This window comes from Geoalkalibacter sp., assembly GCF_030604225.1.
Lineage (GTDB): Bacteria > Desulfobacterota > Desulfuromonadia > Desulfuromonadales > Geoalkalibacteraceae > Geoalkalibacter.
Genome location: NZ_JAUVWH010000002.1, coordinates 1 through 56587 on the forward strand (window position 1 = coordinate 1; position 56587 = coordinate 56587).

56 protein-coding genes and 1 tRNA gene (1 of these 57 cut by a window edge) are annotated in these 56587 nt (G+C 61.9%); 41 read left to right on the top strand and 16 right to left on the bottom strand.

Annotated elements, in window-relative coordinates:
• Positions 1-86 precede the first annotated feature (86 nt).
• Complete coding sequence (locus QAT43_RS00455) at positions 87-1130, top strand: response regulator (RefSeq protein ID WP_305041050.1); 1044 nt, start codon at positions 87-89, stop codon at positions 1128-1130.
• A 128-nt stretch (positions 1131-1258) separates the two neighbouring features.
• Positions 1259-3916 (top strand): valine--tRNA ligase, encoded by a 2658-nt coding sequence (locus QAT43_RS00460; protein WP_305041051.1) that lies wholly within the window; start codon positions 1259-1261, stop codon positions 3914-3916.
• 58 nt (positions 3917-3974) lie between these two features.
• On the opposite strand, the gene QAT43_RS00465 is transcribed toward QAT43_RS00460, so the two are convergent.
• The 3 genes from QAT43_RS00465 to QAT43_RS00475 are packed head-to-tail and all read right to left on the bottom strand — an operon-like array spanning position 3975 to position 6570.
• The gene (locus QAT43_RS00465; RefSeq protein ID WP_305041052.1) at positions 3975-4604 is read right to left on the bottom strand and encodes a 50S ribosomal protein L11 methyltransferase; all 630 of its coding nucleotides are present in this window, start codon (positions 4602-4604) and stop codon (positions 3975-3977) included.
• Between the two features lie 17 nt (positions 4605-4621).
• Positions 4622-5629: a glycosyltransferase family 2 protein gene (locus QAT43_RS00470; protein WP_305041053.1), complete on the bottom strand. Its 1008-nt coding sequence runs from the start codon at positions 5627-5629 to the stop codon at positions 4622-4624.
• Positions 5626-6570 carry an AEC family transporter gene (locus QAT43_RS00475; protein ID WP_305041054.1) on the bottom strand — a complete coding sequence of 315 codons (945 nt, stop codon included), beginning with the start codon at positions 6568-6570 and terminating at the stop codon, positions 5626-5628. Before QAT43_RS00475 ends, QAT43_RS00470 begins: the two co-directional genes overlap by 4 nt.
• Before the next feature lie 116 nt (positions 6571-6686).
• Here QAT43_RS00475 and QAT43_RS00480 point away from each other — a divergent pair, with 116 nt between their 5' ends.
• The 9 genes from QAT43_RS00480 (at position 6687) to QAT43_RS00520 (ending at position 14749) form a co-directional block, all read left to right on the top strand.
• The gene (locus QAT43_RS00480) at positions 6687-7799 is read left to right on the top strand and encodes a two-component system sensor histidine kinase NtrB (RefSeq protein WP_305041055.1); all 1113 of its coding nucleotides are present in this window, start codon (positions 6687-6689) and stop codon (positions 7797-7799) included.
• Between the two features lie 3 nt (positions 7800-7802).
• Positions 7803-9152 carry a sigma-54-dependent transcriptional regulator gene (locus QAT43_RS00485; RefSeq protein ID WP_305041056.1) on the top strand — a complete coding sequence of 450 codons (1350 nt, stop codon included), beginning with the start codon at positions 7803-7805 and terminating at the stop codon, positions 9150-9152.
• A 13-nt stretch (positions 9153-9165) separates the two neighbouring features.
• Positions 9166-9630: a PaaI family thioesterase gene (locus tag QAT43_RS00490; protein WP_305041057.1), complete on the top strand. Its 465-nt coding sequence runs from the start codon at positions 9166-9168 to the stop codon at positions 9628-9630.
• Positions 9627-10022: a metallopeptidase family protein gene (locus tag QAT43_RS00495; RefSeq protein WP_305041058.1), complete on the top strand. Its 396-nt coding sequence runs from the start codon at positions 9627-9629 to the stop codon at positions 10020-10022. The genes QAT43_RS00490 and QAT43_RS00495 overlap by 4 nt, the downstream gene beginning before the upstream one ends.
• A gap of 62 nt (positions 10023-10084) precedes the next feature.
• Positions 10085-10621 carry a TlpA disulfide reductase family protein gene (locus QAT43_RS00500; protein WP_305041059.1) on the top strand — a complete coding sequence of 179 codons (537 nt, stop codon included), beginning with the start codon at positions 10085-10087 and terminating at the stop codon, positions 10619-10621.
• Positions 10622-10630: 9 nt separating this feature from the next.
• Positions 10631-11380, top strand: a complete 750-nt coding sequence (locus QAT43_RS00505; protein WP_305041060.1) for a cytochrome c biogenesis CcdA family protein — start codon at positions 10631-10633, stop codon at positions 11378-11380.
• Between the two features lie 86 nt (positions 11381-11466).
• Positions 11467-11898 (top strand): Fur family transcriptional regulator, encoded by a 432-nt coding sequence (locus tag QAT43_RS00510; RefSeq protein WP_305041061.1) that lies wholly within the window; start codon positions 11467-11469, stop codon positions 11896-11898.
• A gap of 60 nt (positions 11899-11958) precedes the next feature.
• Positions 11959-13926, top strand: coding sequence for a ferrous iron transport protein B (feoB, locus tag QAT43_RS00515; protein ID WP_305041062.1), 1968 nt, complete (start codon positions 11959-11961; stop codon positions 13924-13926).
• A gap of 175 nt (positions 13927-14101) precedes the next feature.
• Positions 14102-14749, top strand: a complete 648-nt coding sequence (locus tag QAT43_RS00520; RefSeq protein ID WP_305041063.1) for a metal-dependent transcriptional regulator — start codon at positions 14102-14104, stop codon at positions 14747-14749.
• Here the strand turns inward: QAT43_RS00520 and amrA are convergent.
• The 3 genes from amrA to QAT43_RS00535 form a co-directional block, all read right to left on the bottom strand.
• Positions 14746-15297 (bottom strand): AmmeMemoRadiSam system protein A, encoded by a 552-nt coding sequence (gene amrA, locus QAT43_RS00525; protein WP_305041064.1) that lies wholly within the window; start codon positions 15295-15297, stop codon positions 14746-14748. The two genes, QAT43_RS00520 and amrA, sit on opposite strands and share 4 nt — an antisense overlap.
• Before the next feature lie 344 nt (positions 15298-15641).
• Positions 15642-15905, bottom strand: coding sequence for a hypothetical protein (locus QAT43_RS00530; protein ID WP_305041065.1), 264 nt, complete (start codon positions 15903-15905; stop codon positions 15642-15644).
• Between the two features lie 4 nt (positions 15906-15909).
• Positions 15910-16572, bottom strand: coding sequence for an NUDIX hydrolase (locus tag QAT43_RS00535; protein WP_305041066.1), 663 nt, complete (start codon positions 16570-16572; stop codon positions 15910-15912).
• 38 nt (positions 16573-16610) lie between these two features.
• On the opposite strand from QAT43_RS00535, the gene QAT43_RS00540 reads away from it, so the two are divergent.
• On the top strand, positions 16611-17333 hold the full coding sequence (locus QAT43_RS00540) for an arginyltransferase (protein WP_305041067.1): 723 nt from the start codon (positions 16611-16613) through the stop codon (positions 17331-17333).
• Here the strand turns inward: QAT43_RS00540 and QAT43_RS00545 are convergent.
• The 5 genes from QAT43_RS00545 to QAT43_RS00565 form a co-directional block, all read right to left on the bottom strand.
• Positions 17327-17908, bottom strand: coding sequence for a DNA-3-methyladenine glycosylase I (locus QAT43_RS00545; protein WP_305041068.1), 582 nt, complete (start codon positions 17906-17908; stop codon positions 17327-17329). The two genes, QAT43_RS00540 and QAT43_RS00545, sit on opposite strands and share 7 nt — an antisense overlap.
• Complete coding sequence (locus QAT43_RS00550; RefSeq protein WP_305041069.1) at positions 17905-18696, bottom strand: TIGR01458 family HAD-type hydrolase; 792 nt, start codon at positions 18694-18696, stop codon at positions 17905-17907. Before QAT43_RS00550 ends, QAT43_RS00545 begins: the two co-directional genes overlap by 4 nt.
• Positions 18697-18867: 171 nt before the next feature.
• Positions 18868-19656, bottom strand: a complete 789-nt coding sequence (locus QAT43_RS00555; RefSeq protein ID WP_305041070.1) for a dienelactone hydrolase family protein — start codon at positions 19654-19656, stop codon at positions 18868-18870.
• A gap of 111 nt (positions 19657-19767) precedes the next feature.
• Positions 19768-20181 (bottom strand): alternative ribosome rescue aminoacyl-tRNA hydrolase ArfB, encoded by a 414-nt coding sequence (gene arfB / locus QAT43_RS00560; RefSeq protein WP_442900171.1) that lies wholly within the window; start codon positions 20179-20181, stop codon positions 19768-19770.
• A 106-nt stretch (positions 20182-20287) separates the two neighbouring features.
• Positions 20288-22519, bottom strand: coding sequence for a vitamin B12-dependent ribonucleotide reductase (locus tag QAT43_RS00565; RefSeq protein ID WP_305041072.1), 2232 nt, complete (start codon positions 22517-22519; stop codon positions 20288-20290).
• A 249-nt stretch (positions 22520-22768) separates the two neighbouring features.
• On the opposite strand from QAT43_RS00565, the gene QAT43_RS00570 reads away from it, so the two are divergent.
• The 18 genes from QAT43_RS00570 (at position 22769) to QAT43_RS00655 (ending at position 42831) form a co-directional block, all read left to right on the top strand.
• Positions 22769-24142 (top strand): sigma-54-dependent transcriptional regulator, encoded by a 1374-nt coding sequence (locus tag QAT43_RS00570; RefSeq protein WP_305041073.1) that lies wholly within the window; start codon positions 22769-22771, stop codon positions 24140-24142.
• Between the two features lie 130 nt (positions 24143-24272).
• Entirely contained in the window at positions 24273-24737 is a 465-nt protein-coding gene (locus tag QAT43_RS00575) for a hypothetical protein (protein ID WP_305041074.1), read from the top strand.
• A gap of 5 nt (positions 24738-24742) precedes the next feature.
• The gene (locus tag QAT43_RS00580; protein ID WP_305041075.1) at positions 24743-25567 is read left to right on the top strand and encodes a NosD domain-containing protein; all 825 of its coding nucleotides are present in this window, start codon (positions 24743-24745) and stop codon (positions 25565-25567) included.
• Positions 25564-26664, top strand: coding sequence for a right-handed parallel beta-helix repeat-containing protein (locus QAT43_RS00585; protein ID WP_305041076.1), 1101 nt, complete (start codon positions 25564-25566; stop codon positions 26662-26664). The genes QAT43_RS00580 and QAT43_RS00585 overlap by 4 nt, the downstream gene beginning before the upstream one ends.
• A 31-nt stretch (positions 26665-26695) precedes the next feature.
• Entirely contained in the window at positions 26696-27628 is a 933-nt protein-coding gene (locus QAT43_RS00590) for a phosphate/phosphite/phosphonate ABC transporter substrate-binding protein (protein WP_305041077.1), read from the top strand.
• 5 nt (positions 27629-27633) lie between these two features.
• Entirely contained in the window at positions 27634-28179 is a 546-nt protein-coding gene (locus QAT43_RS00595) for a hypothetical protein (RefSeq protein ID WP_305041078.1), read from the top strand.
• Between the two features lie 12 nt (positions 28180-28191).
• Positions 28192-29253, top strand: a complete 1062-nt coding sequence (yedE, locus tag QAT43_RS00600) for a YedE family putative selenium transporter (RefSeq protein WP_305041079.1) — start codon at positions 28192-28194, stop codon at positions 29251-29253.
• Positions 29254-29283: 30 nt separating this feature from the next.
• On the top strand, positions 29284-29598 hold the full coding sequence (locus tag QAT43_RS00605; protein ID WP_305041080.1) for a GeoRSP system PqqD family peptide chaperone: 315 nt from the start codon (positions 29284-29286) through the stop codon (positions 29596-29598).
• A complete protein-coding gene (locus tag QAT43_RS00610) occupies positions 29591-30595 on the top strand; it encodes a GeoRSP system radical SAM/SPASM protein (protein WP_305041081.1) in 1005 nt (334 codons plus the stop codon). Before QAT43_RS00605 ends, QAT43_RS00610 begins: the two co-directional genes overlap by 8 nt.
• Before the next feature lie 255 nt (positions 30596-30850).
• Complete coding sequence (locus tag QAT43_RS00615; protein ID WP_305041082.1) at positions 30851-31783, top strand: SPASM domain-containing protein; 933 nt, start codon at positions 30851-30853, stop codon at positions 31781-31783.
• 20 nt (positions 31784-31803) lie between these two features.
• Entirely contained in the window at positions 31804-32955 is a 1152-nt protein-coding gene (locus tag QAT43_RS00620; RefSeq protein ID WP_305041083.1) for an aminotransferase class V-fold PLP-dependent enzyme, read from the top strand.
• A 31-nt stretch (positions 32956-32986) separates the two neighbouring features.
• A complete protein-coding gene (locus QAT43_RS00625; RefSeq protein WP_305041084.1) occupies positions 32987-33262 on the top strand; it encodes a hypothetical protein in 276 nt (91 codons plus the stop codon).
• Between the two features lie 46 nt (positions 33263-33308).
• Entirely contained in the window at positions 33309-34625 is a 1317-nt protein-coding gene (locus QAT43_RS00630; protein WP_305041085.1) for a PhoH family protein, read from the top strand.
• Positions 34626-34700: 75 nt separating this feature from the next.
• Positions 34701-35732: a tRNA (adenosine(37)-N6)-threonylcarbamoyltransferase complex transferase subunit TsaD gene (tsaD, locus tag QAT43_RS00635; protein ID WP_305041086.1), complete on the top strand. Its 1032-nt coding sequence runs from the start codon at positions 34701-34703 to the stop codon at positions 35730-35732.
• A 27-nt stretch (positions 35733-35759) separates the two neighbouring features.
• Entirely contained in the window at positions 35760-36242 is a 483-nt protein-coding gene (locus tag QAT43_RS00640) for a DUF2062 domain-containing protein (protein ID WP_305041087.1), read from the top strand.
• A 10-nt stretch (positions 36243-36252) separates the two neighbouring features.
• Entirely contained in the window at positions 36253-37044 is a 792-nt protein-coding gene (gene rsmA, locus QAT43_RS00645) for a 16S rRNA (adenine(1518)-N(6)/adenine(1519)-N(6))-dimethyltransferase RsmA (protein WP_305041088.1), read from the top strand.
• Positions 37045-37070: 26 nt separating this feature from the next.
• On the top strand, positions 37071-37943 hold the full coding sequence (locus QAT43_RS00650; RefSeq protein WP_305041089.1) for a peptidylprolyl isomerase: 873 nt from the start codon (positions 37071-37073) through the stop codon (positions 37941-37943).
• A 121-nt stretch (positions 37944-38064) separates the two neighbouring features.
• Positions 38065-42831 carry an NAD-glutamate dehydrogenase domain-containing protein gene (locus tag QAT43_RS00655; RefSeq protein ID WP_305041090.1) on the top strand — a complete coding sequence of 1589 codons (4767 nt, stop codon included), beginning with the start codon at positions 38065-38067 and terminating at the stop codon, positions 42829-42831.
• A gap of 9 nt (positions 42832-42840) precedes the next feature.
• Here QAT43_RS00655 and QAT43_RS00660 read toward each other — a convergent pair whose 3' ends face one another.
• Positions 42841-43098, bottom strand: a complete 258-nt coding sequence (locus tag QAT43_RS00660; RefSeq protein ID WP_305041091.1) for a hypothetical protein — start codon at positions 43096-43098, stop codon at positions 42841-42843.
• A 110-nt stretch (positions 43099-43208) separates the two neighbouring features.
• Between QAT43_RS00660 and QAT43_RS00665 the strand changes: the two genes are divergently transcribed.
• The 11 genes from QAT43_RS00665 (at position 43209) to QAT43_RS00715 (ending at position 53064) form a co-directional block, all read left to right on the top strand.
• Entirely contained in the window at positions 43209-43799 is a 591-nt protein-coding gene (locus tag QAT43_RS00665; RefSeq protein WP_305041092.1) for a flavin reductase family protein, read from the top strand.
• A 331-nt stretch (positions 43800-44130) separates the two neighbouring features.
• Complete coding sequence (panB, locus tag QAT43_RS00670) at positions 44131-44937, top strand: 3-methyl-2-oxobutanoate hydroxymethyltransferase (protein WP_305041093.1); 807 nt, start codon at positions 44131-44133, stop codon at positions 44935-44937.
• A gap of 10 nt (positions 44938-44947) precedes the next feature.
• On the top strand, positions 44948-45808 hold the full coding sequence (gene panC / locus QAT43_RS00675; protein WP_442900172.1) for a pantoate--beta-alanine ligase: 861 nt from the start codon (positions 44948-44950) through the stop codon (positions 45806-45808).
• Positions 45805-46200, top strand: coding sequence for an aspartate 1-decarboxylase (gene panD / locus QAT43_RS00680; RefSeq protein ID WP_305041095.1), 396 nt, complete (start codon positions 45805-45807; stop codon positions 46198-46200). Before panC ends, panD begins: the two co-directional genes overlap by 4 nt.
• An 8-nt stretch (positions 46201-46208) precedes the next feature.
• Positions 46209-47501 (top strand): amidohydrolase family protein, encoded by a 1293-nt coding sequence (locus tag QAT43_RS00685; protein ID WP_305041096.1) that lies wholly within the window; start codon positions 46209-46211, stop codon positions 47499-47501.
• Between the two features lie 16 nt (positions 47502-47517).
• Positions 47518-47592, top strand: a tRNA-Gln gene (locus QAT43_RS00690).
• Positions 47593-47849: 257 nt separating this feature from the next.
• Positions 47850-48818 (top strand): tetratricopeptide repeat protein, encoded by a 969-nt coding sequence (locus QAT43_RS00695; RefSeq protein WP_305041097.1) that lies wholly within the window; start codon positions 47850-47852, stop codon positions 48816-48818.
• A gap of 22 nt (positions 48819-48840) precedes the next feature.
• Positions 48841-50298 carry a hypothetical protein gene (locus QAT43_RS00700; protein WP_305041098.1) on the top strand — a complete coding sequence of 486 codons (1458 nt, stop codon included), beginning with the start codon at positions 48841-48843 and terminating at the stop codon, positions 50296-50298.
• The gene (locus tag QAT43_RS00705) at positions 50295-51074 is read left to right on the top strand and encodes an MlaE family ABC transporter permease (protein WP_305041099.1); all 780 of its coding nucleotides are present in this window, start codon (positions 50295-50297) and stop codon (positions 51072-51074) included. Before QAT43_RS00700 ends, QAT43_RS00705 begins: the two co-directional genes overlap by 4 nt.
• Before the next feature lie 15 nt (positions 51075-51089).
• Positions 51090-51974: an ABC transporter ATP-binding protein gene (locus QAT43_RS00710; RefSeq protein ID WP_305041100.1), complete on the top strand. Its 885-nt coding sequence runs from the start codon at positions 51090-51092 to the stop codon at positions 51972-51974.
• Between the two features lies 1 nt (position 51975).
• Complete coding sequence (locus QAT43_RS00715) at positions 51976-53064, top strand: MlaD family protein (protein WP_305041101.1); 1089 nt, start codon at positions 51976-51978, stop codon at positions 53062-53064.
• A 123-nt stretch (positions 53065-53187) separates the two neighbouring features.
• Here the strand turns inward: QAT43_RS00715 and QAT43_RS00720 are convergent, their stop codons facing one another.
• The 4 genes from QAT43_RS00720 to QAT43_RS00735 all read right to left on the bottom strand — a co-directional run.
• Positions 53188-54114 carry a glucosaminidase domain-containing protein gene (locus QAT43_RS00720; protein WP_305041102.1) on the bottom strand — a complete coding sequence of 309 codons (927 nt, stop codon included), beginning with the start codon at positions 54112-54114 and terminating at the stop codon, positions 53188-53190.
• Positions 54115-54184: 70 nt separating this feature from the next.
• Positions 54185-55084: a type II secretion system protein GspN gene (gspN, locus tag QAT43_RS00725; RefSeq protein WP_305041103.1), complete on the bottom strand. Its 900-nt coding sequence runs from the start codon at positions 55082-55084 to the stop codon at positions 54185-54187.
• Complete coding sequence (gene gspM, locus QAT43_RS00730) at positions 55081-55611, bottom strand: type II secretion system protein GspM (protein WP_305041104.1); 531 nt, start codon at positions 55609-55611, stop codon at positions 55081-55083. Before gspM ends, gspN begins: the two co-directional genes overlap by 4 nt.
• Positions 55608-56587 carry the 3' portion of a GspL/Epsl periplasmic domain-containing protein gene (locus QAT43_RS00735; RefSeq protein ID WP_305041105.1) on the bottom strand. Its footprint extends 421 nt past the window's final position, so only the last 980 of its 1401 coding nucleotides appear in the window; its start codon lies beyond the right edge, outside the window; its stop codon occupies positions 55608-55610. Before QAT43_RS00735 ends, gspM begins: the two co-directional genes overlap by 4 nt.

Here is a 56587-nt window from a genome sequence, read left to right on the forward strand (position 1 = left end):
AAAAAACCAGATGCCCTGCTTGATTTTGTCCTTCGTCCTGCCGGGATCCACGCCGATCCTGCCCGGGCTGCCGCAAGGAGGCACGCATGAGTAAGAAACTGCTGCTCGCCGATGACAGCATTACCATCCAGAAGGTTATCGGCATCACCTTTGCCAATGAGGACGTCGCCCTGGCCATCGCCGACAATGGCGACAGCGCCTTGGCCCTGGCCCGCGCCGATCGTCCCGACCTCATTCTGGCCGATGTGCTGATGCCCGGCCTCGACGGTTACGAGCTCTGCGCGGCGGTGAAGAACGAACCCGCCTTGCGCGGTGTGCCGGTATTGTTGTTGACGGGCACCTTCGAGCCTTTCGACGAGGACAAGGCGCGTGGCGCCGGCGCCGACGGCTGGATTGCCAAACCCTTCGAATCCCAGGCGCTCATTGATCGGGTGAACAGCTTGCTGGCTCTCGCGCCCGAGCGTCTGGCGCGACCCGCGGCCACGGCTGCCGTCGCTCCCGCTGCCACTGCGGCGCCCCGGGCCGACATGTGGCGGGAAAGCAGCGTTGCGCCCGCGCTGCCGGGCGAGATTTCCACCCCGGTCGCGGAGGATCTGGTCGAGGAGGATGAGGGTTTCTGGGGTGATTTCACGCTGGAGGAAGAGGATATGACCGGCGAGCCCGCGGCGCCGCCGGCGTCCGAAGCTCCGCCCGCGACTCCGCCCGCGGCGGAGGCTGAATCGGTCGAGGAGGACGAGGAGGTTCTGGAACTCGACGACGCCGACATTCTTTTTGACGAGGAGGACGAAACCCTGGCGGACCCCGAGGAAATCGTCCCGGCGGAATCCCTGCCTGTCGAGGAACCACCGGTCGCCGCCGTAACCCCGGCCCCACCGGTGTTTGAATTTTCCGCCCCGCTTGCTCCTCCGGCCCGCGCGGAGGAGGCCGCGCCGTCTCCTTCCGTCTCGGTGGGGGGCGAGGCTTCCTTGAGCGAGGATGCCATGGCCGCCGTGGTGGAGCGGGTCGCCGCCGAGGTGGTCAACCGCCTGGCCGGCACCATCCTGGAACGCATTGCCTGGGAGGTGGTGCCCGATTTGGCCGAGAGCCTCATCAAGGATGAAATCCGCAAGATCAAAGAAGCGCTCAAGTAAGCATAAAATCACATGGTTGACGGATGAAACGGGGATTGCTAGAATCCCCGTTTCCATTTTTGGAAGCATTTTCCGGGCCTTGTCGCGAATGCCGGGATGCCGAATTCAGCCAAAGGATCAGAGTGACGATGGAACCCAAGCTGCCCAAAGGATACGAGCCGGCCCAGGTAGAGGACAAATGGTACCGTCAATGGGAGGCCGGCGGCTGTTTTCACGCCGACGAGAACTCGCCCAAGCCCCACTATTCCATCGTCATCCCACCGCCCAACGTCACCGGTGTCCTGCACATGGGGCACGCCCTCAACAACACCCTGCAGGATATTCTCGCCCGCTGGAAACGCATGACCGGCCACGAGGTGCTGTGGATGCCGGGGACCGATCACGCCGGCATCGCCACGCAGAATGTGGTGGAGAAGCAATTGGCCGCGCAGGGTCAGGACCGTCACGCCCTGGGGCGCGAGGAATTCGTCGCGCGGGTCTGGCGGTGGCGCGAGGAATCGGGCGGGCAGATCATCAACCAGCTCAAGCGCCTCGGCGCATCCTGCGACTGGCAGCGCGAGCGCTTCACCATGGACGAGGGCCTGTCCCAGGCGGTGCGCGAGGTGTTCGTGCGCCTCTACGAGGAAGGGCTGATCTATCGCGACAACCGCCTCATCAATTGGTGCCCGCGCTGCCACACCGCCCTCTCCGACTTGGAAGTCGAGCACGACGAGAAGAAAAGCCATCTCTGGCACATGCGCTACCCGGTGCAGGGGACCGACCTTCACATCGTGGTGGCCACCACCCGCCCGGAAACCATGCTCGGCGATACCGCCGTGGCCGTGCATCCCGAGGACGAGCGCTACCGCGACCTGATCGGCAAGCGCGTGCTGCTGCCCCTGGTCAAACGCGAAATCCCAATCATCGCTGATGAGTACGTCGATCCCCAGTTCGGCAGCGGCGCGGTGAAGATCACGCCCGCCCACGATTTCAACGACTTCGAGATCGGCAAGCGCCATCAGCTCGAATTCATCAACATTTTTGACGAATCAGGCCGCATCAACGAAAACGGCGGCCCCTACCAGGGACAGGCCCGCGGCGCGGCGCGCAAGGCGGTGGTCGCGGATCTCGAAGCCCAGGGACTGCTCGAGCGTATCGAGGATTACAAGCTGGCGGTGGGCGAATGCTATCGCTGCAAAACGATCATCGAGCCCTACCTGAGCAAGCAGTGGTACGTCCGTGTCGCGCCCCTCGCCGAGCAGGCCATCAAGGCGGTGCAGCAGGGCGATACGCGCATCGTGCCGGCGCAGTGGGAGAAAACCTACTTCGAGTGGATGTTCAACATTCAGGACTGGTGCATCAGTCGTCAGATCTGGTGGGGACACCGCATCCCTGCCTGGTTCTGCGACGACTGCGATCAGATCAGCGTGTCCCGCGAGGACCTCGGCGTCTGCGCCCATTGCGGCGGCAGCAACATCCGCCAGGAAAGCGACGTGCTCGACACCTGGTTTTCCTCGGCGCTCTGGCCCTTTTCCACCATGGGCTGGCCCGAGGATACGGAGACCCTGCGCAAGTTCTACCCCACTTCCTGCCTGGTGACCGGCTTCGACATCCTGTTTTTCTGGGTGGCGCGCATGTTGATGATGGGCCTCAAGTTCATGGGCGAGGTGCCCTTCCGCGAGGTCTACATCCACGCCCTGGTGCGCGACGCCCAGGGGCAGAAGATGAGCAAGAGCAAGGGCAACGTGATTGATCCCCTGGGGGTGATCGACGAATATGGCGCCGACGCCTTTCGCTTCACCCTGGCCGCCTTCGCCGCCATGGGCCGCGACATCAAACTCGCCACGGAGCGTATCGCTGGCTACAAGGCCTTCGCCAACAAGTTGTGGAACGCGGCACGCTTCGCCCTGATGAATCTGGAGGATTTCGATCCGGCGCGAGCAGCTCTCAAGCCCGAGGAATTGTCCCTGGCCGATCAGTGGATTCTGGTGCGCCTCGGCGAAGCGGCGCGCGCCGCCAACAAGGCCCTGGAAGGCTACCGCTTCAACGAGGCGGCCAATATCCTCTATGCCTTCACCTGGAACGGATTCTGCGACTGGTACATCGAGCTGATCAAGGACGATCTCTACGGCGGCGATGCGGCGCGCCGGGCACGGGTGCAGGCGGTTCTGTTCATCGTCCTTGAGCAATTGTTGCGCCTGCTGCACCCGCTCATGCCTTTCATTACCGAGGAAATCTGGCAATCCCTGCCGGGCAAACGCCCGACGCGCTTTCTCATGCAGGCCGCCTATCCCCTGGGCGAGGGACTGCCGGAAAACGCCTCCGGCGCCGCGCGCATGGAGGCGATCATGGAAGTGATCCGAGCCATCCGCAATATCCGCGGCGAGATGGATGTCACACCGGGGCGCAAAATCAGCGCAGTCCTCGATTGCAAGAGCGCGGCCGCCGCTGCCATGGTTGCCGAGGGCGAAGCCGCCATCCGGACCTTGGCGGGGCTTGGTGAGTTGAGCTTCGGCGTCGGCAGCGCGCGTCCCGACAAGGCGGCGACTCAGGTGGCGGGAGACGTTGAGGTGCTGTTGCCCATGGCGGGGCTCATCGACGTGGTCGAGGAGGAAAAACGCCTGGCGAAGGAAATCGCCAAGGTGCAAAAGGACGTGGACTTTTTTGCCAAGAAGCTGGCCAACGAGAAATTTGTCGCCAACGCTCCCGCCGAAGTGCTGGAAAAAGATCGCGGCAAGCTGGTCGAGGCGCAAGAAAAACTGGCCATTTTGCAGCGCAGTCTGGAACGAATTCAGGCCTGGAAATAAAACGACAAAACAGCCGTGATGCAAACAAGGGCGCCCCGTGCAGGGCGCCCTTGGCGTTTCAGCCCTTTTGCAGCAAGACCGTGCTGAACTCCTGCAGCATGCGGTTCTTGACCACCTGGCAGCCGAGACGCTCGTAGCAGGTGCGCACATCGAAATTGTAGGCCCAGAGGATGCCAGAGAGCAGCAGCATGCCGCCCGGTCGGGTGCGTTCGACGAGTCCGGAAGCGAAATCGAGGAGCAGGTCGCCGTAGATGTTGGCGAGCACCAGATCAAAACCGCCTGCGTCGAGGCTGTCGAGACTGCCGGCGATGTTGCGCACCCGATCGCTGAGTCCGTTGAGGGCGCAGTTGCGTTCGCAGGTGCGCACCGCCGCGGGGTTGATGTCGATGCACACGGCGCTCGCCGCCCCGAGCTTGAGGGCGGCCAGGGCGAGGATGCCGGTGCCGCTGCCCAGGTCGAGCACCCGGGCGTTTTGAACCTGCGGCAGCTCCTCGAGCATTTCCAGGCAGCAGGCGCTGGTTTCGTGTTCGCCCGAACCGAAGGCCCCCTTGGCGATGATCAGGTTGATGCGCTCGTCGCGCGGCGCTTGATCCTCGGGGGCGAGGATGCGAAAGCGCTCGCCGATGGTGAAGGAGGGGTAGCTCGACAAAAGCTGGTCCGGGCTGTGGGATTGGGGGTTTTCAGTCATCGTTTCAGTCCTCGGTTTCAGGTGACGATCAGGAAATCTCGGCCTTCGCTCAGGCCCCTCTGCCGCGCCCATGCCCGCACCTGCGGCCGGGCGCCGCGGGCGCCGACGGTGACCAGCACCGGCGGGCCGCCTGGTTGCAGATCCTCGATGGAGACCACCGGCGCGCCGTGGATGCGCTGGCCGATCTTGCGCGGATCGATGTCCAGCCAGCGGGTGACGGCGATGCCCGCCGCGCTGAGTTCCTTGCGCCAGGCCTTGCCCTCCAGGCCGGCGCCCCACAGGCTGACCTCCCGGACCTCGCGCAGAACATCCTGCTGGAGGTGATGGATCTTGCATGCGCGAAAAGCCGCGGCCGTGCAGGTGGGGGCGGTCCGGGTCAGGCGTTGCGGGCGATCGCGCCAATCGAGCAGGATCCGCGGCAAGCGGGCAAAACCGACGCCTGCGCGGGCCAGCCGCAGCCACAGGTCGTAATCCTCGGCCCAGGGCCGTTCTTCATAGCCCCCTGCCTGGCGGAGAACCTCGCGGCGCAGCATGACGCTGGGATGGGCAAAGGGTGATTCGACAAAGAGGTCGCGGCGGATCTCCTCGGGCCGGAGCAAGGCGTTCTGCCAGTCCTGGTAGGCGCGCAGGCCATCGGTGATGCGCCAGGCGGGGAAATGCCGCACCGCCGCTGCGACCAGTCCGATCCGGGGATTAAGGCGCAAAAAGCGCGCCTGCATTTCCAGGCGCCGGGGGTGACAGAGATCGTCGCCGTCCATGCGGGCGATCAGCGGCGCGCGACAGTATCTCAGGCCGAAGTTGAGAGCGGCGACCAGTCCGCGTCCGGGGCGGTCGAAAATCCGGATGCGCGGGTCGTTTTGGGCGGCCTTGCGCAAAATGGCGTTGGTGCGGTCTCGCGAGCCGTCGTTGACGGCGATCAGTTCCCAATCCGAGAGGGTCTGGGCCTGGAGAGACGCCAGGGCCGCGGGCAGATACCGCTGTTCGTTGCGCACCGCGAGCAGGATGGACACCGCCGGACGTCTCACAGGCCGGAACTCCGCAGAATATACAGCGTCAGGGTGTAGGTGAGGGCGGAGAAGAGCGTCGAGAGCATGACGATGGCGCCGGCCAGTTCCGCGTCGCCCTTCATCTGGTGGGCCATGATGTAGGTGGCGGTCGCCGCCGGCGTGCCGGCAAAGAGCACGCCGATGGCCAATTCCTCGCCGCGCACCCCGAACAACAGCAGGATGGCACTGGCCAGCAGGGGCAGCCACACCAGTTTGATGCCGGTGGCGAGAAAAGCCCGGACCAGATCGCCGCGCAACCGGTCGAGGGTGAAGCCGCCGCCAATGGCGAGCAGGGCCAGGGGCAGGCTCATGCCCGTGGTGATGCGCAGGGTGCGTTCGAGAATCACCGGCATGGGCAGGTGCAGAAAGCTCCAGGCGATGCCGGCAAAGGAGGCCAGGATCAGAGGGTTGAGCAACAATTGGCGCAGCCAGAAACGCGCTCCATGTTCGCCGCCCGTGCCGCGATGGGGCAACAGCAGGGCGAGGATGGCGAAGAAGTTGAGGACCGGTACGAGAAAACCCATGAGAATCCCGGCGCGGGTCAACCCTTCGCTGCCGTAGGCGTTGAAGACGATGGCCAGCCCCACATAGGCCAGGTTGCCGCGAAAGGCCCCCTGGCTGAAGGCGCCGCGCACGGCGGGCGGATAGCCGCGCACGGCGGCGTAGCCGTAGGACAGGACAAAGCCGAGGGCGATGGCGAGGGAGGACCCGGCCACCAGGGCGGGGTTGAAATTGGCGACAAAATCAGCGCGGCCGATCTCGTAAAACAGCAAAAGGGGCAGGGCGACGAAATAGACGAGGCGGTTGGTCTGGAAAAGGAATTGATGGTCGATGAGCGCGGCGCGACGCAGACCATAGCCCAGGGCAATGACAAGAAAGACCGGAATGACGATGGTGAGAATATCGAAAAACAGGGTCATCCTTTCCTCCGAGCCGGCAAAGAATACTCCAGCCCCTTTGCAAGTGTCCAACATTTAAACCATAATGACGAAATAAAGGTTGCAGCCGCCCCCGCGCCGAGAGTAAAAAAGCAGCTATGCCCAACCACGGCAATCAGCGACGCCTTGCGATTCTGGTGGGGATGATCGGGGTGATTACCGCCCTGCATTACCTGACCGCCCTCGACAAGGTGCATTATCATGACATCTATCGCCGCCTGTACTACCTGCCCGTGGTGCTCGGCGGGCTCTGGTTCATGCTGCGCGGCGGGGTGGCCACGGCCATCCTGATTTCCCTGATCTATGCGCCCCATGTGCTGTTTCAGTGGGGCCATCATCCCGGCAGCGAGCCGGAGCAGTATCTGGAAATTTTTCTCTACAACGTCATCGGCTTCATCACCGGGTTTCTCACCCAGCGCGAGCGGCTGCAGAAAACCCGCTACCAGCAGACTGCGCAGCGCCTCGAGGAAAGCTACGTCAAACTGCGCGAGCAGGCCGACCAGATTCTGGAAATCGAAGACCAGTTGCGCCGCGCCGACCGTCTTAGTGCCCTGGGCGAGCTCTCCGCCGAGCTTGCCCATGAGATCCGCAACCCCCTCGGCTCCATTCGCGGCACCGCTGAAATACTTCAGGACGGCATCGATCCTGCCGACCGGCGCTATGAATTCGCCCAGATCCTGCTCAAGGAGGTGGCCCGCCTGAACGGGGTGGTCGAGAATTTCCTTCAATTCGCCCGCCCCGGACGCGCGGAGAAAGGCGCCTTCGATGCCTTCGAGGTGCTGGGCGAGGTGTTTCGCCTGGTTGAGCGCCAGGCTCAGAAATCGGGTGTCCGCCTGCTCATGGAAGGTTCCGCGGCCTGGGTGTCGGGCGATGACGACCAACTCAAGCAGGCCTTTCTCAACCTGGTGCTCAACGCCGTTCAGGCGATGCCGCGCGGCGGAACCCTAAGGGTCGGCGCCCGCGCCGATGAGGCTCATCTTTATCTGGACTTCAGCGACGATGGCCCGGGAATCGCCGAGGAAAACCTCGAACGGATCTTTTCGCCCTTTTATACCACCCGTCCCGACGGCGTCGGCCTGGGTTTGGCCATCACCCAGCGCATCGTGCGGCGCAACGGCGGGCAAATCCGTGTCGCCAGCCACGTGGGCGAAGGCACCACCTTCACCCTGATCCTGCCGCGTGCTGATGCGGCGGACTTTCCCCGGGAGTAGCTCTTGGCCAAAGCCACCATCCTGATTGTCGAAGATGACGTTTCCCTGCGGCGGGTGCTGGAATTTTCCCTGGAGGAATCCGGTTACCGCGTCCTGACCGCCGCCGACGGCAGTGCCGGACTGGAGACGTTTCGCCGGGAAAATCCCCCGTTGGTGATTACCGACATCGCCATGCCCGGGTTGTCCGGCTACGAGGTGCTCAAGGCGATCAAGCAGGAGCGGCCCGAGGCCCTGGTCATCGTCATTACCGCCTTCGGTTCCGTGGAAAAAGCCGTCGAAGCCATGAAACTCGGCGCCCACGATTATCTGACCAAACCCTTCGGGCGCGACGAACTGCGCCTGGTGGTGGCCAAGGCCCTGGCCTATCGCGGCTTGCAGGAAGAAAACCTCCAGCTCAGGGAACGCCTCAGCGAGCGCATCGACTTTTCGTCGATGGTCGGCATTTCCGAGAAAATGCAGCAGGTTTTCGACCTGGTGCGGCGGGTGGCCAACAGCGAGGCCACGGTTTTGCTGCTCGGCGAGAGCGGTACGGGCAAGGAATTGGTGGCGCGCGCCATCCATCACGGCAGCGAGCGCGGCGGCGGCGCTTTCGTGCCGGTCAACTGCGCCGCCATCCCGCGCGAATTGTTGGAAAGCGAGCTTTTCGGCCATGTGCGCGGGGCCTTTACCGGCGCGGTGCGCGACCGGGCCGGCAAGTTTGCCCAGGCGGACGGCGGCACCCTGTTTCTCGACGAGGTCGGCGAACTGCCCACCGAGCTTCAGCCCAAGTTGCTGCGCGCCCTGCAAGAACGCGAAATCGAGCCGGTGGGCGGCAGCACGCAAAAAGTTGACGTGCGGGTGGTGGCGGCCACCAACCGCAAGCTTGAAGAAGCGGTGGCGGCGGGGCAATTTCGCGAGGATCTTTATTACCGCCTCGCGGTGATTCCCGTGTATCTGCCCGCCCTGCGCGAGCGTCTCGAGGATATTCCGGTGCTGGTGCGGCATTTCATCAAAAAGCACGGCGGCGAGAAAGTTCGCGTCAGCGATGCCCTGCTGCGGCGCCTTGCCGAGCATCACTGGCCCGGAAACGTGCGGGAATTGGAGAACTGCGTGGAGCGTATGCTGATCCTGCGGCGCGGCGACAACCTGGATGTCGCGGATTTTCGCCCCATCGGCACCGCGGCGGCCGCGCCCGCCCAGCGGCGCATTCTGGAATTGCCCGATGAAGGTTACTCCCTGGAGGATCTGGAAAAGGACGCGGTGCTTGAAGCCTTGCGGCGCTGCGGCGGCAACCAGACGCGGGCCGCGGCGTTTCTGCGCATTCCCCGCCATACCCTGATCTATCGCATGGAAAAATACGGAATCCGCAAGTAAAGGAGAGTTGAGAATGTCGCGACTGCTGGTGGATGGCGATCTGCCCATGCGCGCCGATGGCGAGCGCCCCTTTGTCATGGAGGGCTGGATCGACACGGCACCCTTCGAGGAGCTCATCGGCCTGCGCATCGAGATCGCGCAGGGCGGCAGGGCCCTGTTGAGCCTGCCTTTCACCGTCAAGCTGTCCCAGGGCGGCGGCCTGATGCACGGCGGCGCCCTAACGAGTCTGGCGGACACGGCGGTGGCCATGGCCATCAAAAGCCTGCTGCCCGAGGGGACCCAATTCGCCACCACGGAGCTGAGTATGAAGTTTCTGGCTCCCGTGCGTGAGGGCCTGGTGACGGCCCGTGCCGAGGTGCGTGGTCCGCGGGGTCGCTCCTTTAGCGGCGAAGCGGTGTTGAGTGATGAGGAGGGCCGCGAGCTCGCCCGCTTTCATTCCGTGTTCCGCGTCGCGCGGGGCCAGGGGTTCGACGAATGACGCGCCGGGAATTCGAGGAACAGGTCGATCGCGCCATCGCCGCCATCCCCCGCGAATTTCTCGACCGCGTGGAAAATCTCTCCTTTCAGGTGCATGACTGGGCCGATGCCGACACCCTTGAAGCCGTGGGGCTTGAGGATCCCCGCGATCTGCTTGGCTACTACATGGGCTGGCCCCTGCCCGAGCGCACCAGCGAGTACGGCAGTTGTCCCCCCGATCTGATCCTCATCTATCAGCAAGCGGTGGAAAACTACGTCGATGAAACCGGCCTGCCCCTGGCCCAGGTGCTGCGCGAAACGGTGATGCACGAGTTGGCGCATTATTTCGGTTTTTCCGAAGAGGAAATGGATCTCATCGAGCAGTTGTGGGAAGAGAGCGCAGGCGATCCTTGACTTTACCTGGCCGAGGAAGTAAATATATAAAATCTGGAATATTTTGAGGAAAGGACTTTTTCATGCGTCGATTTTTCGCGGTTTTCGTTGCCCTGGCGGTCATCGCCGCTGCCCTGGCGGCCCTGGCCGGCTCTCCCCGGCCCGATGCGCCACCGGTATCCAGCGTGCGTGTGGGCACGGTGGCGCCTGATTTTTCCCTGCCGACCTACGATGGGGGCACGGTGACTCTCTCCCAGCTGCGGGGCAAGGTCGTCATGATCAATTTCTGGGCGACCTGGTGCCCGCCCTGCCGCACGGAAAAACCCACCATGGAGACCCTGTACCAGAAGTTCCGCGAGCGCGGCGACTTCGAGTTGCTCGCCGTCAATGTCGAGGAGGACGCGCGTCAGGCGCTGGCGTCCTATCTGGCCAGAACGCCCTACTCCTTCCCCATTCCCCTGGACAGCCAGGGGCAGGTGCAAAAGCTCTATCAGGTCTTTCGCTTCCCCGAGAGCTTCATCATCGACCGCAACGGCATCGTCGTCGATCATGTGATCGGCGCGCGCGACTGGTCCGATCCCAAAACCCTGGCCTATGTCGCCAAACTGCTCGAGGACTAAGGGCATTTCATGGAGAGCGGGGCCAACATCACTTTCTGGATCGCCTTTTCGGCGGGGATTCTGTCTTTTTTTTCTCCCTGCGTGTTGCCTCTTATTCCCTCCTATCTGACCTATATCACCGGCATTTCCTTCGGCCAGCTCAAGGATGCCAACCCCGGCACCAAGGTGCGGCTGGCGGTGGTTTTGCACTCCCTGGTCTTCATCGCCGGGTTTTCCCTGGTCTTCGTCACCCTGGGCGGCTTGGCCGGATGGGCCTCGCACAACTTCCAGGGCCATTTGCGCGAGGGGTTGGGCATCATCCAGAAAGTCGGCGGGGTGCTGATCTTTCTCTTTGGGGTGCATCTGTCCGGCCTCTTCCATTTCGGCGTTCTGCTTGGGGAAAAGCGCGTTCATCTGCAGAGCAAGCCGAGCGGTTTTCTGGGCACCTTGCTGGTCGGCATTGCCTTTGCCGCCGGTTGGACGCCCTGTATCGGGCCGATTCTCGGCGCCATTCTGGCTCTGGCGGCGAGCACCACCGGCGGGGTGGGCAACGGCATCTATCTGCTTTCGGCCTATTCGGCGGGGTTGGGGATTCCCTTCCTCGTCTCCGGTCTGCTGTTCCACGGTTTTCTCTCTTTTTTCAATCGTTTCAAAAAGCACATCCGCATCATGGAAATTGCCACGGGCGTCCTGTTGATGCTGGTCGGCATCATGCTGTTCTTTAATCTTTTCAGCTACCTGACCGGCTACCTCTATCGCTGGCTGCCGATGCTCGGCTGATGGGCCGCTTTGTCCTCGCGCATGAATAATGCCTTGACATCGGGTTGAAATTGGGCTACGCATTTCATTTTCAACAGGAGGGTGCCTTGGGTAAAATCCGTGAAACCTTTCGTCGCTATCTCAGCGACAAAGGCCTGAAATCGACCCAGCAACGCGAGATCATTCTCGATGAATTCCTGCGCGCCGGCTCCCATCTCTCCACGGAAGAACTTTATCTGCGCATCCGCCGCCAACATCCAAACATTGGCTATGCCACGGTCTATCGCACCCTGAAGCTTTTCTCCGAATGCGGCATCGCCGAGGAGCATAATTTCGGCGACGGCCAAACCCGCTACGAGTCCGTGGCCGGTGAGGAACATCACGATCATCTGATCTGCACCGGCTGCAAGCGCATCATCGAGTTTGAAGACCCGCGCATCGAATCCCTGCAGGACGAGGTCGCCCGTCTTCACGACTTCAAGATCCTCGATCACCGCCTTGAGCTCTATGGACTTTGCTCTGAGTGCCGTCAGAAATGACGGCAATTTTTTGGATGTTTCCATGAAAATGATTATCAATCTTGGGCATGGGTTCTCCGCATGAAAAAGTCATCTCCGTCTACCGCCGGCGGCCACCCCAAGGTGATTCTGGTCGGCAACCCCAATGTCGGCAAGAGTGTCCTGTTCAATGCGCTGACCGGCGCCTACACCACCGTGTCCAATTATCCCGGTACCTCGGTCGAAGTCTCGCGGGGCTTTTGCGACCTGCAGGGTTCTCGCTTCGAAATCCTCGATACGCCGGGGATGTATTCGCTCATGCCGATTACCGAGGAAGAGCGGGTGGCGCGTACCATTTTGCTCGAGGAGGCGCCCCATCTGGTGCTGCATGTGCTGGATGCGCGCAACATCGAGCGCATGCTGCCCATGACCCTTCAGCTCATCGAGGCGGGGTTGCCCGTGGCGTTGGTCGTCAACATCATGGATGAGGCCGAGCGGCTGGGCATGTCCATCGACACGGAGCTGCTTCAGGAGAAGCTCGGCATCCCCGTCATCGCCGCCGCCACCGCCCGCAAGCGCGGCGTGCAGGAAATTCGCGATCTGATTGGCTCCCACGCGGGTCAGCCGCGCGCGGTATTTGGCTACGCGGCCGATTTGGAAAGCGACGTGCGGCGGGTGGCGAACCATCTGAAGGGCGATTACCGCCTTTCTACGCGGTCCCTGGCCTTGCTGCTCATGCAGCGCGACGCGGAAATCGACAGCCTGGTGGCCAAGGTGGAGGGCGCGGGTTACGCCCAGGTTGTCGAGGCCGTCAACGCCGTCGTCTTTGAGCGGCGCGTCGATCTGCATCTGCGCATCAGCCTAGAGCGCAAACGCATCTGCAAGGGCCTGCTCGAGGCGGTGGTGCGCCAGCGGCCCCTGACCGGCCTGAGCTTTGCCGAGCGACTCTCCGGTTGGACCATGAATCCCTGGACCGGCGTGCCGATTCTGCTGGCGGTTCTGTATTTCGGTCTTTATCAGGTGGTCGGCGGCTTCGGCGCGGGGACCATCGTCGACTTTCTCGAAGGAACCCTGTTCGAGGAGGCCATCAACCCCTGGCTTGAGGGGCTCGGGGACCATTATCTGCCCTGGGAATGGCTTTATGAACTTTTGGTGGGCGAATACGGCGTGTTGACCCTGGGGGTACGCTATGCCGTGGCTTTGGTGCTGCCGATTGTCGGGACCTTTTTCCTGGTCTTTTCGGTGATCGAGGATACCGGCTATTTCCCGCGTCTGGCTCTGCTGGTGGACCGGATTTTCAAGCGTATCGGCCTGAACGGCCGGGCGGTCATTCCCATGGTGCTCGGTTTTGGTTGCGACACCATGGCCACCATGGTCACCCGCACCCTCGAAACCAACCGCGAGCGGATCATCGCCACGGTCCTGCTCGCCTTGGCCATTCCTTGCAGCGCCCAACTCGGGGTCATTCTCGGCCTGCTCTCCGGCGTTCCCGGCGCCCTGGCGGTGTGGACGCTCTGCATTCTGGTCATTTTTCTGGTGATCGGATTTCTTGCGGCACGGGTGCTGCCGGGCGAGCAGCCCATGTTCTACATGGAAATTCCCCCCCTGCGGCTGCCCCAGATCCGCAACGTACTGGTCAAGACCCTGACCCGCATGCAGTCGTATTTCCTGGAAATCTTTCCTCTGTTCATCTTCGCTTCGGTGCTGCTCTGGGCGGGCAAGATGACCGGGATGCTCGAGGGCCTGGTGGGGGCCATGGCGCCTTTGATGCAGGTTCTGGGGCTGCCCGCCGAGGCCGCCGCTGCTTTTATCTTCGGCTTCTTTCGACGCGATTTCGGCGCTGCGGGCCTCTACGATCTGCAAACCAGCGGCCTATTGTCGCCCGTGCAGTTGACCGTGGCGGCGGTTACGCTGACTCTGTTCGTGCCCTGCATCGCCCAGTTTCTGATGATGAAAAAAGAGCGGGGCTGGAAGGTTTCCCTTGGTATACTGGTTTTTGTTTCCCTGTTGGCCTTTGCCGTCGGAATCAGCCTGAATCGGATGTTGCTATGGAGCGGCCTGCTCTCATGACCTGCGGCTTCTGTGGCCGCGAGATTCCCGAGGAAAAGCCGCAACGCGCCTGCGGCCAGTGTTTCGGGGGTTGCCGCAATGTTCACTGCCCCTGGTGCGGCTACAAGAATCCGCTGCCGCCCGCGGCACTCAGGCGTTGGCTGAGAAAAAAAGATTCGCAAGACGAGGAGTCGACATGAAAGTTTCGCCCAAGGCGGAGGAAATTCTCGAGGCGTTATGGATTGCCACGGAAGAGGAGGGCGAGAACGCCGCGCATCTGAGCACCCTGGGCGTCGGCCCCGAAGATGAGGCCCTGGCCGAGCTCGACAGGCTGGCCTATATCGAAATCAGCGGCGACCGCGTCTACCTTCGCAAGGAGGGCCGTCCCGAGGCCCGCATGACGGTGCGCCGACATCGTTTGGCCGAGCGCCTGATGATGGATATTCTCGACGTCAAGGGCGGCGAGGGCAACGCCAAGGCCTGCGAACTCGAACACTTGCTGCACCAGGGTGTCGATACCAAGATCTGCACCCTGCTTAATCATCCCACCACCTGTCCTCACGGCAAGCCCATTCCCCCGGGGCGCTGCTGCGAGGAGGCGCGCAGCAAGGGCGCGGTCGGCGTGGTCGCCCTGACTGAGCTCAAGGCCGGTGAAGGCGGCGAGATCGCCTATCTGGCCACGGGAGATTCCAGGAAGATGCAGAAGCTCATGAGCATGGGGGTTTTGCCGGGGACTCCCCTGGCGCTGCGGCAGACCTTTCCTTCCTTTGTCTTTCAGGTCGGAAATTCCCAGTTTGCCGTGGATCAGGAGTTGGCGCGGGAAATTTTCGTGCGGAAGGGCTAATCCTCGCTGAAAATCTGGGCACTGAAGATGTAGATCTCGGCGTCGTCGTCCTGCCAGGCGTTGGTGGGCAGACCGGCCTTGATGCAGGTCTGCTTGAGAAAGGTCTGGCGATCCCAGCCGTGTTCGGTGGCCACCTGGGGCAGAAGAACCCCGCGGTAATAGCCTTTTTCGATGTAGATGCCGTGCTTGCCGACTTCGATTTCCTCGATGCCGTCAATCTTTTTCAAAGGGGAAAGGACGGAAATTTCCAGGGAGAAATCGTCGAGATCCTCGGATTTCATGGGATAGAAACGCGGATCCTTGGTGGCCGAGGCCACCGCCATTTCGGCGACCTCCCTGAAAAGCGGACGTTCCGATTGGAAATTGCCGATGCAGCCCCGCAGCTGACCGTTTTTCTTGATTGTGACGAAGCTGCCGTTGCGCCGGTTGAGGGATTTTTCCTCGCGCGGCACGGGTTCAAAGGATCCCTGCCGCACAAAATCGACAATGGCCCGCCGGGCCGCCTCGAGCAGGATGGCTTTTTCCGCGTCCGTCAGTGGCTTGTCCAAGGGAATCCTCCGCGCCGGGGAATGCTGGGGTGGAGCTGAAAGCGGCCCCAATATAATCAGATCCCTGCCTTTTTTCAAGAAGTTCCTGAGCCTCTGGATTTTCGGCATAAAAAAAGCCCCAGGCTCAGGAGGAGGGAGCGCCAGGGCAAAAATCGTTTCGGATCTTGCCCTGGATAAAATGCAATCTGAATGCCAATGTCGTTAAAATTAATTCATTGAATCGGCATGGGACCTAACTCGGCATGATTAAACAGAATTTATTACATCGGGGTTTTTCGGCGGAAGGCTCGGCGGTTCCCTGAGGTCGGCAAAGCACCAGGGAGGCGGGCAAATCGCGTTTTTTGTCACGGCTTGCGACGATTTCTGACATGCACGACATAGCCGCAGTCCTCGGGTAGCCAGTTGATTTCCGCCACCAGTTCCGGAGTGAGTTGCAAACAGCCTTCACCGACGGTAAAGCGCTTGGCGTAAACCCGACACTCGCGACTGTGAATGTCAAGATGACGACAGGCGATGCGGGTATAGGTGATGCGGGTGCCGTCGATCCACTTCTCGAAACAGCATTGGCCACACCGCCGACACAGATTTTCCCATTGCTCTTGAGTCAAGGAATCAATCCTTCCCGTCCGGATACGCCGAAGGGCGCGGGTCAACCGACCAGCCCAGCCGCTCGAAAAACCCCATGACCAGACGGTAGGTGATGCCCCAGAGCACCTTGTGTCCCGGGCCGAGCAGGTCGATGGCGGGCCGGGTCAGGGCGCTGCCGTTGAAATGCACCACTGCCGGTCCGTGGCGGCGGGGATCGCGAAGCGTGGTCAGGGGCGTCCAGAAGGCCTGCTCAACCTCTTCGCTCAGGGTCAGGCCGACCGGCAGGCCGATGCCATAGACAAAGCCGGACACGACGACGGGCAAGTGGGCGCCGGCAATATCGTCGAGGCGCCCGAGATTTAGGGCCTGTTGAAGATCGAGGCCGAGTTCCTCCCATGTTTCCCGCTCCGCCGCGGCCTGCGGGCCGCTGTCGCAAGGTTCAAGGCGTCCGCCGGGAAACGCCAGGTCTCCCGACCAGGGGTCACCGGGGCGGGGTGCGCGCTTAATGAACAATATCCCCAAGCCCTCTGCGCGTTGACCCAGGATCAGGGCCACCGCAGAGCGGGCAGGGCCGGGTTCTTCAAGAATTCGTGCCGGACGTTGGGCGAGTTGGCGGCGGATGTCGTCGAAGGAATGCATGGTGTATACGCAAGTTGCCGGATTGACCACAAAACCGAGTTGTGACATGCTCTCGACTATCGCAAACCGGGGGGCTATTTGCAAGCATGCATATCTTCCAGCAAGCCCAGATCGAAGACTTGACGGATTGTCCTTATCTGGCCGATCAGCGCAAACGCTACTGCTATTTTCTGGCGGGTCGGGTCGATGAGGGGGAGATGTCATTGCTGCTGGCGGAGGGTTGGCGCAAATTCGGTCTGTACTTTTTCCGTCCTGAATGCCCTCAGTGCCGCAAATGCGTGCCGCTGCGGGTGCGGGTGACGGATTTCGCCCCCAGCCGTAGCCAGCGTCGGGTCCTGAAAAAGACCCGCGATGTCGAGGTGCGCTTCGGAGCGCTGAAAATGACGGAGCAGATCTACGATCTCTACCGCCGGCACTCCGAGGGTCGTTTCGCTCAAAGCGCCGATCCCGAGGACTTTTTGTATAACTTCTACGTCCCCTCCTGCCCGGCCCTACAAACCGAACTCTACTACCAGGGCGAATTGATCGGCGCCGGATTTCTCGATCTTGGCAGCGATTGCCTCAACAGCGTCTATTTCTTTTACGATCCCGCCTTCGCCCACCTGCATCCCGGCACCCTCGGCGTCCTCCACGAAATCGAGCACGCCCGCCGTCTGGGTCTTTCCTACTACTACCTCGGCTATTACGTGCCCGGTTGCAGCCGCATGGGCTACAAGGATCATTTTCGCCCCCGCGAGCACTACGACTGGAAAAACTGCCATTGGCTGCCGGTGCAGGGTCCGCCGGAAGCTCCGCTCAGCGTTCAGTAGCCGGCGAGGATCTGGGGGCGCCGGAAGCACGCCAGGCTGTGGTCGTTCACCAGGCCCGTGGCCTGCATGTGGGCATAGCAGATGGTTGGACCGAGAAAGCGAAAGCCCCTCTGCCCGAGGTCGCGGCTCAGGGCGATGGACTGGGGTGAGGTGGCCGGATAATCCGCCAGGCAGTGCAACTCGTTAACCACCGGACGACCCTCCACGAAGCGCCAGATGTAGGCGTCGAAGCTGCCGAATTCCTCCTGCACCGCGAGAAAACACCGGGCGTTGCCGACCGCCGCGCTGATCTTTGCCCGATTGCGGATGATGCCCGGATCGCGTAGCAACTCTTCAATCTTGCGCTCATCGAAGCGCGCCACCCGCCCTGGATCAAAATCGGCAAAGAGCCGCCGGTAATGATCGCGCCGCCGTAAGATGGTGTACCAGGACAAACCCGCCTGCGCCGATTCCAACACCAGAAATTCAAACATGCGTCGGTCGTCGTGTACCGGGACGCCCCATTCCTCGTCGTGATAGGCGACATAGTCCGGTTTGCCGAGATCGACCCAGGGACAGCGGCTTTTTTTTGTCATGCGCGGCTCCTCGGCGCAGGATCCTGTGCGTATTCCTCCAAAATCATCGCGACCGCCTCGGCCAGATCCTTGGCGACCTTGGCGCCCGGCTGCCCGATCCTGTCCTCATCGCCCCGGCGGTACTTGCCGGTTCGCACCAGAATTCCCCGCAACCCGGCCGCCAACGCGCCGCCCACATCCGAGGCCGCATCGTCGCCGATCATGACCACTTCTTCCGGGCGGCAGCCGAGTTCGGCGACCCCGGCATGAAAAAAGTCCGCCGAGGGTTTGCCCAGCACCCGTGCCTGGATGCCGGCGGCGTATTCCAGGGCGACGACGAAGGGACCGGCGTCGAGTTGCAGACCGACGCCGGCCTCGAAATAGCGGGTGCGACCCATGGTGAGCAGCGGCGCCCCCTGGAGCAGCAGGCGAAAGGCCTGGTTGAGGTGGGCGTAGTCAAATTTTTCCTCGACCAGGCCCACCACCACGGCGTTGGGATCCTCCTGGGGCAGGTCGGCGAATTCCTCCATGAGGCGCGGGTGAATCAGCAGAAAAGGTCGCAATTGCCGCTCCCGCAGGTGGCGGTGTACCGCCTGGGGCGCGGTGAAAATCACCTCGGGCGGAACCTGAAGGCCCAGCCGTTGCAGAAGCTCCCGCAGCATGCGGCGCGGCATGCGCGAGGTGTTGGTAACGAAGCGCAGCGGCAAGCCACTGCTCTGAACGCGGCGTATCGCGGCCACCGCCCCGGGAATTTCCTGTGCGCCGAGATGCACGGTGCCGCTCAGGTCAATGAGAACGCCCTTGATCATGGGATGACCCCGTTTGGGAGGATGAGGGGGGCGCTGATGCGATCCAATAGGTTTGTTTATGCGGCACCCGCGAGAGGTGCCGCATTTGCTCCTCGGCCTGGTGTCGTTCGGCAAAAACGCCGACCAGATAACGATTGCCGTGATCGTCCTGGCGCCAGAGCTCAACGGACATCAGCGGAAAATCTCCTGGAAGAAGTCCTGCAAGGCCCGCCAGGAGGCGGCATCGGCTTCGGCGTTGTAGGCCAGGGGCAGATCAAACTTTTTGCCGAGCTCATTGGCCGCGGGGCTGGTGAAGCTGTGCGTTGCGCCCGGGTAATTGATGAAGCGGTAATCGACGCCCACGGCATCCATTTCGGCCTTGAAGGCGGCGATGTCCTCGGCCGTGATCATCGGGTCCTCGGCGCCGTTTAGGACCAGAATGCGGCCCTTGATCGTGTTGGGGCGTGCCGGGTTCTCCGTGGTCAGGCTGCCGTGAAAGCTCGCCACGCCCCTGAGGTCGAGACCGGCGCGGGCCATTTCCAGCACCACCGCGCCGCCAAAGCAATAGCCGATGGCGGCAATCTGGTCGGGGTTGACGCTGGGTTGCTGCTTGAGCATGTCCAGGGCGGCGGCAAAACGCTCCTTGGCGACGGGCAAATTCTTGCGCACCGCCGTCGCGAACTGGCCCGCCTCGCTGGGATGTTCGGCGGTCTTGCCGTCACCGTACATATCCACCGCCAGCGCGGTGTAGCCAAGCTCCGCCAGCATCCGGGCGCGCTCGCGCGCATACGTGTTCAAGCCCCACCACTCATGAACGACCAGTACGCCGGGTCGTTTGCCTTCGAGGTTTTCGTTGACGACCAGATAGCCTTTGAGCTGAGTATCGCCGGCCGCATAGCTGACTTCCTCGCCCTTGAGCGCCGCCTGAGCGGCCGCTGCCAGGGTCAGAAGCGCAAAGATTGCAAGGATCAGGTTTTTCATGATGGCCTCCCTAGCCTGAGGAACCTGTGGGTAGGTCTATCGGGTAGATAACAAAAGTATAAAGCGAAGGAACGGGAGTGCCAGCGGGGAGGGGGGAGAAAGGGGGAACTATCAATCGGCGATCTTGCCGCGCAGGCTTTTGATCTGGCCACGCCGCGCCTTGCTCTGCAGGCGCTTTTCCTGGGCACTTTTGCTGGGCTTGGTCGCTTTGCGCTTGCTGGGTGTAACCAGCACGCTCTGGATGATCTGTTGCAGACGCTTGAGTGCCGCGTCGCGATTGCGCTCCTGGGTGCGATGCTGCTGCGCCTTGATGACGATGACGCCGTCCTGGGTCAGGCGCTGATCCTTGAGGGCGAGAAGCCGCTCCTTGATGAATTCCGGTAGCGATGACGCGCGGACATCAAAGCGCAGGTGGATGGCACTCGCCACCTTGTTGACGTTCTGGCCTCCGGCGCCCTGAGCGGCAACCGCGGTCATCTCGATCTCGTTGGCCGGGATGCAGATCTGTTTGGAGAGGCGCAGTATGGTCATGGAAAAACCTTAAATAAATCGTGGATTTGGTGGACTTGGTGGACAAACGCACGTCTGTTGTCCACACAGTCCACCTTGTCCACACAGTCTACTTAAAAGATCAGGCGCACTCCGAATAGCCGCAGGCATGACACACGCAGCAGCCGCCTTCATGCTCGACGGGGCCGCCGCATTCCGGACAGGCACCGCCTGCGTTGTTCACCGCGATGCCTTTCTCGCCGTCTTGCAGCATGTGCATCTGGATGGCCTTGGCCACCGCGTCGGCGCAACTGGTGATGCGATTGTCGCCGAAGCCGGCCGGTTTGTGGCAGGTGATGCCGATCATCTGCTTGACCGCCTGGCGCGCCTGCACGCCCGAACGCCACGCCAGGGACACCAGGCGACCGATGGCCTCGCACTGGCTGGCCGCGCAGCCGCCGGCCTTGCCCATGGTGGTGAAGAGTTCGAAGAGGCCCTGGTTGTCCTCGTTGATGGTCACGTAGAGCGGTCCGCAGCCGGTCTCCATCTGATAGGTGGCGCCGCGCAGGGCGCGCGGGCGCTCACGCTTGCGTCCGGCCTTGAGGCTTTCCATGGGCACGACTTTTTCCGGTTCCTTCTTCTCCTCTTTTTTGGCCACGGAGAGCACCTGCATGTCGCGCGAGCCGTCGCGATAGATGGTGACGCCCTTGCAGCCCGATTTGTAGGCCAGGCGATAAACCGTCGAGACATCCTCGCGGGTGGCGGTGTTGCAGAAGTTCACGGTCTTGGAGACGGCGTTGTCGGTGTGTTTCTGGAAGGCCGCCTGCATGCGGATGTGATCCTCCGGGGTGATGTCGTGGGCGGTGACGAAGTGGCGCCGCACGTCCTCGGGGATTTCGGGGATGTCCTGAATGGTGCCGTGCTCGGCGATGAGCTTCATCAGCTCGGGCGAATAGAAGCCGCGCTCCTTGGCGACCTTCTCGAACAGCGGATGGACTTCGACGAGAATGTCGTTGTCCAGCACCTGGCGCACGTAGCTCACCGCGAACAGCGGCTCGATGCCGCTCGAGGAACTGGCGATGATGGAAATGGTGCCGGTGGGCGCGATGGTGGTGCAGGTCGCGTTGCGAATCGGACGCAGGCCGGGGCGATCGTAGATACTGCCCTTGAAGTTGGGAAAGGCGCCGCGCTCCTCGGCCAGGTCGCGGGACGCCTCATGGCTCTGGTCGTTGATGAATTTCATGAGCTTTTCGCCGAGCTGCACCGCCTGGGGGCTGTTGTAGGGGATGCCCAGAAGGATCAGCATGTCGGCCCAGCCCATGACGCCCAGGCCGATCTTGCGGTTGGCGCGGGTCATTTCGTCGATGAGGGCCAGGGGATATTTGTTGACCTCGATGACGTTGTCGAGAAAGCGCACCGCGAGTTTCACCGTCTCGGCAAGCTTGTCCCAGTTGATCTCATCCCCATCCACCAGGGTCGCCAGATTGATGGAGCCCAGGTTGCAGGACTCGTAGGGCAGCAGCGGCTGTTCGCCGCAAGGATTGGTGCTTTCGATTTCGCCCACCAGGGGCGTGGGGTTGTCGCGGTTCAAGCGGTCGAGGAAGATGATGCCCGGCTCGCCGTTGGTCCAGGCGAGTTCGACGATGTGCTCGAAAACCTTGCGCGCCGAGAGTTTTTTCACCACGCGCTCGTCGCGGGGATTGCGCAGTTCGTATTCGGCGTCTTTTTCCACGGCCTCCATGAAGGCTTCGGTGAGACCGACGGAAATGTTGAAGTTGGTCAACACCGTCTGGTCGCGCTTGCACATGATGAAATCCATGACGTCGGGATGATCGACGCGCAGGATGCCCATGTTGGCGCCGCGCCGCGTGCCGCCCTGCTTGATGGTTTCGGTGGCGGCATCGAACACCTTCATGAAGGACAGCGGCCCCGAGGAGACGCCGGTGGTGGAGGCGACCACGTCGTTGGCCGGGCGGATGCGGGAAAAGGAGAACCCGGTGCCGCCGCCGCTTTTATGAATCAGGGCGGTGTTCTTGATCGCCTCGAAGATGCTCTCCATGGAATCGCCCACCGGCAGCACGAAACAGGCCGAGAGTTGCCCAAGCTCGCGCCCGGCGTTCATCAGGGTCGGGGAGTTGGGCAAGAACTCCAGGGAGGTCATCAGCCGGTAGAATTTTTCTTCCAGTTCCGCGGGATTCTGGCCCTTGGCGAAACGGGTCTCCGCCGCGGCGATGGTTTTTGCTACCCGACGAAACATATCTTCCGGGGTTTCCAGCACCTTGCCTTCCGCGTCGCGGCGCAGGTAGCGGCGCTCAAGCACGGTGCGGGCGTTGGTCGTCAAGGGCAGGGAACTGGAGCTTTTTGATTTTTTCATACCGATCCTCTTGGCAATGGCGATGGGTTTCCCCCCGGTGCGGCAAGGGGGGCTTTATCGGGATTGAAACGGGGAATTTCCTAGATGTTGAGATTGAGGCGAATATAAACCACAAGATGTCGAGTCTGTCAAGGAACAATCCGATCCCAGGGTCCTGCGTTTCGGTGTTTCCGAACTTGACCTGAAAATCTTGAATCATTTAAAATGTTTTATTTTTTAGGCTCATTCCGGGAAGGCTGACCGAAGGCTATGGCGGGAGAAAAAATCCTGATCGTTGATGATGAGCAAGGCATGCGTCGTTTGCTGGATCGTGTCCTGGCCCGCGAAGGCTATGAGACGGTGGCCGTGCCCGGCGGGGACGAAGCCCTGCGTGAACTGGCCTCCGGCGGCATCGATTTGGCCCTGGTCGATATTCAAATGCCGGGCATGACGGGTTTGGAGCTGTTGGGCCGGATCAAGGAGTTCGATCCAGGCATGCCGACCATCATGATCACCGCCTACGGCACCGTGGAGAGCGCCGTTAAGGCGTTGCGCGCCGGCGCCTATGACTACATCACCAAGCCCTTCGAGACCGATGAGATCAAGCTGACCGTGGCCAAGGCCCTGGAGCACGAGCGCTTGCTGGCGGAAAACCGCTATCTGCACGAGGAACTCGCCCAGCGCTTCAGCTTTGCCGGGGTGGCCAGCGAGAATTCGCGGATGCAAGCCGTGTTCGACATGGTTTCGTCCGTCGCGGCCAGCAACGCCGGGGTGCTGATCACCGGCGAGAGCGGCACGGGGAAGGAACTCATCGCCCGCTCCATTCACCTCAATTCGCCGCGCAAGGACAAACCCTTCGTCGTGCTCAACTGCGCCGCCCTCTCCGAGGGCGTGCTTGAAAGCGAGCTGTTCGGCCACGAAAAAGGGGCCTTCACGGGTGCCTTGGGCACCAAGAAGGGACGCTTCGAGCTGGCCCACGAGGGCACCCTGTTCATCGACGAAGTCGGCGAGATGAGCCTCAATGCCCAGGTCAAGCTGTTGCGGGTCATCCAGGAACATGAATTCGAGAGGGTGGGGGGGGCACGCACCATCCGCTCCGATGTGCGCATCGTTGCGGCGACCAACAAAAACCTTGAGGATGAGGTGCGTGCCGGACGGTTTCGCGAGGATCTTTACTATCGCCTCAACGTGGTCAATATCCATGTGCCGCCCCTGCGCGACCGCCGCGAGGATGTTGAACCCCTGGCCCGCCACTTTCTCGCGAAGTTCTCCGCCGAAATGGGCAAGGCGGTGCGTGAAATCGCACCCCGCGCCTTGTCCTGCCTGTTGGCCTATGACTGGCCGGGCAATGTGCGCGAGCTGCAAAACGCCATGGAGCGGGCGGTGGTGCTGGCGCGCGGCGAGGTGATCACGCCTCGCGACCTCCCCCAGGGGTTGCAGGATCAGGATGAAATCTGTCTGAAGGTGCCCGAGCGTGGCGGCAGCCTGACCGAATTGCTCGAGGATCTAGAGCGGCAGATCATCGTGCAGACCCTGAGGCGGGAAAAGCAATCGCAGACCCGGGCCGCCGAGGTGCTTGGCATCAAACGCACGACCCTGCGCTACAAGATGGAGAAATATGGTCTTTTGGAGCGCGAGGAATGACGGAAAACCGTCTTGTCCGGGCTTGCAAACCGCGGCCATTTGACCTTTTGTCGCCCCTCGCACTATAGTCGAAGTCATGTTTTTCAAAAGATCTGAACATGCTGGTGTTTGCCTTTTGTGGCCGCTTTTTTTGCTGGTTCTTGCGGTCGCGCTTTTGGCGGTACGGGTTCCCGTGGCTCAAGCCTGCTTCGGCCCCAAGCTCTACATCGGCCTGAGCGATACGGCCGAGCAGAGGGTCTTCTACGCCCTCGTCGCCTTGTATATCAAGGAAAAAACCGGCGTCGAGACGGTCGCCGTGCCCCTGGAGGACGCCGATCCCCTGCGGGCCTTGCAGGAAAAACGGGTCGACATGGCTTTCGCGCGGGAAATTTCGCAGGACTTCACACCCCTGGTGACAGCGGCCGGCGCTCCCTATCTGCTGTCCGGTCGTCGTCCCCTCGAAGAATTGCAGTTCACCACGGTGGCCCCCGCCTTGCAACGCCTTGATCGATTGTTGACGCCGGAACTTTTTGCGCCCCTGGCGGCCGAGGTCGCCGCGGGGGCGCCGCCCGCCGCCGCGGCCCGGGCCTTTCTTATGCGCCAGCGGTGGATCTAACGCCCATGCGACCCTTTTTTTGCCTGCTTTTGCTTGCCCTTGCCCTGAGCTTCGGGGGCTGTGCCCAACCTTCGCGAACTCTGACGGATGCGGCGCCCGCCGCCGCGGACCTGGACAGCCTGCCGCGCGTGGCCGGCATTTTGAGCGCTGATCTGGTGCTGGAAGGCGCCCTGGTGCTGGCCGACGATCTGTTGGTGCCCGCCGGCGTCACCCTGGTGTTGCGGCCCGGGACCCGCGTCTATGTGGTGCCGTCGGAAAGCACCAAGATCGAGCCGGAGTGGCTGTCCTCCGCGACGGAGTTGCTGGTGCGCGGCACCCTGCGCAGCGAGGGCACCGCCGAGCAGCCGGTGGTCTTCGAACCTCTGTCTTCCAGCGCGGGGACGGTCTATGCCTGGGCCGGACTGCTGCTTGACGGCGCGACGGACAGTCTCATCCGGCATACCCGCATTCAAAACGCCGAGCAGGGCGTGCTCTGCATCAATAGCTCCCCCGAGATCCGCGACAGCCGGATCCTCTCCTGCCGTTACGGGATTACCGCCCAGCAACAGAGTTCTCCGACCCTGGTCGGCAACCTGCTCCAGGGCGGCGAAGCCGGGGTGTTCTGCTGGAACGAGTCCCATCCCCTGATTCAGGACAACCACATCGTCGGCCACAACGAGGAAGGCCTGTTCATCGACCGCGGCAGCCGGCCCCGTCTTCTCGGCAATCGCATCACCGGCAACGGCATCGGTCTGGCCCTCTATGACCCGGGGCTTGCCGGCGCGGCCGATCAGGTGCGGGGCAACCGGCAGGATCTGCGCCTGCTCGGTTTGCCCGGGGGGCGGCCATGAGACATTCCTGGATTTTGGCGATGCTGCTGCTGGTGGTGGTTTGGCCGACCTCCATTTTTGCCCAGCAGGCTTATCGCGGCGAGGACACGCTCTGGCAGGATACGGTGTGGGACGGGGAGGTCTTGATTGACGGAATCCTGACGGTGGCACCCGGGGTGACCCTGGAAATCCGTCCCGGCACCGTCGTGCGCTTTACCCCCATGGACAGCAACGGCGACGGCATCGGCGAGCACGAGATGTTCATTCAGGGGCGCCTCCTGGCCCTGGGCACCCAGGACGCTCCGATTCGCTTCACCAGCACCGCGGCCGATCCGCGTCCGGGGAGTTGGGGCGCGATCAACATGATGCTGGCCGAGGACGAGGAAAATGTGCTTACCCATTGCATCATCGAGCATGCCTATCGCGGTTTTCACGCGCACTTTTCCCGGGCACGGGTCAGCGATTCGTACTTTCGCCGCAACATGCGCGGCTTTCAGTTCCAGGAATCGGAGGTCGTTATCGAGCGTTGCCTGCTCGAGGATAATCTCAACGGCCTGCAATTCCGCAATTCCCAGGTGCGCCTGGTGGATTCAACGGTCAAGGGCAGCTACTGGGGGGTGCGCTGCGTGTACAGCGAACTGGACATGCAGGGTTGCCGCATCGAGGGCAATCTCATCAACGGTGTCAATTTGCGCGATTCCACCCTGACGGCGTCGGGCAACCTGATTGCCGCCAACCGGCGCGGTCTTTACCTGCAACGATCACGCGGCTCCGTCACCGGCAATCTGGTGAGGGGCAACAGCGAACATGGCATCTTTCTTGAAGAATCCGAGGCCGAGATCAGCGGCAACCGGATTGTCGACAACGGCCGCGCGGGCGTTCGCTGGCTCAACGCCCAAGGGCGGGTGGCCGGCAATCACATCGAGGGCAACGGGCTCTATGCCATCAGCAACGAAGGCACCACCCCCGCCCCGGCGCCGGGCAACTGGTGGGGCAGCGCCGATCCGGCGGTGTGGGCCGTTCTGCTGCGCGATGGTCGCCTGAATCCGGAAACGGGGCTGGTCGAGGCCGTCGATCCGCTGGAACAGGCGCCAGGGTTGGATCTTCCCGACTTCTGAAATCTTTCCACCCATCATGAAAAGGACAGCGATGAACGAAATTCTGCCGGTTCGGCGTGGCGCTTGGCTGCGCTTTCTGTTCCCGATGATGACCCTGGTCCTGGCGGTCGTGCTGGGTGGTTGTGAAAAGGCTCCCTCCGGGCCGGTTTATCGCATCGGCTATATGAACTGCAACAGCGAGGCGGAAACCATGCACCGCTTTCTGCCCCTGACGCGCTATCTGGAAAAAGAACTGGGGGTGCGCTTCGAGGCGATTCCCGTCGACACCCAGGATTTCGTCGAGCGCTACGAGCAGGGTGAGTTCGATTTCACCCACACCAACGCGATCCTCTACGTCATTCTCAAGGAAGAGCAGAATCTCGAACTGCTCGCCACGGAAAAGCGCGGACAATACGGCTCGCGCACCGCCGGCGCCTTGGTCGTGCGCCGCGACAGCGACATCCAGACCCTTGAGGACGTGCGCGGCAAGCGCCTGATCTTCGGTCCGCAGCTGGCGCTGCAAGGCTATGCCGCCCAGTACGATCTGCTGCTCAAGGCGGGCATCGATCCCGAACTGGATCTGGCCTACTACGCCATTCCCCATGGTTCCTTCAAGCACGAAAAAGTCATCTACGGCGCCTGGTTCGGCGCCTACGACGTGGCCGCCGCGCCGGTGCTCGATCTGGAGGTGATGATCGCCGAAGGCAAGATCGAAGCCGATGATTTCCGTGTCCTGGCACAGAGCGAGGTCATGCCCTATTGCACCTTTGGCGCCGCGCCGCGCGTGGACCCCAAACTGGTGGACAGGTTCCGCCAGGCGCTGCTCAAACTCAAGCCCGAGGACACGGTGGAGATGGACGGGGAGCGCATCAAGGTGCTCAACGCGGCGCTCATCGACGGCTTCGAGCAATTGCTCGACAGCGATTACGATATCAACCGCGACCTGCTGCGGCGGGTCAACATGCCGCCTTACCAGGAGTTTTGACGGGGATGCGCTGGGACTGGCATGATCGGCTGCACCTGTTGGGTCTGGTCGTTGTCGTGGCGGCAATGGCCTGGCTGCTGCTGGCCGGGGCGCCCGGTGATTCGGGCGCACGGCAGGCGAGCGGTATCGAGCGGGCCATGGAACGCGAGCTGGCTTATCAGGCGCGCGCCGCGTTTCTTCAGCAGATTTACGGTCCCGTTGAGGAACTTCGCCGGCAGGGGCAGGCACAGCAGGCTCTGCTGATGCTCGAACAGCTCAATCGTAATTACGCCGGCGAAGCTCATGGATACATACTCAAGGGACTGATTCTCCATGAACAGGGTGTCTTGGAAGAGGCCGTGGCAAGCTTTGTGCAAGGTTTGCGGCTCAACGGCGATTACGTCGATCAGCGTAGCCCCCTCAGCGAGCGGGCGCGGATCCAGAACGCGGTGGATGAAGGGTTGACGACGCTGGGCGCGCGTGCTCGGGCCAACCCCGACAACCTCTCGGTGGCCGCGGCGCTGCGCAACGTCTATTACCTGCAAAGCCGCCTTGCCGGCGGTTGTGAATGAGGACGGTGGACGATGCTGATGCAGCGTGAATTCTGGATGATCATGGCCGCCGGGCTGAGCCTGGGGCTCTTGGGAGTCCTTCTGGCGGTCTGGGGCAATCCGGAAAATTCGGGAATCTGCGTATCCTGTTTTCTTGAGAACAGCGCCGGTGCCCTGGGCCTGCATGCCAATGAGCGCATGCAGTATCTGCGGCCGGAATTGATCGGCTTCGTCCTCGGCGCCATGGGCAGCGCCCTGGTGTTCAGGGAATTTCGCTCGCGCGGCGGCAACGCCCCCCTGGGCCGTTTTGGCGCGGGATTTTTCCTGATTGTCGGCTGCGCCATCTTCATCGGCTGCCCCATCAAGCTGTTTCTGCGTTTGACCGCGGGAGATCTGACCGCCCTGGTCGCCCTGGGCGGACTGGTGGCCGGGGTGTGGCTTGGCTTGCGCAGTCTGGCGGCCGGTGTGCACTTCGGCATGAGCAGCCCGCAGCGTGGCGGTGCGGGTTTCCTGGTGCCGGCCCTTTTTGTGCTGATGCTGGTCTTTGCCTTGGCCCAGCCGGGGTTTATTCTCGCCTCCACGCGCGGCAGCGCCGCGCAGCATGCGCCCCTGCTGCTGTCTTTGGGCGCCGGCGTGCTGCTTGGCGTTCTGGCCCAGCGCAGCCGTTTCTGTATCACCGGCGGGGTGCGCGATGCCCTGGTGCTTGGCCGGCGCGCGCCGCTGCTCTGGGGCCTGCTGGCATTTACCGCGGCGGCCATTCTCGCCAATCTGCTGATCGGACGCTTCGAGGTGGGTTTTTACGGTCAGCCCGGGGCTCATCTGGAGCATTTCTGGAGCGTGCTCGGCATGGCGCTGGTGGGCTGGATTTCCGTTCTGATCGGTGGTTGTCCCTTTCGTCAGTTGATCAAGGCCGGCGAAGGTGATACGGATGCCGGCATGGCGGTGCTGGGCATGCTCATCGGCGCCGCCGTCGTGCAGGGTTGGGGCCTGGCGGGCACAGCCGCCGGAGTGCCCTTTTACGGCAAGGTCGCGGTTCTGGTCGGTCTGGCGCTCGTCTTGCTGACCGGTTTGCTGTTGCGCGAGCGAACCGCTTGAGAACGATTCTTTTAGGAGAAGAGGCCGGTTTTGAAACGTCCCCTGCGTAACCCGCAAATTGTCTGGCGGCATGAAAAGCGCCGCGAGGAAGAAATACTCAAGGCCCAGGAGCGCGGCGAAGCCGTCGAGGATCGCGGCACCGTGATCCTGATCATTTCCGGGATGATGCATCAGCTCAATCTGGTCGGCGGGCACATCTGGAGTCTTTGCGACGGCAGTCGCGACGTTGATGGGTTGATCGAGGCGCTGGCCGAGGATTTCGAGGTCGAGCGTGAGGAGCTGGTCGAGGATGTCCGGGATTTTCTCGCCGATCTGGAACAGCGAGGGTGGCTGAGCTATGTCTGAGGCCTTCACGGATCTTTTTTCCGCGCCCCTGACCTTCAACTGGACGCTGTCCTTTCGCTGCAACTTCGTTTGCGCCCATTGCTACAGCCGTTTTGAAGAGGGCGAGGAGCTGGATACCGCCGATATTCGGCGCATTGTCGACGTTCTCGCCGAAAAAAAAGTACCGTTCATCAATTTCGGCGGCGGCGAACCGCTGTTGCGTTCCGATCTGTTTGACATCGCCACCTATGCCGGGCGCCAGGGGCTCAATGTGTCCATGAACACCAACGGCTGGTTGCTTGATGGCGATGCGGCGCGGAGCTTGCAAGCTTCAGGCTTTAAGTCCGTCGGCGTAAGCATCGACAGCCATCAGGCCGCCCTGCATGACGACTTCCGCTGCCAGGCGGGCTCCTTCGCGCGGGCGGTGACGGCGTTGGATCATTTGCGGGCCGCAGGTGTCAAAACGACGATGAGTTCCGTGATTTCGCGGATCAACCACAAGAGTTTCCGCGATTTGCTCGACCTCGCGCGAAACCATGGGGTCACCCAGATCTACCTGCACAACTTCAAGTGCAGCGGCAAGGGATTTGAAAATCGCCAGGAACTCGATCTGACTCCCGAGGAGTGGCGCGACTTTTACGTCGAGGCCCTGATGGTCAAGGAACAGGTCAAGGATCTCGCCATTTCCTTTGACGATCCGGTCATCGCGTCGCTCCCGCAATACCGTGAAAACTCTTTGGTAAAGGGGAGTTCCTGTGGTAAGCTTTCCCTGCATCTGCGGCCCAATGGCGACATCACGCCCTGCGGTTTCATTCCTCTCGTCGTGGGCAATATCCTGCGAGATGATTTCGATGAGATCTGGTATCATTCGCCTGTTCTCAACGCCATGCGTAGCAAGGAAGCCAAGGGCAAGTGCAGCGGGTGCGCGGCCTTTGCCGATTGTCTGGGCGGATGCACGGCGCGGGCATTGGCGGTGACCGGCGATCTCGAGCAGCCGGACCCGCATTGCTGGAAATAAGCCTTATATTGTTGTTTGGGAGCTTTCCCGGAAAGGCCGGTGAAAGCATGAATACAGAGGGTCTCGCAAGAGGCAAAACAATCAGCCGGAAAGGGGAGAACATTATGAAGAAGTATATGAAGCCGCGGGTGGTCGGGTCTTCCAACGTCCATCCCTGCTGAAAAAGGCTCCGGGGGGCAGGAAACTGCCCCCCACCTTTTTCTCATCGCGGCAGGTGCGTGCCGTGCCCACTTTTTCCCCTGATATCCGCATTTCATGAGTCTTGACCTGCTTGACGCCCCCTTGCGCCTGACCTGGGACATTCATCGTCCCGGACGTTTCCTGCCTGCTTCCGACCTGTTGCTGATCGCCGACCGCCTGCGTGCCGCAGGAGTCTTCTTCGTGCTGCTTGATGGTCGTCCCCTGGCCCACGAGACCTGCGCCGAGCTGGTTGTCCATCTTGCCGGCGGCTGCCAAACCTCTCTCGTTGTTTCCCCCGAGGAAGAATATTGGGGCCGGCTGGGTTCCGGCTGGCCCCTGCGGGAACTGTTTCTCGATATCACGGAGTTTGCCGACCGGCCTGAATCCTCCATCGAAAATGCCGTTGCGGCGCTGCGCGCGCTGGGCTATGCTCCCTCGCTGTTGCTGCGACCGTCGACGCGCAACCTGCAACGCCTGCCCGCTCTTGCGGAGCTTTGCCGGCGGCTGGGGGTTGCCCGGCTCAAACTGCCCAATGCCTGGATTGCCAAAAAAGAGCACGATCCCGCTCGCCTGGACCTGCCCGGTCCCGAGGATGTCGAGGCCCTGCGTCGGTTGGTTGGAGAGGATGGCATGGCGGTGCGGCGCGACCTCGATATCGAGGTTCACGATCTGTTCATCTGGGAAATCCTTTTTTCCGGGGGCAACCAGGGACGCAGTGAATACGGCGGCTGCCAGGCCGCCAACAGTCTCGGCCATGTCGATTCCCTGGGCAATCTTTTCCCCTGTTCCTCCTGGCCTCTGGTCCTGGGTTCCCTGCTGACGACGGCTCTAGAGGATCTCTGGCAATCTCCCCTTCGCCATGGGGTACGAGCGGCCATCTCGCGTCTGCCCGCGGCCTGCGGGGATTGTCGCGATCTGCCGCTGTGCCTTGGCGGTTGCCGCGGCCTGGCGGAAACCTTTAAGATGAAAAGCGAAGGCCGCGACCTGATGTGCCGCGGCAGGCGCTAGCTTGGTTGGGACGGTCATTCATGGCGATTTACCTCGACAATGCAGCCACCTCCTTTCCCAAGCCGGAAGAGGTTCACCACGCCGTGTCCGCGACCTTGCGCAACACGGGCGCCAACCCCGGGCGCGGCGGGCACCACCTGGCGCTGGAGGCCGGCCGCATTGTGTTCGAGGCGCGCGAAGCCGCGGCGGACATCATCGGTGCTCGGGATGCCTCGCGCATCGCCTTCACCGGCAACGCCACCGAGGCGATCAATTTCGGCCTGTTGGGGCTGCTGCGGCCCGGTGACCGGGTCGTCACCTCGACCATGGAGCATAATGCCGTGACCCGGCCCCTGCGCGCCCTGCAGGATTTGGGCGTGCGCGTGGTCAAGGTGGCGGCGGATGGACGCGGCCGCATTGATCCCGCTGAAATCCGTCGGGCCTGCGCGGAAAAAACCGCGATGGTGGTGCTCAGTCATTGTTCCAACGTGACCGGCACTCTTCAGCCCATCGAGGAGATCGGCCCCTGGTGCCGTCGCGAGGGGATCGTCTTTTTCGTCGACGCGGCGCAGAGCGCGGGAATCTTTGCCCTCGACGTGGCTGACATGGGCATCGACCTGCTGGCGGCGCCCGGGCACAAAGGGCTGATGGGTCCGCAGGGCACGGGATTTCTCTACGTTCGCGAGGGTTTGGAGCTTCGTCCCCTGGTTTATGGCGGTACCGGTGCCAATTCCAGTTCGGACCTGCCTCCCGAGCAGATGCCCGAACGTCTGGAGGCAGGCACCCTCAATACGCCTGGACTGGCGGGGCTGACCGCCGGCATTCGATTCTTGCGGCGCGAGGGTCTGGCCGCGGTGCGCGCCCACGAGGCCGAACTGCTTGGCGAACTGATCGCGGGACTGTCCGCCATCCCCGGAATCAAGCTTTATGGGCCCCGCGATCCTCTTTTCCACGGCGGCGCCCTGTCCCTGACCCTGGGGGATTACGATCCGGCGGAAATCGGTTTTCTGCTGGACCGCGAATACGGTATTCTGGCGCGCGTCGGCCTGCACTGCGCGCCCGATGCCCATCGCACCATCGGCACCTTTCCCCGCGGCACGGTGCGCCTGAGTCCGGGATATTTCAACACCCTGGACGAGATGCGGACCGTGGTCGGCGCCCTGAGCGCCCTGGCGGCGCACCCGCCAGGTTGAGAGTGGTTTCTTTCGGTCAAGGAGTTCTTGCATGACGCTGTCGCGCTGCCGTCCGCTGTTGGCTGCCCTGGCCGCCCTCGTGTTGATCGGCTGTTCCCTGCCGCCGGAAAAGCCCCTGTCCCGTCAGGATCTGGCCCGAACCAACATCTATCGCATCTATCAGATCGATGATGCACCCGAGGCGGTGCTCAACGCCCTCAATCACCAGGGGGAAGTGGTCATCGAGGGCTTCTACCGCCAACGTCCCGTTTACATCAAGTTGCTTGCCACCAGCGACGGGATCGAAGTTTCGCACTACAACCGCTGATCCGCTTCATTCTCTCTCAACCCTTGCTTCCGGAAATGAGATTCTGATGAAGAAAGTCTATATTCTTGATACCAATGTTCTTCTCCATGATCCCGAGGCCCTGTTCAAATTCGAGGACAACGATGTCGTGGTGCCCATCACGGTCATCGAGGAAATCGATCGCTTCAAGAAGGACCAGAACGAAACCGGCCGCAACGCCCGCCACATTTCGCGCATCCTCGATCGCATGCGCGAGGACAATCGCCTCACCGAAGGTGTTGTCCTGGATACGGGCGGCACCCTGACGGTCGAAATCTACCAGGAAGAATTCATCCGCCAGTTGCCGCCGGAACTGCGCACCGAGCGCGGCGACAATCGCATTCTCGCCGTGGCCATGCAGAAAAAGGCGCAATGCGACTGCCCGGTGGTGTTCGTTACCAAGGATACCAACCTGCGCATCAAATCCGATGCCCTGGGGCTGGACGCCGAGGATTATGAATCGGATAAGGTGTCCATCGAGGAACTCTATTCCGGCACCGCCCAAGTCATGCTTAGCAAGGAGGAGGTGGACAAGTTCTACGGTCAAGGGTTTCTCGATCTGCCCGGCGCGTATCTGCCCAACCAAGGCCTGACGCTGATCGATGAAGGCAACCCCTCCCACACCGCCATCGGTCGCTACAGCAAGGCTCAGCAAAAAGTCGTGCCCTTGCTGCGCCCCCCCAAGGAGGGGCTCTGGGGCATTCACTCGCGCAATCGCGAGCAGCAGTTCGCCTTTGATCTGCTGCTCAATGACGACATTCAGCTCGTGACCCTGGTGGGCAAGGCCGGTACCGGCAAGACGCTGCTCGCCATCGCGGCGGGCCTGCACAAGGTCTCCGACGAAGGCAGCTACAGTCGCCTGCTGGTGTCGCGTCCCGTGTTCCCCCTGGGCAAGGATCTGGGTTTTTTGCCGGGGGATCTCGAGGAAAAGCTCGCTCCCTGGATGCAGCCCATTTTCGACAACGTCGAGCTGCTGCTGGGCAACGTCGATGAGCGTGGCAAGCGCAAGCGCGGCTACAAGGAGTTGGTCGACTTGGGATTTCTCGAAATCGAGGCGTTGACCTATATCCGCGGGCGCTCCATTCCCCGGCAGTTTCTCATCGTCGACGAAGCGCAGAATCTCACCCCCCACGAGATCAAGACCATCGTCACCCGCGCCGGGGAAGGAACCAAGATCGTGCTCACCGGCGACCCCTACCAGATCGACAACCCCTATGTGGATTCGTCGAGCAACGGCCTGACCTACGTTGTCGAAAAGTTCAAGGAGCAGGAACTCTCCGGCCACGTCATCCTGACCAAGGGCGAACGTTCGCCCCTGGCGGAACTGGCGGCGAATCTGCTGTAAATTGCTGTCCTTTGTCCTTGGTCCTTTGTTTTTTTAGACCAGTGACAAAGGACCAGGGACAAAGGACCGCTTATTATGCTTTTGCTCTGCCTTGAGTCGTCCTGTGACGAAACCTCCGCGGCGGTGGTGCGCGGCGGGCGCGAAGTGCTCTCCAACGTCATCGCCTCGCAGGTCGACGTGCATGCGCGCTATGGCGGCGTGGTGCCCGAGCTCGCCTCGCGCAAGCACCTGGAGGCCCTGCCGGTGGTGGTCGCCGAGGCCCTGGAGAAAGCCGGGGTGGACATCGGCGCCATCGAAGGGTTGGCGGTGACGCGCGGCCCCGGGCTGGTCGGCGCCTTGCTGGTGGGGCTGGCGGCGGCCAAGGCCCTGGCCTTCGCCCGCGGCATTCCCTGGGTCGGCGTCCATCACATCGAAGGGCACGCCCTGGCGATTCAGTTGGAGCGCGAGGTCGCCTATCCCTTCGTCAGCCTCATTGTGTCGGGTGGCCATACCCATCTCTATCGCGTTGACGGGGTCGGCCGCTACCGCACCCTGGGCCGCACCCTCGACGATGCGGCGGGGGAGGCCTACGACAAGGTCGCCAAGCTGCTCGGGCTGGGCTATCCGGGGGGCGCGGTCATGGATCGGCTGGCGGCCGAGGGCGATCCCGCAGCCATCGTGTTTCCCCGACCCCTGTTGCACCAGGACAATCTGGACTTTAGCTTCAGCGGCATCAAAACCGCCGTGCTCAATTATGTGAACCGCCAGAAAACGACCATCGAGGGGCAGCACCTCAAGGATCTGGCGGCGGGTTTTCAGCGGGCGGCGGTGGAGGTATTGACGGCCAAGGCTCTGCGGGCCCTGGACGCCACCGGCATGCAACGCCTGGTCGTGGCCGGCGGCGTCGCCTGCAATCGCGGCCTGCGTCAGTCCCTGCAGCAGGCGGCCGCGGAGCGGGGCGTCGAGGTCTACTTTCCCTCGCCGCTGCTGTGCACCGACAACGCCGCCATGCTCGGCGTGGCCGCGCAGGATTATCTACAGCGGGGCTATGCGTCGCCCCTGGATCTCAACGCCCTGGCCAGTTGGCCTCTGGATCGCGCCGGAGACGATTTCTCGCGGGACCTGTAATCGCAGTTTGCGGACGACAAGAGGACTATGTGGCGGCGCTGGGGTCTGATCCGACAGTTTAAGCTCAATTTCATTCGCTTGCTGCGCCTGCAGGGCAGTGCCGATGAAATCGCCAAGGGGCTGGCCCTGGGGGTGTTCATCGGGCTGACGCCGACCTTCGGCGTGCAGATGGTCATTGCCGTGTTCATGGCCATTTTGCTGCGCGAGAACAAAATCGCCGCCGCCATCGGCGTGTGGGTGACCAATCCCCTGACGGCACCCTTCATTTATGCGCTCAGCTATGAAACCGGCCGCCTGCTGCTGCGCATGGAGCGGGTGCACCTGCTGCAGGAATTCAACTTCCAGGCCCTGAAGAACTTCGGCTGGGATCTGTTTTTGCCTCTGACGGTCGGCGGCGTGGTTCTGGGGATTTTCAGCGGCGCCCTGACCTACGCTCTGACTTTGCGCCTGATCCCTTTGTTCAAAAACTGGCGTGTGCCTCGCTGGCCACGCCGTAAAAAGCGTGGGTAAAGGACGCAAGATGAAGGACGAACACCAGCCGCGCAAACGTTTCGGGCAGAATTTCCTGCGCGATCTTTCCGTCGTCGAGCGCATCCTTGAAGCCGCGCGGCTCGACCGGAACAGCCGCGTGCTGGAAATCGGTCCCGGCCTCGGGGCGCTGACGAACCGACTGCTTGAACTGGCAGGGCGGGTCGAGGTGATGGAGATCGACCGCGATTTGGTGGCCCGCCTGGAAGAGCGCGGCCATCCCCGCCTCAAGATCCATCAAGGCGATGCCTTGCACCTTCCCTGGAATGAATTGCTCCTTGAGCCGCCCTATACCCTGGTGGCCAACCTGCCCTACAACATCTCCAGCCAGATCCTGTTTCGCATTCTGGACCATCGCCACCTCTTCGGTCGTCTGGTGCTCATGTTCCAGAAGGAAGTGGGCGAGCGCCTGTGCGCCGCGCCCGGCACCGGCGAGTACGGCATCCTCTCGGTGCTCTGCCCCCTATGGTTCGATATCCGTCGGGTGGTGTTGGTGCGTCCCGGCGCTTTTTTCCCGCCCCCCAAGGTCGACTCGGTGGTGCTGTCTTTCGAGGCGTTGGCGGCCCCCCGGGTGGCGGTGGACGATGAAGCTTTTTTTCGTCGGGTGGTCAAGGCCGCTTTCGCGCAGCGCCGCAAAACCCTGCGCAACACCTTGAAATCCGCCGGTTTCGCCGAAACCGATCTACTCGCGGCGCTCGAAGGCTGCGGCCTCGATCCCCAGGCGCGGGGAGAAACCCTGTCCCTGGAACAGTTTGCCCGACTCGCGGCGGCCTTGCGCCGCTAACCCCCGTTCAGCAAAGGAGACTCCCATTGGATACCGTCGCCAAGGTCAATGGCCGACCCATCAGCCGCAACGAACTCGACAGCACCATGCGCGTCTACGCCCAGCAGATGCATCATAAGGCGGTCGAGCAACTCACCGTCGATCAGTTCCAGGAAATCCAGGATATGTCCATGGAAAAGCTCATCGCCCGGGCGCTGATCTTCCAGGCCGCGCTGGCCGCCGGCATCGTCGCCGCGGAAGCCCTGGTCGAGGAAGAAAAAGACAAGCTCATCGCCTCCTTTTCCAATGCCGAGGAATTCTATGCCAACCTGGAGAAAGCCGGGATGAGCCCTGAATTCTATCACCGCATGGTGCGCGAGGATCTGACCGTCAATCTCATGACCGCCGAAAAGCTCAAGGAGGTCGCCGAGCCCCAGGCGCAGGAGGTGGAAAAGATCTATCAGCGTTATCCGCGGAAAATGATCGAGCCTGAAAAAGTCCATGCCCGGCACATTCTCATCGCCGGTCAGGGTGACGAGCGCGAATCGGCCCTGGCGCGGATTCGCGACCTGCGCTCGCGGTTGACCGTCGCCGACTTCGAACGCCTCGCCCGTGAGTACTCCGATTGCCCCAGCGCCCAGGCCGGCGGCGATCTCGGCTACTTCAGCCGGGGTCAGATGGTGGATTCCTTTGAGGAGGCAGCGTTTCGCCAGCAACCGGGCGAATTGGGCGAGATCGTGGAGACGCCCTACGGGTTTCATCTGATCCTGGTGCTGGACAAAACGCCCGAGCGTCGGCTCGGTCTGGAAGAGGCTGAACAACGCCTGCGCGCTTTTCTCAAGGAAGAGGCCGAGGTGAAACTGCTCAAGGAATGGGTCGGAGACTTGCGCCGCCAGGCCGATGTGCAAATCCTGGTCTGAAATCCTGGCTTCCAGGGGTTGGCGGCGGTGACTTGCAAAGCCGGGTCGGTCTTCTATTCTTTTTAGAGAAGCTTCATGACCTTGCCCCGCCGCCGTCAACCTTCTGCCTGTCAAGGATGTCATGAAAACTCTTGCGGATTCGGATGCCCAGGATTCTGGTCGCGTGGCGGCCGAGACACTCACCACGGATATCCTGAAGAGACTTGACTCCCTGGCCCCTGCCGGTCAGGGAGAAGCTCTGCGCCAACTGGCGCTGGAATTGGAAGTCCACACCGCGCGGTCCTATTACCAGCATCTGCCCGCCGAGCGATTGGCGGGCTGGCTGGCGAAAATTTTCACCTTCATCGACGCGCGGCGCGAGGATGTCGCCCTAGCCCTGGTGCCCAGGGCAAGACATGGGCGCTGCTATCTGCTCACCAACACCCCCGATGCACCCTTCCTGGTCGATTCGCTGCAGGCTCTGCTCAATCGCCATCGTTTGCGTTTCCAGGTCATCAGTCACCCCATTCTGTCCATTCGTCGGCGGCAGGGCCGGATCACCGAACTCTCCGGCCGGTCCGGCAAGGCGCCCCGCGAGTCCCTGATCCTCATGGAACTTCAGGGTCTTCAGGAGAAGGCGCGGCGACGCCTGGAGGAAGAGGTGCGTGAGGTCTTCACGGCGGTATTGCGGGTCAAGCGTGATCAGCGCAAGCTCTCCGCCTGCCTGCGGCGCCTGGAAAAACTCGCGCCCGACGGGGAGGAACGCGAGTTCTGGAGTTGGCTGCGCAACGACAATTTTTTACCCTTCGGCTACCGCAACTGGCTGGTTGCCCAGCCGGGGGGCGCCGGTCAGGTAACTCTGGACGAGGAGCCCCTGGGTATTTTCCCGGGAGTGCCCGAGATGCGCAGGGGCGAAACCCTGCCTTTGGCGCGTTTCGGCAGCGAGGCCCATCGGCGCATCCTGCGTGACGGTGTGCTGGTGGTGGAGGCGACGGACAACCTGAGCCCGGTGCATCGCGGCGAGCACCTGCACTATCTCGGGTGGCGCGAACCCCTGGCGGACGGCGGTTGGCGCGAGCATGCCTTTTGCGGGCTTTTTTCCCAGAAGTTTCTCGAGGAGCCGACCTCTTCCATATCCCCGCTGCGGCGCAAAATCGAGCGCGCTCTCCAGGCCCTGGGCATTCCGCGAGGCTGCCACGACTACAACAAGGCCATCGACATCTTCAACACCTTTCCCAAGGTCGAGTTGTTTTTCATGGGAGCCGAGGCCTTGCAGGCGGCGGCGCGTTCCTTTACGTTTCTCTACCGCGAAGGGGCGGTCAAGGTGGTGCCGGCGCCAAGCCTTTCCGTGCATGGCCTGACCCTGCTGCTGATCATGCCCCGCGAGTTCTATGACCCCGCCCATTTCGATCGCCTGGACGCCTACATCCGGCGCTTTTTCCATGCCGAGGAGAGCCGTTCGCGGCTCATCCATCTGTCCAGCGACTACCTGAGTCTGCACGTGCGGGTGGCCTCCGTCGCCACGGACGCCCACCCGGATCCGCGGCGCCTGGAGCGCGGCCTGACGGAAATCGCCCGGCCCTGGGAGATGAAGCTGCGGGTCTTGTTGGAGCGACGCTTCGGCGAGGAACGCGGCGAAGTGCTCTTTGACCGCTATTGCCAGGGTTTTTCCGCGGAATACCGCACCCTGACCCATCCTCGTTTCGCTCTGCGCGATATCGAGGGCATGGAGGAGGTGCGCCGCGACGGCGGAGAGGTTTTCAGTCTCTGGGGGCCTTTCCATAATGATGAAGAGTTTTTCCGGTTGCAGTTCTACAGCCGCCGCGAAACCTATCTCAACGAGCTCATGCCCCTTCTGGAAAACATGCATCTGTGGGTCATCGATGAGTTCGATTACATCGTCAAGCCCGGCGACGAAACCTATTACATCAAAAGCTTCGCGGTGCGCTGCGGCGACGAGCGGGCGCTGCCGCTGGGACAGCTCAGCGACAAGCTGCTGGCGATGCTCAATGCGCTGCGGCGCCAACAGATCGAGAACGATAATCTCAACCGCCTGCTGGTTCTGACCGGCCTCGACTGGAAGGACATTGACGTCTTTCGCGGCTACCGCAATTACTATCACCAGCTTGGCGCCACCTTCACCAAGCGGCGTATCGCTTACGCGTTGATTCACAATTCCCATGTCGCGGATTTGCTTTTCCGCTATTTTCGCGCGCGCTTTGAGCCTCGCGCAGACTGGAGCGACCAGGCGCTGCGCGAGGAGCAGGCTCTCTCGCCTCTGCGTCTGGAGCTGGCCGCGGCGCTCGAGAAGGTCGCGGATATCAATGAAGACCGCATTCTGCGTATTTTTTTCAACCTCATCGATTCCACGGTCCGCACCAATTTTTTTTCGCGGCGCGATGCCGCGGAGTATTTTTTCGCGTTCAAGATCAGCGCCATCGGCATTATCGACATGCCGGCCCCGCGGCCGCTGTTTGAAATTTACGTGCATGACGCCGCCATGGAAGGCATCCACCTGCGCGGTGGGCGAGTCGCGCGCGGCGGCATTCGCTGGTCGGACCGGCCCGATGATTTTCGCACCGAGATTCTCGGCTTGATGAAAACGCAGATGACGAAAAACGCCCTGATCGTTCCCGTGGGTTCCAAGGGCGGCTTTATCGTGCAGACCCCTTACCGGACCCGGGAAGAGGGGGCGCGCCTGTCGCGCGCCGCCTATGTCACCCTGATGCGCGGCTTGCTCGATCTCACCGACAACCGCGTGGGCGGTCAGGTGGCGCGGCCCGCCGGCCTGGTGGCCTATGACGAGGATGATCCCTACCTGGTGGTGGCCGCCGACAAGGGCACGGCGCAGTTTTCCGATACCGCCAACGGCGTCAGCCGCGAGTATGGCTTCTGGCTCGACGACGCCTTCGCCAGCGGCGGCTCCCAGGGCTACGACCATAAGGCGCTGGGTATTACCGCCCGCGGCGCCTGGGAATGCGTAAAGCGCCATTTTCGCGAACTGGGGCGAGATATTCAGGCCGAACCCTTTACCGTCGTGGGCATCGGCGATATGAGCGGCGATGTCTTCGGCAACGGGATGCTGCTCTCCCGCCAGATTCGCCTGGTGGCCGCCTTCGACCACCGACACATTTTTCTCGATCCCGATCCCGATCCCGCGTCTTCCTATCGCGAGCGCGAGCGGCTGTTTCATCTGCCCCGCTCATCCTGGGAGGATTACGATCATGCCCTGATCTCCTCGGGTGGCGGCGTTTTTTCCCGCCAGGCCAAGGATATTCCGCTCTCGCTCCAGGCGCGTGAACTGCTTGGCGTGCGCCATGCCTACGTCGATGGTCAGGACCTGGTGCGGCTCATTCTGCAGGCCCGCGCCGATCTGCTATGGAACGGCGGCATCGGAACCTATGTCAAGGCCGCGAGCGAAAAGCACGAAGAGGTGGGTGATCGCACCAATGACGGCGTGCGCATCGATGCCGGTCAGTTGCGGGTGCGCGTGGTGGGCGAGGGGGGCAACCTCGGCTTTACCCAGAAGGCCCGGATTGAATTTTCCCTGGGCGGCGGACGCATCAACACCGACGCCATCGACAATTCGGCGGGGGTCGACTGTTCCGACCATGAGGTCAACCTGAAAATTTTCATGCAGGTTCTTGCCGAGGAGCAGCGCCTGGCCGACAGGCAGGAGCGTGACCAACTGCTGCGCGAGCTGACCGGTGAGGTCTGCGCGGCGGTGTTGCACAACAATTACACGCAAAGTCTGGCCATCTCCCTGGATTTGCGTCGTTGCCAGGAGAATCTCGCGCCCTTTACCGATCTGACCGAGCGGCTGACCAACGCTGGTCTGCTCGATCGGGTCGGAGAATGTCTGCCCACCGCCAAGGAGCTTTTGGCCCGGCCGGAAAAATCCCTGACCAGGCCCGAATTGGCCATTCTTCTGGCCTACAGCAAAATGCAGCTTTTTCAGGCCTTGTTGGAAAATGGCATCCGGCTCACCGATAACACCCGCGAATTTCTGGCCGCCTACTTCCCGAAGGCCATCCGTGAGCGGTTTGCCGAACATTTGGACCAGCATCCCCTCGCCCGGGAAATCGCCGCGACGGTTCTGACCAACAAGGTCGTCGATCTCGGCGGGTGCACCCTTATGCATCAGCTTAGTCGCCGCTCGGGTCGGGGCCTGGCGGAATGCGCCGCGGTTTTTGCGTTTTTTGATCTGATCCTCCAGGGGGACGCGCTGCGACAAGCGGTTTTTGCCCTCGACAATCTCATGCCGGGCGAGGATCAGTATGGGATCCTGCGACGCTATACCGAAACCCTTCAGGATCTCTGCACCTGGTCCCTGGAAACCAATCTGGAGACGTCCCTGGAGGATGGCGCCGTCCAATCCTGGCAGGAGCGCATCGCGGACTTTCTCAACATGCTTCCCGGCGTGGTGTCCGCCGTCGAATGGCAGGGCGCCGAAGCGCGGGCCGCCGACCTGGACAAGCAGGGTCTGTCCCGTTCCCTCGCGTTGCTGGTTGCCGGGTTGCCTTATCTACGGGATTTGCTGCCGCTGGTGGATCTGGTCCACGCAACGGGACGGAACCTGCACACGGTGACCTGTACCTACCGGGATCTGGGGGGCACGTTTGACCTCGTCGCCCTGCGTGGTTGGGCCGCCAAGGTTCCCCTTCGCGATCGTTGGGATCGTTTGGCCTATGAGACGTTTCTCGCCGATCTGACGACGGCGCTTTTCGCCCTGACCCGCGCCGTGCTTGAGGAAACGGACGGCAATGTGGAACGATTTCTCTCGCGCCGCCGTCAGAAGGTTCGCGATCTGCGTACCCTCAGGCAACAGATTCAGGCGTCCGAGCCGGCCAATTTTCATCCCTTCAGCGTCTGGGTGCGCACCCTGGGCTCCATTGTTCAGGCGCGTTGACCGGGACTCTCATTGCAGGGTGCGGCGGTAGCACACCCCGGAATCGCCCATGAATTCGCAATCCTTCTCCGGAACTTCTTCCAGTTCGATGAGGGTGAAGGAGTCGGAGGGAATGCCATGCAGCCTGGCCAGGATCTCCTCGCGCGACACCGTCGCATCGAAGATGAACAGGCCCTTGGTGCTGTCCTTGATGGGGAAACGCTGTCCGATTTCCGAGGACCATCGAGGGTGCCAGTAAATGTCGTTTTTGATCATCAATCCGTTCATAAAAACCTCCATCAATCGAGAGCTTCTATGTCTATTTTAGCCTCCGGCGGGTGCGGTGCAAAGGTGGCCGGCGCCGGGATGTTCCATGCCTTGAACAACAGGAGTATTCAGTGAAAAAGCGCCAACTCGGACCCTGCATAACCTTTTTTCCTCAGCCCACCACCCTGATTGCGACCTGCAACGCGGCGGGCGACGTCAATTTGATGACCGCCTCCTGGGTCGGCATCGTCAGTAAAACCCCGCCGACCCTGGCGGTTGCCCTGCATCAGCAGCGGCAAACCTATGAAAACCTGCTTGCCACCGGTTGCTTCACGGTTAATCTGGTACCGGCATCCCTGGTCGTGGAGGCCGATTTCTGCGGCCTCAAATCCGGGCGGGATACGGACAAACCCGCCTCAAGCGGTCTAACCCTGGAACCGGCGACCAAGGTGGCGACGCCGCTGGTGGCCGAATCGCCGCTGAACGTGGAATGCCGGGTGGTGGGGGAGCATCACCTCGGCGATTATCGGCTGGTCCTGGGGGAAATCCTTGAAATCCATGCCACGGATGCGGCCTTTGACGCCGAAGGGCGCATGGATGCCCGGGCCTTCGATCCGCTGGTCTACCTGGGCGGAATTCGTGAATACTGGAGCCTGGGGGAAAAACGGGGCGATGCCTATCGCGACGGGATCCGCCTTTTTGGGGACAAGACCGGCCAATGAACCCTTGGATCCAATGAACGAATTCTTTGTATACGGAATTGTTCGGGTGGTGAAAAAACACTGGACGTTGCCGCGCCACCTGTGATATTCGATGAAACGTCTTTTTAATGATGTCGGAATGCCCGGAACCCGTACTGGAGCTGACACCGACCGGCAATAAAAGCACCATCAGGAAACAGACCGCCTGGATCCTTAAGGACCGGGACGGAAGGCGCCAAAGAGAATTCCCGGGCAGGATCTGCCCGAGGGCCGCATTCTGCCTTTCGATCCCGCCATCGAAGGGCATTTTTATTTTTCGGCGCCGACATTTCCCGCGTCGGTAGGAAACGGAATGGAACCCAAGCGCAAGACCATCCTCGCCTTGCAGAAAATGAAAGCCGAAGGCGAGAAGATCAGTGTCCTGACCGCCTACGACTATGCGCTGGCGCGGATCATGGACGAAGCCGGCATCGATGTGATTCTGGTGGGCGATTCCGTCGGCACCGTGGTCTCCGGGCACGATACGACCCTGCCGGTCACCATGGAAGAGATGATCTACCATACCCGCGCCGTGGTGCGCGGCTCGCGACAAGCCCTGGTGGTCGCCGACCTGCCGTTTCTGTCCTATCAGGTCGACCTGCGCGACGCCCGGCTCAATGCCGGACGCCTCATCAAGGAGGGCGGTGCCCAGGCCGTCAAGCTCGAAGGTGGTGAGAACCAGGCCGCCACCATCCGCGCCATCACCGCCATGGATATTCCCGTCATGGGTCATATCGGCCTGACGCCTCAGTCCATCCACCGCATGGGCGGCTATCGGGTCCAGGGGCGGCAGGAGGCGCAGGCCCGGCAACTGTTGGCCGACGCCCAGGCGGTGGAGGCCGCGGGCGCCTTCGCCCTGGTGCTGGAAGGCATTCCGCGTTATCTCGCCCGCGATATCAGCAACGCGGTGTCCATTCCCACCATAGGCATCGGCGCCGGTGTTTACTGCGACGGGCAGGTGCTGGTCATTCACGACATCCTCGGCCTGTGTGAGAAGTATTCACCAAAATTCGTCAAGAAATTCGCCGATGTTTCCGGAACCATTCGCGGCGGCGTCGATGCGTACATCCGCGAGGTCAAGGACGCGGCGTTCCCGGCGACCGAGCACTCTTTCGATTGACCCCATGACCATGGATATCATCACCAACATCGACGAAATGCAACAGCGCTGCCTGGCCGCGCGGGCCCAGGGCAAACGCCTGGCGTTCGTGCCGACCATGGGCTATCTGCACGAGGGACACCTCTCGCTGCTGCGCGCGGCGCGTGATGCCGGCGACATCCTCGTGCTGAGTATTTTCGTCAACCCCACCCAATTCGGCGTCGGCGAGGATTTCGACAGCTATCCGCGCGATCTCGACCGCGATGCCGAAATGGCGTGCTCCGTCGGCACCGACTGGCTGTTTGCGCCACGCGCGAGCGCCATGTATCCCAAGGGCTACGCCACCTGGGTCGATGTCGAGGGGTTGACCGGTAATCTCTGCGGCGCCAGCCGTCCCGGGCATTTCCGGGGAGTGACCACGGTGGTGTGCAAGCTGTTCGGCATCGTGCAGCCCCATGTGGCGTTTTTCGGGCAGAAGGATTTTCAGCAGCTGGCGGTCATTCGTCGCATGAGCGCCGATCTCAATCTGCCGGTGGAAGTACGAGGCCTGCCTATTGTTCGCGAGGCGGACGGGTTGGCCATGAGTTCCCGCAATGTCAACCTCAGCCCCGCTCAACGCCGTCAGGCTCTGGCGCTTTTCGCCGGTATTCGCCTGGCCGCCGCGCAAGTCGCGGCCGGGGAGCGCGACAGCCGCCGCGTACTGGCGGCGGTGCGCGAAAGAATCCAACAGGAACCCGAAGCCACGGTCGATTACATCCAGATTTGCCACGACGAGACCCTCACCGATCTGGAAACCATCGACCGTCATGCCTTACTGCTGCTTGCGGTCAGGGTGGGAACGACCCGCCTGATCGACAACCACCATCTGGGAGAGGAGATTCCAGAATCATGACGAGAAAAATGCTCAAATCCAAAATTCACCGCGCCACGGTCACCGGTGCCGACCTGCATTACGAGGGCAGCGTCACCATCGACCGCAATCTGCTCGAGCAGGCCGACATCAAGCCCTATGAGGCCGTCGATATTTGGAACGTCACCTACGGCACCCGGTTTCAGACCTACGCCATCGAAGGTCAGCCCGGTAGCGGCACCATCTGCATCAACGGCGCGGCGGCGCGCCTGGTGTCCCGGGGCGATCTGGTGATCATCGCCAGTTGGCTCGATCTCGCCGAGGAGCAGGTCGCCGGCCACGAGCCCAAGCTGGTCTTTGTCGACGACAAGAATCGTCCCACGGCGCAGAAGGTGGAAACGGGCGGCCAGGCCGAGCTGAAAAAAGCCATCTGACCCCTGCCGTGGAAACGCTGTACCTGGCCCGGTACCTGGTGCCGATCAGCGGCGCCGCACTGGAAGGCGGCGCTCTGGCGGTACGCCATGGGCAGATTGTCGATCTGGGCACGATCAAGGACATGACCGCGGCTCATCCCCGGGCCGCGGTCGTCGATTTTGGCGACGACAGTGTGTTGCTGCCGCCCCTCGTCAATGCCCATACCCACCTCGAATTGACCCACTTTCCGCAATGGGCCGCCCAGCGCGGAGACCAATCAACGCCCGGCGATTTCGTCGATTGGATTCTGCGCATCATCCGGGTCAAGCGCGCCGTGGATCCCGATCTCTTCGCCGTCTCCCTTCGGGAGGGCATTCGCGCCAGTCTGGCCGCCGGAACCGGGGCGGTGGGCGATATCCTTTCCTGGCTGCCGGCGCGCAGCCAATATGGCAACGCCCCCCTTTACGGCCGGCTGTACCTGGAAACCCTCGGCCTTGATCCCGCCAACAACCGCAAGCTGTTGCGCAATCTCGGCAAGATTGCCGAGGAGTGTCTCGCCGGGCGGCTGCGCCTGGGACTCGCCCCCCATTCTTCCTACAATCTCAGCGGCGAATATTTGGAGATGATCTTCAATTATGCCCGGCGCCACGGATTGCCGCTGTCGACTCATCTGGCCGAATCCTCGGCCGAAGTGCAATTCCTCATGGACTCTTCCGGTCCCATCGCCGAGCGGCTGTATCCGATGGTCGGATGGCGTGACATGCTGCCGCCCGCGGCTCGCCGCCGCCCTGTTGCCTATCTTGCCGAGCGGGGCGGATTGGTGCCCGACAATCTGCTGGTGCATGGGGTGCGGGTGGATGCGCACGATTGCGAAGAGATCGCGCGGGCCGGCGCCTCGGTGGTGCTTTGCCCGCGTTCCAATCAGTGCTTGGGCGTCGGCCTGGCGCCGTTGGAAGACTACTTGGCCACCGGGGTCAACCTGGCCCTCGGCACCGACAGTCTGGCCAGCAACGATTCTCTTTCCGTCTGGGATGAACTGGCCTTTGCCCGGCAGGCCTTCGCCGGGCGCCTTGCGCCCCTTGACCTGCTGCGCATGGCCACCTGCAATGGCGCGCGCGCCCTGGGCCTGGGCTCCGAAATGGGCAGCCTCGCGCCCCGTATGGGCGCGCATTTTCAGGTACTGCGCGCGGGGTCCCTGCCGACCTTCGGCGACCTTGAGGAATTCCTGGTCAGCCCCGGCCGCACCGCCGAGGTGCGCGCCCTTTATCTGGCCGGTCGCGAGGTGAATTTTGCCCTTGACCCCAGTAGTGAAGTCTGCTAAAAGAAATCTCCCGTTTTGGGGCGTCGCCAAGCGGTAAGGCATTGGACTCTGACTCCAACATCCCTAGGTTCGAATCCTAGCGCCCCAGCCAAAAAAAATCCGGAACCGTCGCGTTTCAGCAAGACGGTCCGTCATTGTTCGAGCCTTCCCGAGGGAAGGCACCCAGGGTGGGGCTTCGGCTCCGCCCTTTTCTTTTTTTTTCTCGTTGCGGTGGCTGCGACAAGCTCAATGTTGCTCGCCTCTAGACCCAATTTTGGGGTATGATTCTCGGCGTCGAGCCGCCATGCCGGGACGGGCAAGGTTTCCAGGCTCCCTCGCGAATGACCATTGTTTTCACAGGTAGGTGCCATGAGCAATCAGCCGGAACATCCGGTCTCTCTTTCGCCACGCTATTATCGTCTCTGGACGCCCCCGGTCGGCCACAGCGTCGCCGTCGGCGCCGAACGCGTACCTTTGCCGCTGCCAAAAATCCCCCTGCCGCTGCATATCAAGGCTGACCAGACTGACGAGCCCAGCGACGACGCCATCGGGCAAGGGCTCTACGATTATTTGCGCGAGTTTCCCGATTGTCCCCACAATCAGACTTATGCGGCGCTATTGCGCGATGCCTATCCCCATTTTCTCGCGGAGATCGGCAGCCAACTGGTGATGCTCGATGCGCGCCAGGTCGATCCGCTCTATATCCGGCGCAAGATCACGCTGCTGCGCATCCTGCTGCTTCTTGAACCCAGGAACCCCGGCATTTTTCAGCAGCTCGGCCTCGCTCACTATCAGGTGGGCACCATGTTTTCCGAATTGCACAATATCCGCGCCGATTTGCTCAAGGCCCTGGGCTATCTGCAGCAGGCCCTGAACCACGCCGCCCCCGAGATAGGCATTCTTAATTACCTCGGGCAGATCGACTATTATCTCGGGGATTATCCGGGCGCAGCCCGGCGCTGGCAGGGGATTCTCGACCGGTTGCCGGCCGGCTCCGCCCGGCAGGAATTGCAGCGGCGGCTGCACGACATTGATGCCGGACGGGTGCCCGACCATCCCCTTATTGATGATTTCGAAGCCATCGGCCAGGCCCAGCAGGCTTATCGCAAGGGGGAAATCGAGGAGGCCCTGCGGATCTTGGACCGGGTGGCGCAAGACCCTTATTTGGGTGCCATATATCGTGCGCCGGAATTTTTTCACTTTCTCGGCTTGTGTTGGGAGGCTTGCGGGGATACGCAAGGCGCCCTGGCCGCGTTTGCCGAAGCCTTGAGCATCGAGGAGGATTTCGAGCCGGCGCGCGACGCCTTCGAGCGTCTCCATGGGAGTGCAAGCTTCTAGGATGCGTTCGTGGATGTTGACAATGGCCGTCCTGGCCGCTTTATTGCTGGCCTGTGGCGTGCCCTCATCGGCGCAAGCCGAAGAGCAGGACCGAATTTTTTCGCTCTGGCCGCTGGTCGATTACCGCAGTTCGCCGCGGCTTGAGTATTCGAGTCTGCGACTGTTCGGTCCCCTGTTCAAGCATGAGCGCAAGGGCAGCGAGGTGGAATACGGCCTGCGGCCGCTGTTTTTCCGGGCCCATGATGAGGAGGACGGCCGCCGGTTCGCCGAGTATCTCTATCCGGTGGCCGGCAGTCGCTTGGCGCAGGATCAGAGGTATTTTCAGGTTTTTCGCCTGTTTGAAACCGATTCGGACCGTCGCCCCGATGGCAGCGGTGACGAATTCATGCTGTTTCCGTTTATTTTTTATGGCCAGGATCGGGAGCTTGGCGACTATTTCGCCTTCTTTCCCTTCGGCGGCAAGCTCCATGGAAAATTCTGGCGAGATGAGATTCGCTTTACCTTGTTCCCCCTTTACGGGTATACCAGGAAAGGCGATACGGAAATCACCAATATTTTGTGGCCGATCTATGCCCGGATTGAAGGGGAAAACGAAAGCGGGAGAAAGTTTTGGCCCTTGTACGGCAGTTCCCAAAAAGAAGGCGTCTATCGCAAGAGTTTCGTGCTCTGGCCTTTTTACTTCAATGAGCATCTGCGGCTGGACACCGACAATCCGCGCCATCGGCGCGGCGTGTTTCCTTTTTATTTAGCGGACGACTCACCGACACGCTCGCAGCGCACCTGGCTCTGGCCCTTTTTCAGCCACATCGTCGATCGCGAGCGCGATTACGAGGAGTGGAACGCCCCTTGGCCGCTGGTACGACGCGCACAGGGCGCTCATCGGGAATCGCGCAAATTTCTGCCTTTTTTCTCCCAGGAGCGCACCGGCGCCATGGAGCGCAACTGGGTGCTCTGGCCTATTTTTCTGCACAGCCGCCTGACCACGGAGGAACTGGTGCGGGAGCGCCGCCAAGTGCTGTTTTTCCTTTATTCCAACTTGGAGGAGCGCCTGCGGCTGGAGGATGAACCTGATTATACCCGGCTCAAGAGGGTGGCTCTCTGGCCCCTGTTCAATTACGAGCGGCGCCAGGGGGTTTCGCATTTTTCCACTCTGGCCCTGCTGGAACCTTTTTTTCCGGATAAGGGTGGCGTGCGGCGCAACTGGTCGCCCCTCTACACGCTTTATCAGAGCAAATGGGACACCCAAGGCAACGCCGTGTCTTCCTTTCTCTGGAACCTCTACTGGAAGGAGCGCCGCGGCGCGGATCTCGCCTATGAGGTCTTTCCCCTGGTCAGCTACCGGGGCGAGGGGGGCGATATGAGAGAATTCAAATTCCTCAAGGGCCTGGTTCATCTGCGCCGCGAGCCTGAAGGCGGACGCCTGTCCCTGTTCTATCTGCCTTGGGGTTTTTCCTGGGGCGAGGCGACGCAAAAGCCATGATCGGACGGTTTTTCCATGTAATCGGCGCCAAACTCCTGGCTCTCGCGCAAACCACCGGCGAGATGCTGCAACAGTTGGCGCAGACTTTTTATTACTTCAAGGAGGCGCCGCGCAATCTGCCGTCCATTTTCCGCCAGATGAAGGACATCGGCAACGATACCCTGCCCATCGCGGCGCTTATGGCCTTTTTCGTTGGCATGGTCCTCGCCTTGCAGACCGGAACCCAGTTGGCGGTGTACGGCACGCAGAACGTTATCGGCGCCATCGTCGGACTCTCCATGGTCAAGGAACTGGGCCCGGTCATGACCAGCATCCTCGTGGCCGGCCGGGTCGGTTCCGCCATGGCGGCGGAAATCGGCGCCATGAAGGTCTACGAGGAGATTGATGCCCTCAAGACCCTGGAGATCAATCCGGTGCGCTACCTGGCCATGCCGCGCATGATCGCCTGTCTGCTGGCGGTGCCGGCGCTCACGGTGTTCTCCATCATCATCGGCATTCTCGGCGGCGGCTTCATCAGCAGTTTCACGCCGCGCATCAACGTGCCGCTCAATGTCTATTTCGACAATCTGATTCTCGCCCTGGATTACACCGAGATCTTCAAGGGCCTGCTCAAGGCCACGGTGTTCGGCGGCATCATCGCCCATGTCGGCTGCTACGTCGGCTTCAGCACCACGGGCGGTGCCCGCGGTATCGGCCGCTCCACCACCCGCGCGGTGGTCATGGGCTTTTTGCTGATCATGGTCGCAAATTATTTTCTGACGCGCATGACTCTTTAGGATCGTCTTACCGCCATGTCCACGACCAAGCCATCCAACGGCAACGACAACGACAACCGGGGCTTGTGGAACAAGCTGGTGCACGGTTTTCCCGGCACGGTTTTCGATGAGGAGGAGCGCGGCGAGTGCATCGCCGAATACGCCGAGCCGCACGGCGTCGACATCCGTATCGAAAACCTCAACAAATCCTTCGGCAACCTGCACGTGCTCAAGGACATCTGCCTGGACATCAAGGCGGGGGAAACCTTTTCCATCATCGGGCCTTCGGGCACCGGCAAGAGCGTGCTGCTCAAGCATATCGTCAAGCTGATCAAGCCGGACAGCGGGCGGATTCTCATCGACGGTCATGACGTCTTTGCCCCCAAGCCCAAGAACGCGCCCCGCGAATACCGCTACAGCATGGTCTTCCAGACCTCGGCCCTGTTCAATTCGCTGACGGTGGGAGAAAACGTGGGGTTGTGGCTGCGCGAAAAACGCATCTGCAACGAGGGACGCATCCGCCGCATCATTCGCCAGAAACTGCGGCTGGTGGGACTGGAGGGCAAGGAGGATCTGATGACCTCGGAACTCTCCGGCGGGATGAAAAAGCGGGTCGCCATCGCCCGCTCCCTGGCCATGAATCCGGATCTGATTCTCTATGACGAACCGACGGCGGAACTCGATCCGGTCACCTCCGACGAGTTGGCGCGGGTGATCATGAAGCTCAGGGAGGAAGTGAGCCTGACCAGCATCATCGTCAGCCATGACCTCAATTTCGCTTTCCACCTCTCCGATCGGGTGGCCATGATTCACGAGGGGCGGATCATCGAGATCGGCACGCCCGCCGAGCTCAAGGCCAGCGAAAATCCGAACGTGAAAAACTTCATCTACACCACGACCAAGGGAATTACAGGAGCCTGAAATGGCAATTTCAACCGAGCAGAAAGTCGGTTTTTTCTTTCTCGTCGCGCTGGTCGCCCTGGCGCTGCTGATCGAGTTCGTCGAGGAATTCCGCCCCTTCGAAAGCCAGGTGGAATACGTCGCCTATTTCGAGTCCCTGGTCGGCCTCAACGAGGGCGATCCGGTGCGCATGGCGGGCGTGCAGGTGGGTAAGGTGCGCAGCATTCAGCTGGAGGATTATCGCATCAAGGTGGTGTTTCGCGTGGCCGAGGGCACGGCGGTCAAGGGCGACACCATCGCCAGGGTGCGTCAGACCAATTTGCTCGGTGGGCAGTTCCTCGGCCTGTCCTTCGGGTCCGAGGGCAAGCCGATTCTCGAGCCGGGCTCGGCGATTGCAACCGAGCCCAGCGTCAACATCGACCAGATGCTCGCCGACCTCGATCGCAACCTCAAGACGGCCATGGCTGATTTCAGCGCCTTTCTCAACGATGGGCGCGAGCAGCTCAATGTGTCCGGCGAACGCCTCGCCAGCATTCTGCGTAAGGTGGATGAGGGCCAAGGGACCCTGGGGCAACTGGTGAACGATCGGGCGCTCCATGACGAGGTGCGGACCGTCGCCGCCAACCTTGCGGAACTCACGCGGCGCCTGGAGGCGGGCGAGGGTTCCCTGGGACGCATGCTCAACGACGATCAACTCTACACCAATACCACGGCGGCCCTGGCCAATTTGCAGGAGATCACCGAGCGCCTCAAGAACGGCGAGGGCACCCTGGGCCAGTTGCTGGTCAACGACGAAGTGCATGAACGCGCCGCCGACGCCTTGGGCAATATCCGTGACATCACCGCCAAGGCCAACCAGGGCGAAGGCACCCTGGGTCGCCTGATTCACGACGACAAACTCTACACCGAAACCAGCGAAACCATGACTCGCATCAACAGCATCGCCGCCAAGATCGACGACGGACAGGGCACCATCGGTCGTCTCGTCAACGAGGACGACCTCTACCGCGACGCCAAAACGACCCTGAATAAGGTCGAGAAAACCGTCGACGGCATCGGTGACGCCGGCCCGCTGAGCGCCCTGGGTATCGTGCTGGGGACCTTGTTTTAGGGTTTTGGCGCTGGGGATTTTTGTTGCCCGGATGCGGGCGAACCTCTGAGGTCAAGCCGGATAGATCGAAAAATCCGCCCTTATCCTGAAAATCCGCGTCCCATTGAGCTTTGCAGTGGTCTATCAAGAACCACGCAGGCTGATTTCCGAAAAGCGGGTCAGTTTGTTGTGCCGAATCATGGCGGCGATTTCCGCGACGTAGGCTTCGCGGCGCGTGGAATAGGCGGTGAGGCCTTGGGCGAGTTCGACGCCCCGCAAGGGACGCTCCTCAAGGCGCAGGCGGGCGCGAGTCTCGCGCAGCTGCGCGTAGGCACGGTGGGTGTTGAGATTGAGCATGTAGGACTGCAGGGAATCGTAGATGGTCGGAAAACTGCGGACCTCGTAGCTTTGCCCCTCGGGCCTTTTCTCGGGAACGATCCCGGTGCCCGGGGTAAAGGTCCACTCTCCGAAGAGATTGTTGGCGAGCTTGGCGAAGCGTGAGGTGCCCCAGGCCGACTCGTTGGCCGCCTGGGCCAGCACCAGGGAAGGCGGCAGGATATCCACCCGCTTGAGCAGCGCCTCGCGCACCGCCCTATCCTCGAAGAGGTCCCCCTTGACCTTGTACTTCACCTGAAGGTCTGCCAACCGTTCCATGAGGCCGGCACTGGGCATCCGCCCCTGATCATGGGCCAAGAGCACCGATTCGATCAGGTCGCGCTCGGCCTGGATCTCCTCGTTGCCCATGAGCACCATGGGCAGCAGGGTCAGGAAGAACAGGCGCTTTCTTTCGCTGGTTTGCGAGATGTTTTCGAGATCCTGGGGAAGGGACTGCACGATGAGCTTGGGCACCCCTTCCTCAAGGGTGTCGAGGTCGTAATTGTTGAGGGCGAAGATGCGGGACAGTTCGCCGTGGGATTCGGGGGAAACCACGAGGGCGGAGGGGGCGGATTGTTCCTGGCGAGACTCGACCACCAGGGTCGAAGCTTCCTGGCAACCCTGGAAAAACGGCGGCAGCAGAAGAAGCAGCCCCGTAAGAACCCGCAGGTAACTCTTGGGAAGTATAGTATTCATAGCGTTAAGATCTGGACAAGCCAGTGCCGAACATTAGCCAATCAAGCCCGGCAAGTCAAGCTCAAATCTTTCAGCGTAGGACAGGCGCGGCCAGGGAACCCGACAGGCGCAGGCGATAAACCCCCGTGCGATCAGGGCTGACGCCGGTCAGCAGAAGCAGGTCGGCGAGATTCGGATCAAGGGACGGCGCCGGCGTCAGTTCGACTTGGGCCGTGATGCGGCTAGATTGCGGGTCGGTGCCCAACAGCATGGTTCCCTTGCCGTCGACCAGCAGATCGCCGTCGGAGGCGCGCAACTCCTCGATGCGCAGATTGCGCCCCTGCAATTCCCCGCGCAGGGCAACCTGCCCCAAGGCCAGGCGACCGTTGGTCGCGCCAATACCCTCCAATCCCGTGAACGCCCCGCCATCGAGGCGCAGCTGAAAGCTTGCCTGGCCGGCATTGGCAAGAAGTTCACCGACCGATTCCAGAGTCCCCGTCAGTGTTCCCTGAATAGGGTAGGGAAAGGATTCAGGAAGAAACGGCGCCAGGCCCACCCCCTTGAGGTCGAACCTGAGGCTTCCGTCCCGATTGGCTTGGCCCTGGAGCGAACCGACGGGAAACGCCGCATTGAGATGGACGCCGGGGTTCTTGCCGAGTAAACCGGACCAGATGGGAGAAATGCGCAAAACGGCAATGCGCACCGCCGGCCAGGATTTCAGGTCCGATTGCCATCGAAGATCCTTGAGAACGAGCGTCAAGGGCGGCGAAACGCTCAGGCTGCCGATGTCGACGCGCAATCCGCTCTGGGCGTAAATCAGCTGCTCGGCGCGATCCCGCAGGGCGTGAGCGGGAAACAGCACGATCAACGTCACAAGGAACGCGACCAACAGCAGGCACAGGGCGCTCAGGTGCAGAAGCAGTTGCGGGCCGAGGCCGGCTTTTTTTGCGCCGGGGGCGGGATTCCGGAGGCTTTTGAAGAAAGATTTCATGTCGCTTTCTGCATGTAAGAGACGATGAGGGTCGTGTCAAGCAGCGATCGGTCGTCAAAACGTGTCCTGATGCGCAGGTTTTTGGTGTTGACGTGCAGGTCCGCGCCCTCCATGGCATGCAACAGCCTCACCAATTGGTCGAGGCGGATGCGGTCGAGGCGAATTTCCACCGACTCCTCGCGAAATTCGCCAAGGGTCTGGGGGCTCTGGGGGCGCATGGAAACCAGGTTTTCGCGGACACCGGTGCGGTTGGTGACATCCTCGACAAAGGAAAACAGCGAAAAACCCCGGGCGCTCGTCACCAGGCGCCGTTCCGCCAGGGCAAGCTCTTGTTGCAGGCGCCGGTATTCGCGCTGCAGCAGCCGGATCTCCTCCAATTGCCGCTCGCGGCTCTGGATGCGCGCCTCGGCCGCCTCGATACCCGTGCGGTAGGGCGACAGAACACCGAGCCAGAGGATGACCGCGAGGACGGCCAAGGCTCCGATACCGAGGAACAGTTTTTCCCGTTGCGACAGGTTGGCGATCATTGCAGCAGATCCTCCGGAGAAATCCTCAGATTGAGCCGGAAATCGACCCGCGTGCCGTCAAGGCCCATCTTCGCATCGGTGATCTGGGCATCGCGAAAGAGGGGAGAGGTCTCCAGGCTGAGGGAGAGCCGATTGATCGCCTCGAAGGATGAGGTGGTCCCATCGAGGCGCAGCTGATCGCTGGTGAAGTTGAGTTCGCGGATATCCAGGGTGATGTCCGCCGGGGTGCGCGCCGACACCTCGCGCAATACGTTGAGCGCCGAACGGTCGGCCCCCAGACCCAGAAGGCGGGCGCGCTCCCGCAGTTGGGCGAGGTTTGAGCGCATTTGCGCCGGAACGTCGACGATCACGCTGGTCTGGGGAAAGGTTTCGCGAAAGACCTGGCTCATTTCCTCACGCAGCTGCTCGGCGCGGGCTTTTTTGTGCGCGAAATTGGTGTAGGCGCCCGCGCCCGCCAGAATCAGGGTGAGCCCGAGAAGGGCCGAAGCGCCGATCAGACGGCGGCGGAATCCGGCCCATTCGCTTTTCGGCGAGAGCTCGCCCTTGAGAAAATTGAGCTGACGATCGCGTTCGGGCAGGGCGGCGCGCAGCGCCAGGGCGGCGGCGGGCAACAGGGCGGCAGACAGGTTTTCCCCCCGGATATTCAGTTCCGGTATCCGCACGTCGATCTCGGCCTCGCGCAGGGCCTGCTGCAATTCGCCGGTGACGGCGCTGCCGATCAGATAGAGCGGCGGCGACGCGTCATTGTCCGGTTTGGCCAAGGCAAGGTAGTCCCGCAGGATGAGGGAAGTCAATTTGTCGATCGGCTGGCCCGGCCGGTGCGGGAGGCTGCGGAAATCGACGATCTGTCCCTCCGCAAGGTGCGCCAGGGTGATTTCGCCGGCATTGATGAAGCCGAGCACGCCGCTGTCGATGCAGCGGCGCAGACCGGCCGCGAAGGCAAAGGGGGAGAGATCCAGAACATGCAGCGGCACGC

Bases quoted from the DNA above. Each gene is read 5' to 3' on its own strand.
- QAT43_RS00455 (WP_305041050.1), top strand. From the start codon at position 87: ATGAGTAAGAAACTGCTGCTCGCCGATGACAGCATTACCATCCAGAAG.
- QAT43_RS00460 (WP_305041051.1), top strand. From the start codon at position 1,259: ATGGAACCCAAGCTGCCCAAAGGATACGAGCCGGCCCAGGTAGAGGAC.
- QAT43_RS00465 (WP_305041052.1), bottom strand. From the start codon at position 4,604: ATGACTGAAAACCCCCAATCCCACAGCCCGGACCAGCTTTTGTCGAGC.
- QAT43_RS00475 (WP_305041054.1), bottom strand. From the start codon at position 6,570: ATGACCCTGTTTTTCGATATTCTCACCATCGTCATTCCGGTCTTTCTT.
- QAT43_RS00480 (WP_305041055.1), top strand. From the start codon at position 6,687: ATGCCCAACCACGGCAATCAGCGACGCCTTGCGATTCTGGTGGGGATG.
- QAT43_RS00490 (WP_305041057.1), top strand. From the start codon at position 9,166: ATGTCGCGACTGCTGGTGGATGGCGATCTGCCCATGCGCGCCGATGGC.
- QAT43_RS00495 (WP_305041058.1), top strand. From the start codon at position 9,627: ATGACGCGCCGGGAATTCGAGGAACAGGTCGATCGCGCCATCGCCGCC.
- QAT43_RS00500 (WP_305041059.1), top strand. From the start codon at position 10,085: ATGCGTCGATTTTTCGCGGTTTTCGTTGCCCTGGCGGTCATCGCCGCT.
- QAT43_RS00505 (WP_305041060.1), top strand. From the start codon at position 10,631: ATGGAGAGCGGGGCCAACATCACTTTCTGGATCGCCTTTTCGGCGGGG.
- feoB (WP_305041062.1), top strand. From the start codon at position 11,959: ATGAAAAAGTCATCTCCGTCTACCGCCGGCGGCCACCCCAAGGTGATT.
- QAT43_RS00520 (WP_305041063.1), top strand. From the start codon at position 14,102: ATGAAAGTTTCGCCCAAGGCGGAGGAAATTCTCGAGGCGTTATGGATT.
- QAT43_RS00535 (WP_305041066.1), bottom strand. From the start codon at position 16,572: ATGTCACAACTCGGTTTTGTGGTCAATCCGGCAACTTGCGTATACACC.
- QAT43_RS00540 (WP_305041067.1), top strand. From the start codon at position 16,611: ATGCATATCTTCCAGCAAGCCCAGATCGAAGACTTGACGGATTGTCCT.
- QAT43_RS00545 (WP_305041068.1), bottom strand. From the start codon at position 17,908: ATGACAAAAAAAAGCCGCTGTCCCTGGGTCGATCTCGGCAAACCGGAC.
- QAT43_RS00550 (WP_305041069.1), bottom strand. From the start codon at position 18,696: ATGATCAAGGGCGTTCTCATTGACCTGAGCGGCACCGTGCATCTCGGC.
- QAT43_RS00555 (WP_305041070.1), bottom strand. From the start codon at position 19,656: ATGAAAAACCTGATCCTTGCAATCTTTGCGCTTCTGACCCTGGCAGCG.
- QAT43_RS00565 (WP_305041072.1), bottom strand. From the start codon at position 22,519: ATGAAAAAATCAAAAAGCTCCAGTTCCCTGCCCTTGACGACCAACGCC.
- QAT43_RS00570 (WP_305041073.1), top strand. From the start codon at position 22,769: ATGGCGGGAGAAAAAATCCTGATCGTTGATGATGAGCAAGGCATGCGT.
- QAT43_RS00580 (WP_305041075.1), top strand. From the start codon at position 24,743: ATGCGACCCTTTTTTTGCCTGCTTTTGCTTGCCCTTGCCCTGAGCTTC.
- QAT43_RS00585 (WP_305041076.1), top strand. From the start codon at position 25,564: ATGAGACATTCCTGGATTTTGGCGATGCTGCTGCTGGTGGTGGTTTGG.
- QAT43_RS00590 (WP_305041077.1), top strand. From the start codon at position 26,696: ATGAACGAAATTCTGCCGGTTCGGCGTGGCGCTTGGCTGCGCTTTCTG.
- QAT43_RS00595 (WP_305041078.1), top strand. From the start codon at position 27,634: ATGCGCTGGGACTGGCATGATCGGCTGCACCTGTTGGGTCTGGTCGTT.
- yedE (WP_305041079.1), top strand. From the start codon at position 28,192: ATGCTGATGCAGCGTGAATTCTGGATGATCATGGCCGCCGGGCTGAGC.
- QAT43_RS00610 (WP_305041081.1), top strand. From the start codon at position 29,591: ATGTCTGAGGCCTTCACGGATCTTTTTTCCGCGCCCCTGACCTTCAAC.
- QAT43_RS00615 (WP_305041082.1), top strand. From the start codon at position 30,851: ATGAGTCTTGACCTGCTTGACGCCCCCTTGCGCCTGACCTGGGACATT.
- QAT43_RS00620 (WP_305041083.1), top strand. From the start codon at position 31,804: ATGGCGATTTACCTCGACAATGCAGCCACCTCCTTTCCCAAGCCGGAA.
- QAT43_RS00625 (WP_305041084.1), top strand. From the start codon at position 32,987: ATGACGCTGTCGCGCTGCCGTCCGCTGTTGGCTGCCCTGGCCGCCCTC.
- QAT43_RS00630 (WP_305041085.1), top strand. From the start codon at position 33,309: ATGAAGAAAGTCTATATTCTTGATACCAATGTTCTTCTCCATGATCCC.
- tsaD (WP_305041086.1), top strand. From the start codon at position 34,701: ATGCTTTTGCTCTGCCTTGAGTCGTCCTGTGACGAAACCTCCGCGGCG.
- QAT43_RS00640 (WP_305041087.1), top strand. From the start codon at position 35,760: ATGTGGCGGCGCTGGGGTCTGATCCGACAGTTTAAGCTCAATTTCATT.
- rsmA (WP_305041088.1), top strand. From the start codon at position 36,253: ATGAAGGACGAACACCAGCCGCGCAAACGTTTCGGGCAGAATTTCCTG.
- QAT43_RS00655 (WP_305041090.1), top strand. From the start codon at position 38,065: ATGAAAACTCTTGCGGATTCGGATGCCCAGGATTCTGGTCGCGTGGCG.
- QAT43_RS00660 (WP_305041091.1), bottom strand. From the start codon at position 43,098: ATGAACGGATTGATGATCAAAAACGACATTTACTGGCACCCTCGATGG.
- panB (WP_305041093.1), top strand. From the start codon at position 44,131: ATGGAACCCAAGCGCAAGACCATCCTCGCCTTGCAGAAAATGAAAGCC.
- panC (WP_442900172.1), top strand. From the start codon at position 44,948: ATGGATATCATCACCAACATCGACGAAATGCAACAGCGCTGCCTGGCC.
- panD (WP_305041095.1), top strand. From the start codon at position 45,805: ATGACGAGAAAAATGCTCAAATCCAAAATTCACCGCGCCACGGTCACC.
- QAT43_RS00695 (WP_305041097.1), top strand. From the start codon at position 47,850: ATGAGCAATCAGCCGGAACATCCGGTCTCTCTTTCGCCACGCTATTAT.
- QAT43_RS00700 (WP_305041098.1), top strand. From the start codon at position 48,841: ATGGCCGTCCTGGCCGCTTTATTGCTGGCCTGTGGCGTGCCCTCATCG.
- QAT43_RS00705 (WP_305041099.1), top strand. From the start codon at position 50,295: ATGATCGGACGGTTTTTCCATGTAATCGGCGCCAAACTCCTGGCTCTC.
- QAT43_RS00710 (WP_305041100.1), top strand. From the start codon at position 51,090: ATGTCCACGACCAAGCCATCCAACGGCAACGACAACGACAACCGGGGC.
- QAT43_RS00715 (WP_305041101.1), top strand. From the start codon at position 51,976: ATGGCAATTTCAACCGAGCAGAAAGTCGGTTTTTTCTTTCTCGTCGCG.
- QAT43_RS00720 (WP_305041102.1), bottom strand. From the start codon at position 54,114: ATGAATACTATACTTCCCAAGAGTTACCTGCGGGTTCTTACGGGGCTG.
- gspN (WP_305041103.1), bottom strand. From the start codon at position 55,084: ATGAAATCTTTCTTCAAAAGCCTCCGGAATCCCGCCCCCGGCGCAAAA.
- gspM (WP_305041104.1), bottom strand. From the start codon at position 55,611: ATGATCGCCAACCTGTCGCAACGGGAAAAACTGTTCCTCGGTATCGGA.